At 64.4% G+C, this 57671-nt stretch carries 50 protein-coding genes (1 of these 50 running past the window's edge); 22 read left to right on the forward strand and 28 right to left on the reverse strand.

Translation table 11 applies throughout. From position 1 onward, the window contains the following. A partial coding sequence (locus tag A3CW_RS0129395; protein ID WP_028206752.1) for an IS4 family transposase occupies positions 1-270 on the forward strand: 270 nt, incomplete at its 5' end. Between the two features lie 361 nt (positions 271-631). Here A3CW_RS0129395 and A3CW_RS0129400 read toward each other — a convergent pair. From A3CW_RS0129400 to A3CW_RS0129455, 12 genes are all read right to left on the reverse strand, one after another. Then, positions 632-1093: a hypothetical protein gene (locus A3CW_RS0129400; RefSeq protein ID WP_211254095.1), complete on the reverse strand. Its 462-nt coding sequence runs from the start codon at positions 1091-1093 to the stop codon at positions 632-634. A gap of 5 nt (positions 1094-1098) precedes the next feature. Beyond that, positions 1099-3510 carry a hypothetical protein gene (locus A3CW_RS47940; RefSeq protein WP_051481784.1) on the reverse strand — a complete coding sequence of 804 codons (2412 nt, stop codon included), beginning with the start codon at positions 3508-3510 and terminating at the stop codon, positions 1099-1101. Between the two features lie 5 nt (positions 3511-3515). Beyond that, positions 3516-6041 carry a type VI secretion system Vgr family protein gene (locus tag A3CW_RS0129410; protein ID WP_028206754.1) on the reverse strand — a complete coding sequence of 842 codons (2526 nt, stop codon included), beginning with the start codon at positions 6039-6041 and terminating at the stop codon, positions 3516-3518. A gap of 84 nt (positions 6042-6125) precedes the next feature. Beyond that, on the reverse strand, positions 6126-7247 hold the full coding sequence (tssA, locus tag A3CW_RS0129415) for a type VI secretion system protein TssA (protein ID WP_028206755.1): 1122 nt from the start codon (positions 7245-7247) through the stop codon (positions 6126-6128). A 69-nt stretch (positions 7248-7316) separates the two neighbouring features. After that, positions 7317-9977 (reverse strand): type VI secretion system ATPase TssH, encoded by a 2661-nt coding sequence (gene tssH, locus A3CW_RS0129420; RefSeq protein WP_028206756.1) that lies wholly within the window; start codon positions 9975-9977, stop codon positions 7317-7319. A 31-nt stretch (positions 9978-10008) separates the two neighbouring features. Further along, positions 10009-11094, reverse strand: a complete 1086-nt coding sequence (gene tssG / locus A3CW_RS0129425; RefSeq protein WP_028206757.1) for a type VI secretion system baseplate subunit TssG — start codon at positions 11092-11094, stop codon at positions 10009-10011. Then, positions 11058-12896: a type VI secretion system baseplate subunit TssF gene (tssF, locus tag A3CW_RS0129430; RefSeq protein ID WP_028206758.1), complete on the reverse strand. Its 1839-nt coding sequence runs from the start codon at positions 12894-12896 to the stop codon at positions 11058-11060. Before tssF ends, tssG begins: the two co-directional genes overlap by 37 nt. Positions 12897-12965: 69 nt before the next feature. Further along, on the reverse strand, positions 12966-13445 hold the full coding sequence (tssE, locus tag A3CW_RS0129435) for a type VI secretion system baseplate subunit TssE (protein WP_028206759.1): 480 nt from the start codon (positions 13443-13445) through the stop codon (positions 12966-12968). Positions 13446-13526: 81 nt separating this feature from the next. Next, positions 13527-14030, reverse strand: a complete 504-nt coding sequence (locus A3CW_RS0129440; RefSeq protein WP_028206760.1) for an Hcp family type VI secretion system effector — start codon at positions 14028-14030, stop codon at positions 13527-13529. 139 nt (positions 14031-14169) lie between these two features. Beyond that, complete coding sequence (gene tssC, locus A3CW_RS0129445) at positions 14170-15663, reverse strand: type VI secretion system contractile sheath large subunit (RefSeq protein ID WP_028206761.1); 1494 nt, start codon at positions 15661-15663, stop codon at positions 14170-14172. A gap of 18 nt (positions 15664-15681) precedes the next feature. Beyond that, the gene (gene tssB / locus A3CW_RS0129450; RefSeq protein WP_028206762.1) at positions 15682-16236 is read right to left on the reverse strand and encodes a type VI secretion system contractile sheath small subunit; all 555 of its coding nucleotides are present in this window, start codon (positions 16234-16236) and stop codon (positions 15682-15684) included. 60 nt (positions 16237-16296) lie between these two features. Then, positions 16297-16983 carry a tetratricopeptide repeat protein gene (locus tag A3CW_RS0129455; protein WP_028206763.1) on the reverse strand — a complete coding sequence of 229 codons (687 nt, stop codon included), beginning with the start codon at positions 16981-16983 and terminating at the stop codon, positions 16297-16299. A 353-nt stretch (positions 16984-17336) separates the two neighbouring features. On the opposite strand from A3CW_RS0129455, the gene tssJ reads away from it, so the two are divergent. The 7 genes from tssJ (at position 17337) to A3CW_RS0129490 (ending at position 24102) form a co-directional block, all read left to right on the forward strand. Continuing rightward, positions 17337-17951, forward strand: coding sequence for a type VI secretion system lipoprotein TssJ (gene tssJ / locus A3CW_RS0129460; RefSeq protein WP_028206764.1), 615 nt, complete (start codon positions 17337-17339; stop codon positions 17949-17951). A gap of 114 nt (positions 17952-18065) precedes the next feature. Then, entirely contained in the window at positions 18066-19412 is a 1347-nt protein-coding gene (gene tssK, locus A3CW_RS0129465) for a type VI secretion system baseplate subunit TssK (RefSeq protein ID WP_028206765.1), read from the forward strand. Further along, positions 19409-20191, forward strand: coding sequence for a type IVB secretion system protein IcmH/DotU (gene icmH, locus A3CW_RS0129470; protein ID WP_028206766.1), 783 nt, complete (start codon positions 19409-19411; stop codon positions 20189-20191). Before tssK ends, icmH begins: the two co-directional genes overlap by 4 nt. Positions 20192-20432: 241 nt before the next feature. Next, positions 20433-21518, forward strand: a complete 1086-nt coding sequence (locus A3CW_RS47945; RefSeq protein ID WP_051481785.1) for an ABC transporter substrate-binding protein — start codon at positions 20433-20435, stop codon at positions 21516-21518. Continuing rightward, a complete protein-coding gene (locus tag A3CW_RS0129480) occupies positions 21515-22369 on the forward strand; it encodes an ABC transporter ATP-binding protein (protein WP_028206767.1) in 855 nt (284 codons plus the stop codon). The genes A3CW_RS47945 and A3CW_RS0129480 overlap by 4 nt, the downstream gene beginning before the upstream one ends. Beyond that, a complete protein-coding gene (locus A3CW_RS0129485; RefSeq protein WP_245623770.1) occupies positions 22350-23210 on the forward strand; it encodes an ABC transporter permease in 861 nt (286 codons plus the stop codon). Before A3CW_RS0129480 ends, A3CW_RS0129485 begins: the two co-directional genes overlap by 20 nt. After that, positions 23203-24102, forward strand: a complete 900-nt coding sequence (locus A3CW_RS0129490; RefSeq protein WP_081771863.1) for a type 2 periplasmic-binding domain-containing protein — start codon at positions 23203-23205, stop codon at positions 24100-24102. Before A3CW_RS0129485 ends, A3CW_RS0129490 begins: the two co-directional genes overlap by 8 nt. Here the strand turns inward: A3CW_RS0129490 and A3CW_RS0129495 are convergent. Beyond that, positions 24099-24995, reverse strand: coding sequence for an ATP-dependent Clp protease proteolytic subunit (locus tag A3CW_RS0129495; RefSeq protein ID WP_035514345.1), 897 nt, complete (start codon positions 24993-24995; stop codon positions 24099-24101). The genes A3CW_RS0129490 and A3CW_RS0129495 overlap by 4 nt on opposite strands. Before the next feature lie 41 nt (positions 24996-25036). Further along, positions 25037-25549: a hypothetical protein gene (locus A3CW_RS0129500; RefSeq protein WP_028206771.1), complete on the reverse strand. Its 513-nt coding sequence runs from the start codon at positions 25547-25549 to the stop codon at positions 25037-25039. 268 nt (positions 25550-25817) lie between these two features. On the opposite strand from A3CW_RS0129500, the gene A3CW_RS0129505 reads away from it, so the two are divergent. Continuing rightward, entirely contained in the window at positions 25818-27416 is a 1599-nt protein-coding gene (locus A3CW_RS0129505; protein WP_028206772.1) for an EAL domain-containing protein, read from the forward strand. Positions 27417-27463: 47 nt separating this feature from the next. Here the strand turns inward: A3CW_RS0129505 and A3CW_RS0129510 are convergent, their stop codons facing one another. Continuing rightward, entirely contained in the window at positions 27464-29020 is a 1557-nt protein-coding gene (locus tag A3CW_RS0129510) for a methyl-accepting chemotaxis protein (protein ID WP_028206773.1), read from the reverse strand. A 258-nt stretch (positions 29021-29278) separates the two neighbouring features. After that, entirely contained in the window at positions 29279-31801 is a 2523-nt protein-coding gene (locus A3CW_RS0129515) for a penicillin acylase family protein (RefSeq protein WP_028206774.1), read from the reverse strand. A 233-nt stretch (positions 31802-32034) separates the two neighbouring features. Here A3CW_RS0129515 and A3CW_RS0129520 point away from each other — a divergent pair, with 233 nt between their 5' ends. After that, positions 32035-32238, forward strand: coding sequence for a DUF3079 domain-containing protein (locus tag A3CW_RS0129520; protein WP_028206775.1), 204 nt, complete (start codon positions 32035-32037; stop codon positions 32236-32238). A 9-nt stretch (positions 32239-32247) separates the two neighbouring features. On the opposite strand, the gene A3CW_RS0129525 is transcribed toward A3CW_RS0129520, so the two are convergent. Next, on the reverse strand, positions 32248-33027 hold the full coding sequence (locus A3CW_RS0129525) for an SDR family NAD(P)-dependent oxidoreductase (RefSeq protein WP_028206776.1): 780 nt from the start codon (positions 33025-33027) through the stop codon (positions 32248-32250). Positions 33028-33181: 154 nt separating this feature from the next. On the opposite strand from A3CW_RS0129525, the gene A3CW_RS0129530 reads away from it, so the two are divergent. Next, positions 33182-34078 carry an AraC family transcriptional regulator gene (locus A3CW_RS0129530; protein ID WP_028206777.1) on the forward strand — a complete coding sequence of 299 codons (897 nt, stop codon included), beginning with the start codon at positions 33182-33184 and terminating at the stop codon, positions 34076-34078. Between the two features lie 77 nt (positions 34079-34155). Here the strand turns inward: A3CW_RS0129530 and A3CW_RS0129535 are convergent, their stop codons facing one another. After that, positions 34156-34935 (reverse strand): ABC transporter substrate-binding protein, encoded by a 780-nt coding sequence (locus tag A3CW_RS0129535; protein WP_028206778.1) that lies wholly within the window; start codon positions 34933-34935, stop codon positions 34156-34158. Between the two features lie 279 nt (positions 34936-35214). On the opposite strand from A3CW_RS0129535, the gene A3CW_RS52585 reads away from it, so the two are divergent. Next, positions 35215-35715 (forward strand): hypothetical protein, encoded by a 501-nt coding sequence (locus tag A3CW_RS52585; RefSeq protein WP_154678067.1) that lies wholly within the window; start codon positions 35215-35217, stop codon positions 35713-35715. Here A3CW_RS52585 and A3CW_RS0129545 read toward each other — a convergent pair. After that, positions 35660-36790 (reverse strand): GGDEF domain-containing protein, encoded by a 1131-nt coding sequence (locus A3CW_RS0129545; RefSeq protein WP_245623771.1) that lies wholly within the window; start codon positions 36788-36790, stop codon positions 35660-35662. The genes A3CW_RS52585 and A3CW_RS0129545 overlap by 56 nt on opposite strands. A 349-nt stretch (positions 36791-37139) precedes the next feature. Between A3CW_RS0129545 and A3CW_RS0129550 the strand changes: the two genes are divergently transcribed. The 6 genes from A3CW_RS0129550 (at position 37140) to A3CW_RS0129575 (ending at position 43104) form a co-directional block, all read left to right on the forward strand. Further along, positions 37140-37631 (forward strand): LEA type 2 family protein, encoded by a 492-nt coding sequence (locus tag A3CW_RS0129550; protein WP_028206781.1) that lies wholly within the window; start codon positions 37140-37142, stop codon positions 37629-37631. A 127-nt stretch (positions 37632-37758) separates the two neighbouring features. After that, positions 37759-39495, forward strand: coding sequence for a hybrid sensor histidine kinase/response regulator (locus A3CW_RS50370; protein WP_051481786.1), 1737 nt, complete (start codon positions 37759-37761; stop codon positions 39493-39495). A gap of 114 nt (positions 39496-39609) precedes the next feature. Then, positions 39610-39879, forward strand: a complete 270-nt coding sequence (locus tag A3CW_RS0129560; RefSeq protein ID WP_028206782.1) for a CsbD family protein — start codon at positions 39610-39612, stop codon at positions 39877-39879. 101 nt (positions 39880-39980) lie between these two features. Then, positions 39981-41186 carry a paraquat-inducible protein A gene (locus A3CW_RS0129565; RefSeq protein WP_028206783.1) on the forward strand — a complete coding sequence of 402 codons (1206 nt, stop codon included), beginning with the start codon at positions 39981-39983 and terminating at the stop codon, positions 41184-41186. Beyond that, the gene (locus tag A3CW_RS0129570) at positions 41183-42481 is read left to right on the forward strand and encodes an MlaD family protein (RefSeq protein WP_028206784.1); all 1299 of its coding nucleotides are present in this window, start codon (positions 41183-41185) and stop codon (positions 42479-42481) included. The genes A3CW_RS0129565 and A3CW_RS0129570 overlap by 4 nt, the downstream gene beginning before the upstream one ends. Further along, positions 42478-43104: a PqiC family protein gene (locus A3CW_RS0129575; protein WP_028206785.1), complete on the forward strand. Its 627-nt coding sequence runs from the start codon at positions 42478-42480 to the stop codon at positions 43102-43104. The genes A3CW_RS0129570 and A3CW_RS0129575 overlap by 4 nt, the downstream gene beginning before the upstream one ends. Positions 43105-43142: 38 nt before the next feature. Here A3CW_RS0129575 and A3CW_RS0129580 read toward each other — a convergent pair whose 3' ends face one another. Both A3CW_RS0129580 and A3CW_RS0129585 read right to left on the reverse strand, forming a co-directional pair. Next, on the reverse strand, positions 43143-44618 hold the full coding sequence (locus A3CW_RS0129580; protein WP_028206786.1) for an alkaline phosphatase family protein: 1476 nt from the start codon (positions 44616-44618) through the stop codon (positions 43143-43145). Positions 44619-44813: 195 nt separating this feature from the next. Next, positions 44814-45659, reverse strand: coding sequence for a helix-turn-helix transcriptional regulator (locus tag A3CW_RS0129585; protein WP_081771865.1), 846 nt, complete (start codon positions 45657-45659; stop codon positions 44814-44816). A gap of 80 nt (positions 45660-45739) precedes the next feature. Here A3CW_RS0129585 and A3CW_RS0129590 point away from each other — a divergent pair, with 80 nt between their 5' ends. Beyond that, positions 45740-46645, forward strand: a complete 906-nt coding sequence (locus A3CW_RS0129590) for an SDR family oxidoreductase (protein ID WP_028206788.1) — start codon at positions 45740-45742, stop codon at positions 46643-46645. 93 nt (positions 46646-46738) lie between these two features. On the opposite strand, the gene A3CW_RS0129595 is transcribed toward A3CW_RS0129590, so the two are convergent. Beyond that, entirely contained in the window at positions 46739-47935 is a 1197-nt protein-coding gene (locus A3CW_RS0129595; RefSeq protein ID WP_028206789.1) for a phytanoyl-CoA dioxygenase family protein, read from the reverse strand. Positions 47936-48044: 109 nt separating this feature from the next. After that, positions 48045-48986 (reverse strand): LysR family transcriptional regulator, encoded by a 942-nt coding sequence (locus tag A3CW_RS0129600; protein ID WP_028206790.1) that lies wholly within the window; start codon positions 48984-48986, stop codon positions 48045-48047. A 185-nt stretch (positions 48987-49171) separates the two neighbouring features. Between A3CW_RS0129600 and A3CW_RS0129605 the strand changes: the two genes are divergently transcribed. Continuing rightward, on the forward strand, positions 49172-50683 hold the full coding sequence (locus A3CW_RS0129605; RefSeq protein WP_028206791.1) for a CoA-acylating methylmalonate-semialdehyde dehydrogenase: 1512 nt from the start codon (positions 49172-49174) through the stop codon (positions 50681-50683). A gap of 67 nt (positions 50684-50750) precedes the next feature. Here the strand turns inward: A3CW_RS0129605 and A3CW_RS0129610 are convergent, their stop codons facing one another. Continuing rightward, complete coding sequence (locus A3CW_RS0129610) at positions 50751-51068, reverse strand: VF_A0006 family four-cysteine protein (protein ID WP_051481787.1); 318 nt, start codon at positions 51066-51068, stop codon at positions 50751-50753. Positions 51069-51285: 217 nt separating this feature from the next. Here A3CW_RS0129610 and A3CW_RS0129615 point away from each other — a divergent pair, with 217 nt between their 5' ends. Further along, complete coding sequence (locus A3CW_RS0129615) at positions 51286-52350, forward strand: LacI family DNA-binding transcriptional regulator (protein ID WP_028206793.1); 1065 nt, start codon at positions 51286-51288, stop codon at positions 52348-52350. Between the two features lie 10 nt (positions 52351-52360). On the opposite strand, the gene A3CW_RS53105 is transcribed toward A3CW_RS0129615, so the two are convergent. The 3 genes from A3CW_RS53105 to A3CW_RS47955 form a co-directional block, all read right to left on the reverse strand. After that, complete coding sequence (locus A3CW_RS53105; RefSeq protein WP_028206794.1) at positions 52361-53224, reverse strand: sugar phosphate isomerase/epimerase family protein; 864 nt, start codon at positions 53222-53224, stop codon at positions 52361-52363. 19 nt (positions 53225-53243) lie between these two features. Then, positions 53244-54491, reverse strand: a complete 1248-nt coding sequence (locus A3CW_RS0129625) for an NAD(P)/FAD-dependent oxidoreductase (RefSeq protein WP_028206795.1) — start codon at positions 54489-54491, stop codon at positions 53244-53246. A gap of 157 nt (positions 54492-54648) precedes the next feature. Beyond that, positions 54649-55602: a LysR family transcriptional regulator gene (locus tag A3CW_RS47955; protein WP_051481788.1), complete on the reverse strand. Its 954-nt coding sequence runs from the start codon at positions 55600-55602 to the stop codon at positions 54649-54651. Positions 55603-55712: 110 nt separating this feature from the next. Between A3CW_RS47955 and A3CW_RS0129635 the strand changes: the two genes are divergently transcribed. Continuing rightward, positions 55713-56729: a zinc-dependent alcohol dehydrogenase family protein gene (locus A3CW_RS0129635; RefSeq protein WP_028206796.1), complete on the forward strand. Its 1017-nt coding sequence runs from the start codon at positions 55713-55715 to the stop codon at positions 56727-56729. Between the two features lie 68 nt (positions 56730-56797). Here the strand turns inward: A3CW_RS0129635 and A3CW_RS0129640 are convergent, their stop codons facing one another. Then, on the reverse strand, positions 56798-57671 hold the 3' portion of the coding sequence (locus A3CW_RS0129640) for a TRAP transporter large permease (RefSeq protein ID WP_028206797.1). 479 nt of this gene lie beyond the right edge of the window; 874 of the gene's 1353 nt are visible here — the last part of the coding sequence; its start codon lies off the right edge, out of view; the stop codon is at positions 56798-56800.

The raw sequence follows: 57671 nt of genomic DNA on the forward strand, positions 1-57671 counted from the left end.
CTGATGCGTATGGGCCGGACATGTCCCGACCTTGATGCGACGCTGTTCTTCGATCCTGACGAGATTCACGGTGCCCACCTGCTGCTGAAAATACGACGACCGTCGAAACCGCTCGGACTCAACGAAATGATCCGACTGGTGGCGCGGTGCGGTGGCTTCCTCGCTCGCAAAGGCGACGGCGAACCGGGCGCAAAGACGATATGGCAAGGTCTGGAGCGCGTCATGACGGCAGCGGAAACTCTACGCGGACTGCGCCATGAACTCGCGTAGTCCGAGATGTGTATAACGCGGTGGGTTATAGTGCCCTTCGAAATCTCAAGCCACCTCCTGTTTAACTCACTTGGACGACCTTTCTCAGTCTCGTCTGTCTCGACGCTTGTCAAAACTAGTGAAATCAGTTCCTTCGATTTCTCGTACTTGACAAAAGCACCCGACCATTTGACAGAGTCATCGAAATATGTCCGCAACTCGAAACGCACGGGTTTGTCGCCGCTCGAACTGAAGCAGTAGTCTTCCATACTCATCTCGCAATAAGCTGGGGCGGAGATTATCAATACAAGAAAACCGAGTAATTTTTTCATGACTTACACGGAGTCATGCCTGTGTCGTATGAATTTGCATATAAAAACAATCAATTCCTCTTTAGTTTTGTGACGCAAATTCTCGGCTCATTCCCTGAGAAATATGTACTCTGAATAACTCTCTTTTTGCTGTCAAGCTTTAGATTCAAAAACTCATCTCCGCAGGCGGGTGACTGCTCTTCAAAATCTCTTAGCTTCCTTGAGTAAGTGAAGATCCGGTAAACTTCGTAAACCCCCATTCCCTCATCCAGATACGATATCGCAAAGCCCTTCTTCCCATCGAATCGATAGTCCCCTATGCTCAAATGCAGTTTCGATTCGGTATCGACATCAATACTCTTCTCGACCACTCCTTCTCTATCGGTTATTTTATACGTGACCTTTCCATGACCCTCTGAAACTACAGCGTCAATTCCGTCGACTGGCCGAAAATGAATCCCCTCGGCCTGCACTGACGAGCATGCACAAGCAAAGCAAAAAATCAGGTTAGATAGAATCTTTCGAATCAACATTTAACTCACTCCGGCTTATGCAGATCGGCTTGCACTTGACTTTTCGGGTGTGGCGGCGTGATCATCCGCACCATATCCGTCACAATTGAATCCATCAACATTCCAGCAATGTACAAAGAATAGGCATGACGCTCATAGTATCCGTTAAATCCGCCATTGACTAATCGGCTCACAAAGCCAACATTCGTCGCCGAAAAAATTCGATCGGCCACGCGGTTTATGTTGATTCCCTCTGAAAATGACTTCGAAACCCAGTAAAATCCACCGGAATCACATGCCAGGTCATAATCCTCGGCGACCGCGTCTGGGTCAAACCGCGGAGCCCAATGTATCAACTGGCCGCCATCAGCCGGGTTCGCCGTATAGTGCTGGGAGGTCGACGTTATGCGTGGTTGCGCAGCGGCGGACGGGAGCCGCTCAACATAGGCACCTGAGTGATCGGGCAGTTTCCTGTAGTCTCCGTATTCGCGATAATTCCCAGCCCACGTTAGTTGCATAATCCCGCGCCCATAGAAGGCAGTATAGTATTGCGTTGCAGGGTTCGCACTCGAATATTGGCCAAAACCCCATTCGTGGAGCAATCTCCTTGTTCCACCGAGATTTCGCCACTGCGCCGTCTCCAACAGGACCTGAGCCAGGAAGATGGAGATTCTCTGTTTGTCTGGGCCGAGATATTTCCGGATGCAGTTATTGAGTGCTACGACGTGGGAAGTGATCCGAGCGTGCGCTTCAGCCCTGGTAAGCGTGTAGATATGGTTACTGGTCGTGATCGCGGTGCGCGGATTCCCGCTCTCGCTGTAGAAAAGATAGCGCGGGAACGTCAACGATAATTCATCAACGCTCAGCCACCCGCACTTCCTGAAATGCCGGATGAATTTCAATGGATGAAAAAACCACAATTCCTCGGACGTTAATCCGGTTTTGTCCCAGAATTGGAACTTCTTGAGCAACGCCAGAAAGTCGCTGTACCCAGTCCCGGTCGGATCGAGTATTTTCTGCTTGCCATAGAAGCCATCCGGATCATTCAGGGCCGCGTACCGGCTTTCGTTCTGACTGCCATCCCACTCAGTCGGTGCGTGGCAGACAAAACCTTTGAGGACGGTACGGATTGCATCGTTGCTTCGCACATAGTCGCACAGTGCGTCCTCGTCCTCGGGTTCCTCTGGCAACCAGACGGATGCCGCGACGTCTCGCACGATCTTTTTTAACTGATCAACGTCGCACATTCCATCATTCTTGAACGGCGTATTGCCATTGCTCTGGCTGAGCTTCTCCCACCCCGCGAAGAACGGGAAGTCGGCATCCGAAAGCTTGATGATCGAATCGGAATTGACGTCGACATATCCTTCATTTCCCGAGTCGAACGTTATCCGCATCCAGGTTGTGCGCGCTGCTCCGGTCGCCAATACCGGTTGAGTCGACAGGATCCGTCCGAAGCGAAGGAGTTCATACCCGTCGCTCGGGCAACCCGGGTACAAGCTTTTCGCCCGGTTGTAAAGGTTGTATTCATATCCCGGCTCCCGTACTGGCTGCGATGTCAGCGGAGTCCGCGTACCGTCCTGCGCCACGCTCCACACGCTCGTGAATTTGTCGCCCTTGTGAAACCAGGATTCTACGTGCAAAGGGCACCCTGTGTTCGTTCCATCCTGTAGCGGGACAAATTCCACCCCGTTCAGAAGGTATTCAACTCCGCCTTGAGGTTTGTTGTGAGTAACCATACCATCAGGCAGCTTCTTGAACGTCTGATCAGCAGGAATGACAAAGTAGCTGTGCCCCCAGTAGTCGGTACCGGCCGGCGTCGTCGGTTGTCTATTGTCTAGTTGCGTACTGCCGAAGTAGGCGTCGAAGTCGCCCGGCAACATGAAAATTTCAAAGTGGATCTGGTTTTGGCCATGACAACGTCCGGCCAGCCCAAGCACATCTTTCCTGTATACCTTCGCTCCTGCGCCCGATTGCGCAGGCGGTGGCGCAGTCGGAACCATGACCGCTTCGCCGGGCGAAGGTGTTCGTAGAAATTCCGCCAAACTGTCCAGGCTTACGCCCAAGCTTGTATAGCCGTCCAGTTCAAGCAGATGCATGTACAACGAATAGAACGTGATGGACCGGCCTTCGCCGGTTTCAGTCTGATGCTTGAGCAACACGAAGCCGGCGTTGCTGTCCAGCTTGCCGCTGCCGCCGTCGATCGCCTTCTGGCACACCCGGTAGGCGACGACCTCTCCGTCTGCAATCGCACGAACCCGTTCGTTCTGCGTGGCAGGCATCAGGTGAACACCTGTATGCCAGCGTCGGTCAAATGCGATCGGATAGATGCCATGAGCCAGTTCGAACTGATCGACCGCATCCATCATGGGATCGATCTGCTCACCGTTGCTGGACGTCAGTCCCGCGTCAGGCAGGAAAGGAGGGCTGATAATCATCGGTTCTAGCGCGACAGGTTATAGACGTTGCTGATCTTCAGATCGCCTTGCGGAAGCGCAGGCAACGGCGCTTCGAGATTCGCTGGGCCTTCGAACGTATGCGATGCTGCCTTAACGGTGAATTTACCCGGGCAACGGATTTCGACGTTGCCGCTCTCGAGCGTGATGCTTGCGCCGCCGCTCGTCACGACGACTTTTTGCTTGGCGGCAATCAGGACGTCTTCACCCGCGCTCATTACACGAAGCTGTTTCTCGGAAATGAGATCCATGCCATCGCTCTGCGCCTGAATCTCGACCTTTCCCTTCGCCGCAAAGAGCTTCATCCCGGCGTTCTGAACGAACAGGCTAATTTTCTCGGCCACGCTGACAATCAGCGACTTTCCGGATGCAACATGCGTGCTTTCTCCGCTGACAAGATTCAGGTGCTGGTCGGCCGTGACACGCGTCGACTTCTCGGAGGAAATGCCTATGCCGGACGGGCTGGCCAACAATATGAGCGGCTCCTGGAACGCATTTGCGCTTCCGGTCCCGCCTCCTGCCGTTCGGCCGCCGCTCGACGACCCTGACACGGCATGTTGTGCCGCCGACGAATATTGTTTGAGCGAGTCGAATTCGGCCTGCAGATCTTCGGCGTTGCGCTGTCTGGCTGCATCGGAGAGACCCTTGGTCACGTTCTCGGCGCGCGAAAGCTGTTGCTGCGCACTGGCAGTATCAAACGGTTGGCTTCCTGACGAGGTGGTGTGCGTCGTCACATACAGCCCTTTGTTCGCTCTCACCGCACCATACGAATCCGTCTTCAGGTCGAACCCCGAGCCGAGATAGGAACCGCGCGTATTCCCGCTCTGGTCGATCAGATACCCCAGGTGAAGCACGCTATTTCCCGTACTGCTGAACAACCTCGCCCGATTCTGCCCCGTCGCATCATCGAGAACCATTTCGTTAAAGCCGGAACCCGAATACTCTTTCGACCGGTAGCCCGAGAGAATACCGTTGCTGTGCCACTGCGGCTGGACGCTTCCGTTGTAGACGCGATGCAGGACGATGGGTCGGTCGCAATCTCCGCCCACATACCCGATCAGCACTTCTTCGCCGACCCGAGGAACGTGAACGCTCCCGTAACCGCCCCCCGTATCCGACTGCGCGACCCGCACCCAGCACGAAGCGCCCGCATCTCCAGAATTCTGCCGGTCCCAGATGAACATCACCTTCACCCGGTTCAGCTCGTCCGTGTAGACCTCTTCACCCTGTGGTCCAACGACGATAGCCGTCTCCAGGTGCATCTCCGGCTTCTTGTGCTCGAACGGGCTGCGGTACGGAACCGTCACACGCTGCGCCTCAACTTCGACCAGATAAAAACCTGCGGAACCGTCTTCCTGGGTAACCGTTTCTCCGGTGTGCCCGGATTTGGCCCGCGCCAGTTCGTTCTGCAGGCTGTGCGGAAAACTCGTTGCGTGGTCCGAGAGCGGCAAGTTGTTTTCGATGTACCGGCGCACCTTGATCACGGCGAATTCTCGCTGGCTCGCCGAATCGTGATCGTGCTCCGGGTGACCGGTCAATTCGAAGCGCAGTCCCGCATCGATACCGCGAACGCCACCCGCAGCGTAGAAACGCTTGGCCCGCGATTCCCACTCTTCCAGATGAACTCTTGAAAGCTGCTCGCCGCGAGTCTGGTCCGAGTACGTATAGGCACCGGTATATTCATAAACCTCGGCCTGCTCCGGCAAATCCCCCTGGTTCGCCATCGACGGCAGCGTTGTCCCTTTGGGATTGACCGCCGACGACGGTGCCTTGTAGTCGAACGTGCGCGTCGTATGCACCGTGCTCTGCAACGTCCGCGAACCCGACCATTGCGTGAAGGCGTCCGGTTCGCTGCCAGTGCCCGACCGGTAGAACGTAACCGGATTCGGCGACACCTCATCGAGTGAGTGGATGTCGTCGGTCACGACCAAGGTATGTGACTTGCCGTCCTTGGCCTGCCGCCAGAAGCCGAACAGACCTTCTTCTTCCATCAGCCGGTGGACAAAGTTCCAGTCGGTTTCGCTTTGGCGACAATACGAGCGTTGCGGCAGCGGCTTGCTCAAGGCGAACTGGAACTGGCCGCGCGCCTGCGGATGCTCGTTGAATACGTCCGTGATGATGGCGTCGGCGCTCTTGTCCTGCCAGTACCGCATGTCGCTGCGGAACTGGAGAAAGTGCATCCATGAGGCGTAAGTCAACTGGTAACTGGTGAGGCTGCCGTCCGCGCCGAGCCTTCGGGCCGTATGAATATAGCCGTTGACCGGGAGATAGGACTTGTCCGCTTGCTGAATCCACAGCGTCATTGGCTGCGCAATGAGCTTCTTGAGCTCGATGTCGCCCGCCGTGGACACCAGATCGAGCGTACCACTGAAATCGCGCCCCAACTCCGAACAAAGAACAGACCTGCGCGGCACGAGCGCACTATCCGGCAATGCTGGAATATCTGTTTTGATCAGGCGGTCCTGCTGGATCAGACCGCCCTGAATTATCTGGACCAATTCAGTCAGGTTCATGCCAATTCCATATTGTTGTACTTTCCGGGCGATGCAAGCGGCGCTGCCGATTTCCCAAACCTCGCAGCGAATGAATCAACACCCTCAACCCGCATCATCCGTCTTCACACCAAGCATCTCGCGAATCTGCGCGAGCGTGCCATCGTCTTTCACCACGGTCGAAAGCCACTTGTGCAGCGGCATTTCCGCCCACTCCGCCGCCTTGTCCGCGAGATAGGCGGCCGGGCTATGTGGTTCGGTCTCGCGAAAGAAGACCGCGACCGCACGCAGTTGCGCAACGGCTTCGGCACGGCTCTGTATGCCCGCGTACGCGCGGACCGGCATTCGAATCGGATTCGCCATGGTGTCCTCAACCGCCAAAGGTGTCTTGAAGCTCGGTTCCGCGCGCTCGACCGTCACGGGCGAAGCGGCAGGCTGCACGGCAGGCTCCAAAGCCTCCGCATTCAGGTTCACGCCCACATCACGCGCGAACCGCTCCGCGAGTCCATATACGCTCTCGCAGGCCTCGCGCGCTTGTCTGAAGCTCGGCGCCGCATCCCCGGCGCGCGCCTCGAGCACCGTATCGAGCGCAGCGAGCGCAGCTTCGAAGGCTTTCAGTTGCGCGAGCAACGTTCTATAGAAAACTGCCGGCGTGGCCCGTTTCGAGGCGTCGATCTGCTCGACCGAAGGCTTGCCGCGCGCGATATCGTCCGCGTGATCCGGATCGCGTTTGACAGCCTGCGCGACATGCATCGCGACATCCCAGTCAATCGCGCTGAAAGCCACACCCGACTGCGTGAGCGGCACCGAGCGCAACAATTCCGCCGTGCGGCCCGCGAGCCACGCGACATTGCCGAGCCGATACTCCGTGTCGTCCCCGTCGGGCAATGGATGCACCTGCTCCCAATACTGCTCGACAAGTCCAGTCAGGAGCGCATAGCCCTGCGTGAGCCCCGGCACGCCCTCCTGAATGGCGAGCGCCTCGGTGAGCCACACGGCCAGCCGCAAGTCCTTCGTCTGCGTGCGCAGCAACGCCGTGCAGCGTTCGACGACAAAAGGCCAGTCGGCTTCCTTGATCTCGGTGATCCACTCGCCCTGGTCGAGCGACGGGTCGTCGAAGCGGCGTGCATGCTGGATCGCGTCGAAGTCTGCCGAAAACAGCAGGTCGGCGCCGCACGGCGACGCTTCATCAATGGGCGCTAGCAGCGCGGTCGTGTCAGTCGACATGGCGTTCTACATAAAGGCTAAGGCGGCGGGCTTCGCGTGAAGCTTGGCGGCCGCATTTCATGGTCAGGGTCATTGCACCGCGTACTCGAACTCGCCTGACTCGTCGGCGCGCACGCTCACGCGCGCGAGCGACGTGCCCTGCGCGATACGCTCCAGAATCTGCTGTGCGAGTTCCGGCAAGAGCGTGCCGTTGAGAATGTGATCGACGTTGCGCGCGCCCGAATCGACTTCGGTGCATCGCGCGAGCACCGCATCGACGAGTGACTCGTCCCATTCGAACGTGGCGCCGTGGTTCGCCTCGACGCGGCGGCGAATGCGTTCCAGCTTCAGCTCGATGATCTCCGCGAGCACGTCGTCGGAAATCGGGTAATACGGCACGACTTTCATGCGGCCGAGGAAAGCGGGCTTGAACGACTTGTACAGTTGCTGGCGCAGCAACTCGGCCAGTGCGTCAGCGTCAGGCAGATCTTCCTCGGACTTGTTCAGGCAGGCCTGCATGACCGCAGCCGAGCCCACATTCGACGTGAGGATGATGAGCGTGTTGCGAAAGTCGATCGCCCGGCCCTCGGCGTCGTCCATCGTGCCTTTGTCGAAAACCTGGAAGAACATTTCCAGCACGTCGGGATGGGCCTTTTCCACTTCGTCGAGCAGCACGACCGAATACGGGTTGCGGCGCACGGCCTCGGTCAACACCCCGCCCTCGCCATAGCCTACATAGCCGGGCGGCGAGCCCTTCAGGCCCGATACGCTGTGCGCCTCCTGATACTCGCTCATGTTGATGGTAATGAGCTTGCGTTCGCCACCGTAGAGAATGTCGGCCAATGCGAGCGCCGTCTCGGTCTTGCCCACGCCGGACGGCCCCACGAACATGAAGACGCCACGCGGCTTGTTCGGGTCCTCCAGATTCGCGCCCGCCGTGCGCACGCGCTGCGCGATGGCTTCTAGCGCGTGATCCTGGCCGATCACGCGCTCGGCCAGCAGCGGTTGAAGATTCAGCATGGTCTGGATCTCGTCCTTCACCATGCGGCCAAGCGGAATCCCGGTCCATGACGCAACGATTTCGGCCACCACCTGCGCGTCGACCTGCAGCGGCACCATCGGCGCGTTCTGCTGCAGCGCGTGCAGGCGCGCGATGAGCGGCGGCAACGATTCGCGCGCCGTATCGGCGTCGCGCATTCGTTCGGATGACGTACTGTCTTCGCGCGCTGCGTCGATCTGGCCACGCAGTTTCGTGATCTGCGCCACGAGTTCGCGCTCCTCGGCGTGGCGTGCCTCGCTTTCGGCCAGTTCACGCCCAGCAACGTCGCGCGCCTCGCGCAGCGCCGCAAGGCGCTCGTCATGCTCGGCGCCATGCACGGTTTCCCGCTCGAGCGAAGCGATCTCCGCCTCGATACGTTCGATGCGCTTCTTGCCGTCATCGATCGCACCAGGCGTCGCGCCCTGCGCGAGCGCCACCCTGGCGCACGCGGTATCGAGCACGCTCACGGCCTTATCAGGCAGTTGCCGCGCGCTGATATAGCGATGCGAAAGCCTCACGGCCTCGGTAATCGCCTCGTCGAGAATACGCACGTCGAAGTGGCGCTCCATGAGCCCCACCATGCCGCGCAGCATGGCCGCCGCAAGCGTTTCGTCGGGCTCCTCGATCTTGACCACCTGAAAGCGCCGCGCCAGCGCCGCATCTTTCTCGAAGTAGCGCTTGTACTCGCTCCACGTCGTCGCGGCGATCGTGCGCAGTTCGCCACGCGCGAGCGCGGGTTTGAGCAGGTTCGCCGCATCGTTCTGGCCCACCTGACCGCCTGCGCCGATGATGGTATGCGCCTCGTCGATGAAGAGCACAATGGGCTGCGCACTCTTCTTGACTTCGTCGATGACGCTTTTCAGGCGGTTCTCGAACTCGCCCTTCACACTCGCGCCAGCCTGCAGCAGTCCCATGTCCAGCACGCGCAATGCAACGCCGCACAGCGCCTCAGGCACGTCGCCCGCGGCGATACGCAGTGCGAGCCCTTCCACCACGGCCGTCTTGCCCACGCCCGGCTCGCCTGTGAGGATCGGGTTGTTCTGGCGGCGGCGCATCAGGATGTCGATAGTCTGGCGGATCTCCGCTTCGCGCCCGATCACCGGGTCGACGTGCCCTTCGCGTGCACGCTGGGTCAGGTCGGTCGTATAGGTGTCGAGTGCGGGCGTTTTCGACGCAACTCCACTCGTTGCGCTTGCAACTTCATTACCAGCTTCTGCCGTGCCTTCACCCAGCTCGACCTCGACCGAACCTTGCGTCACTTCATCGAAGCGATGTTTAAGCTCAGCGACGGGAACCTCCGCGAAACGCGCCGACATGCGCTGCGCGAACTGCGCGAGATCGGGCGCGCTCAACAGCGCGAGCAGCAAATGACCAGAACGGATGCGCCCGATCTGCGAGTCGAGCGACGCGATCAGCCAGGCCTGCTCGAACAGCGCGATCAAATGCGGAGAGAACACTGGAGTGCGCGTATTGCCCGTCTTGAAGCGTTGCAGTTCGCGCTCCAGATCCGCTCGCAGCGCGTGCGCATCGACGCGCGACGCACGCAGCACGCAGGCGAGATCGCTGGCCGGTTCCTCGAGCAGCGCGAGCAGCACATGCTCGAGGTCCACTTCGTAGTGCCCGCGCGACAGGCACGCACTCGCCGCACGCTCGGTAGCCAGCCGGCAAGTGGTGTTCAGCTTCGCGATCAGGGTCTTCAGGGGCGTGCTCATGTCGTGCTGTCCAGCCTCGGGTCTCGTGTGTTCAATGAATGACGTGCAGTTCGTAGCGTGCGTCGCGGCGGTCGCGTTCGGCTTCGTGCGTGCATAGGAAAGCGTCCCAGCCCAGGCGCGCGCCGGCGCCCAGGCGGCTTGGCCCCACTTCCTCGCGACGCAGCACCAGCAGCACCTCGTATTCGAGCGTTACGCGCGCGAGCAGCGTAAGCATGCGTTCGAGCGCGAGCGCGTGTTCCGCACCCGGCAGGAAGGCCTCATAGTCGGCCTTCGAAAGCGGCCCGATCACGAGGCGCGCACGCATGTCGCGTTGCCAGACGCGTTCGCCCGCAAGCGCCGTTGCACCGAGCATCACGTTGCGCTGGCCGAGCATGGAAAGCTGGTCGGGCGGCACGACGTACCACTTGCCCACGAACTGCTCGACTTGCACGGGCACGCCGAAATAGTCGGAGAGCGTCTGGCGCAGATACGCGGCGGAAACCGGCTGATGACGCGCGGCCACGGCATGACCCGCAATCGCCTCGTCGTAAAGCGCACCACCGCCGTCCTGCAGGCTCTCGCGCGACGCGTCGTTGGCCACGCCCGCTAGCGCGAGCAGCAGCGGCAGATAGCGTTCGTCGCGATCGAGCTCGTAGTGCAACGGCAGCCGGTACTTTTTCCACGCCGAATAGAACAGCGCCGTGGCGCGGTTCGAGAACACGTCGAAAAACTCGCGCGCCGCGCGGTCGCGCCGCAATTGCTCGCGCGCGACGATCTGCTCGGTATAGTTCAGCGGCAGCGCGCCTTGCGCGCCCAGCAGCCCGAAGAACGCGGGTGTGAGATCCACGCGTTCGAGTTCGCCCGCATCGAGCGCGGCCGCGCGTTGGCCGGCATCGGCCAGCGGCGCGCCAGCGGCATCATAAGACACCGCCCCCGCAATTTCGCTGGCCGGAAACGCGAGCGACAGCGTATTGCGAAAGGCGATGCGCTGCGGAAGCACGTCGCGCTGACGCGCGCCGGCCTTGTCGACGAACCAGCGTTCGAGCAGGCGCACCGCCTGGAAAAAACCAAAGCGGTGCGGTTCCTCGAGCAACCGCTCGATTACGCCAGAATCGATTCGCCGCTGCGCGGGCTGCATCGCATGATCTCCTCGCCGGTGCGCCGCGAGACGACGACCAGTTGCACGAAGCTGTTGATGTGCACGTAAAGCCCGAAAAACACGTCGATGACGCGCACGAACGTTCCGAGGCTAGTGCCGACGAAGTGATCTTCGTCGACGGTCAGGCGGATCTCGATGCCGCGCACGAAGGTCGCGAACGGTTTGCCGGGCAGCCATTGCACGGCGGCGCGCTGCTCGACGTCGACGATACCGTCCACGTGCCGCGCCGACACCGCCGTGCGCCGCAGGTCATAGAGCGCGAGCATTTCCTTGAGCGTCGTTGCGCCGTGGTTCACGAGCGAGACGTGGTTGAGCGCGAGATGCGAGATGAGCCGCCAGTGCGCGGCCTGGCGGCGCTCGAAGCGCACGCACGGCGTTGGCCGCATCAGGAGCGCTATGCTGCTCGCAATCGCGCCGCCCTCGAGAAACAGATCACCGCCTTCGAGTCCGGTCGCGAGCGCCGTGGGCAAGTCGCGGTTGGTACAGGTCAGCTCGAGGCTCAATGTTTCGTTTTGCGCGGTATCCACTTCGAAGTCGATATCGACGATCGAGATCTCGGTTTCGTAGCCCGGGCTCTTTTGCGCAACGGATTCGTCGCGCCGGGCGAACCAGTAGTGGCCGGCGCGCATCGATTCGCCATGCCGCAGCGAATAGAAAGGCCGGAACTCGACGACCGTTTCTTCGTGCGCGCGTTGCCGTACCAGTTGCACGGAGTCGATCGAATAGACCTCATAGGCGAATGCGCGCCGCCCCTCTGCCACCACGGGATACGAGACCGCCTGATGATCGAGGCGAATCGGCTCGCCGTGCTGCCTGAAGAGGTTCACCACGGGCGTGCAGAAGAGCCGCATGTGGTGCGCCGCGAGCGCGTCAAGCAAGCGCGCCACGTGCGAGTCGCCGCGCACGTCCTTGAGCACGATATGAAGCGTGAGACGCTGGCAGCGGCCCGCCGCGGCGGTCATTGCCGCGAGGTCGAAGTCGACGAAATCGAACTTGTCCGGAAACGCGAAATACTCCGTGAGCAGGCGGTACGCGGGGTGCGACTTCGCGGGATAGTCGATCAGCGCGTCGGCCACGTCGAAGCCGGCCTGCGCGAACGGCAGCGCGGAGAGCGCGCGCCAGCGGCCATTGCGTTCGGGCTCGGCGTAAGCGGCAATCGCGTGCACGAACAGGCAGTCGCCGAGCGCCGCGATGAACGACTGCTCACCGTGCAGGTAAGTGCGCAGCGCGCCGCTTCTCCACGCGGAGAGGTCGAACTGCGGCGAGGTCGATTCGAACGTGATCGACACGACGCCGGTTGCATTCGGCGGCAGCACGGTCGCGCTCGGTGCGATCGCCGCCGGAACGTAGCGCGCCTCCGAAATGCGGATCGGCGCGAGCGTCACGTCGTAGGCGGTGCGAAAGCGGCATTGCACGCCGCGGATCGGCCGCGACTTGAGTTCCGTGCCGCGCTCGATCACGGCCGGCTCGGTGAGATTGCCGAGCGCGCCCGCAGCGCCGAACTGGGCGATCGAGCACGAGGGGAACGGACGCAGATAGTGCGGGTACAGCACCTCCAGCAGCGCCTCGGTGAACTCCGGGTAATCGTCGTCGAGGCGCTTGTTGATGCGCGCGCCGAGCAACGCGAACGACTCGATCATCCGCTCGACGTGCGGGTCTTCGCAGTGCTCCCCCGTCATCGCGAGGCGGGCCGCGATCTTCGGGTAGCGCTGCGCGAATTCGCGCGAATAACGCCGCAGGAACGACAGTTCGCGCTCGTAGTACGGCAACAGCTCTTCCATCGGTACGCTCCCGCCCCCCAAAACTGCCTTTATGTCATGCCATGTCGCGCGCCGCCGGTCGCGGCCGCGTCAGGCTTTTGCGCGTGCGCGCGTGACCGAATACTGCAGCGTCGAAGGCTGCAGCATCGCGTCGAAACTCACCGGCTCCTGCGCCGGATGCACCACCAGCAACGCCTGAATCGCGAAGTACAGTGCGTTGGTCGAGCGCTCGTTCAGTTCGAGCGTCACTGAAACGCGCTGCAAACGCGGCTCGTGCCGCTCGATCGCCTGCTGGATCGACTTGCAGATGAACGCGCGGTCGTAATGACTCGCAAGGCTCAAGCCAGCGAAATCGTTCAGCCCGTAGGTCAGGATCGAACGGCGGCACTCGGGCAACAGCGCGAGTTCGTGCTCGGTGAACGCGATGCGCGAGTTCAGGATCGACTCCAGATCGCGCGCAACGCTCCCCTTGAGCTCTTCGATCGAGAACTGCCGCACTGCCGCCGGTGCCGGCGAATGCGGATCGTCGTCGAAGAGTTTGTCGAGTAGTCCTGGCTCGAAACGCTTCATCGGTTCAAATAGAGTCGGTCAGCCAGATGAAACAAGCGCGCAGGCAGTGCACGCGATCGCGTGCCGCCTGCGCGCGCCGCGTCAGACCGCGTAGGTCTTGTCGTTCTTCGTGAGGCTCCATGCGCCTTGCGCATTGCCGCCCTGGTTGCCGCCGATCTTCTGCTGCGTATACTTCCACTGCACGGCCGCATACTTCAGCGAGAACTGCTCCGTGGGCAGCCCTTCGCCGACAACTTCCGGCGTGATGCTGGAAATGATCACGTATTTGAGCTTGATTTCGAGGTACTTGATGCGGTTACCCTCGCCGTCCGAGCGCATGAAGTCGATCGTGACTTCGTCGAAGGTCGTGCCACCCGAAGCGTGCTGATAGAGCAGCGGGCTCACGACGTCGATGTCCTTCAGGAAGCGCATGTCGGCATGCTCGCAGCGCTCGACCGTGTGACCGCCGGCCGTCGAGGCCGTTGCCGAACGCGGCTGCAGAATCGAGTGATTCCACGAATCGATTTCGATCCAGCCGGCATGGTCCTTGTCCTGCGACTCGCCCTTGATGGCCGGATTTCCGAATTTTAGATAGATATCCTTCATAACGCCTCGACTCCCCAGAGTGGTGGTTTACGGTAGTTTGATAACGCGAGCCCAAAGGCGATGCCCCGGGTTGCTTCCCGGAGCGATCCGCTGGATGGCGGACCGCTCCTGCTCAACTCATTCGCGCGCCTGCGCGGTTTTATGAATTAGCCGGCTTCGGCAGATCCGCCACGAGCCGCAGCGAAATCGACAGCTCGTCGAGCTGGAAGTGCGGCCGCAGGAACGCGACCGACCGGTACGAACCCGGCTTGCCCGGAATCTCGCTAACCTGGATCGACGCCTCGCGCAACGGAAACTGCGCCTTTTGCTCCTGCGAGGCGTTGTCGTCGAGCAGCACGTACTGCGAAATCCAGCGGTTCAGGAACACCTCGACGTTCTGCGCGGACGCGAAGCTGCCGATCTTGTCGCGCATCATCGCCTTCAGATAGTGCGCCACGCGCGACACCGAGAAGATGTATTGCAGCTGCGCCGAAAGCACGGCGTTCGCGTTCGCGTTGTCGGTACTATATTTTTTGGGCTTCTGCACTGACTGTGCGGCAAAGAACGCAGCGTAGTCCGAGTTCTTGCAATGGACGAGCGGAATGAAGCCGAGGTCGCTCAGTTCCTTTTCGCGCCGGTCGGTGATGGCGATTTCGGTCGGGCATTTCAGCGCGATTTCGCCGTCGTCGGTCTTGAACGTGTGCGTGGGCAGGTCCTCCACGAGTCCGCCGCCTTCCACGCCGCGAATCGCCGCGCACCAGCCGAAGTCGTCGAACGCCGCGGTCAGGCGCGCCGCAAAGGCCCAGGCCGCGTTACACCAGAGGTATTTCGCGTGATCGGTGCCGTCCACGTCTTCGACGAAATTGAAGCCTTCCGCCGTCGCGCCGTCCTTCGGATTGAACGGCAGGCGCCCGAGAAAGCGCGGCAGCGTGAGACCCACGTAGCGCGAATCTTCCGCGTCGCGGAACGACTTCCACTTCGTGTATTCGACGGTGTCGAACACCTTGCCGAGATCGCGCGGCTTGCCGAGGTCGGCGAACGACTCGAGCCCGAGCAGTTCCGGCGACGCCGATGCGACGAACGGCGCATGCGCCGCCGCCGCAACGTGCGACATCTGCTCGATGAAATACATGTCTTCCGGCTGGCGCGTCACTTCGTAGTCGCCAATCAGCGCACCGAACGGCGCGCCGCCGAACGTGCCGAACTCTTCTTCGTAGATCTTCTTGAAGAGCGCGCTCTGGTCGAATTCGACGGCGGTCTTGAAGTCGCGCACGACGTCACGCTTGGGCGCGTGCAGCGCCTTGATCTTGATGGTCGAGCCGGTATTGCTTTCCTTGCACAGATACTCGAGGCCGCGCCAGGTGCTTTCGAGCCCCTGGAATTCCGGAGCGTGCATCACGGCGCTCAGCTGTGCAGAGATCAGGCGGTCGAGTTCGGCCACGCGGGCATCGATCGTCGCCGAAAGATTGTTCGAGACGATCACGGTGCCTTCCAGCACCTGATGCACGAGCTCGCCAATGAGGTCTTTCGCGCGCGCGTGTTCGGATTCGGATTTGGCCACCTTGCTCTTTTCGACGATCTCGTCGAGCAACGAGGGCGCGGCCTGGGCTTCTTCCAGGGCCGGTGCGCGAACTGCGCCAGTCTGCTGATTCATGTCGATCTCCCCTGGCGCTTATTGACCGTTGCCGTCGCTGGATTCGTCGCGCTCGCCACGATCCGCTTCGCCGGTGCCACCCGTTTTGCCCGCGAGCGCCTGCAACTGTTGCGTATTGGCCAGCACCTCGCTCAGCAGGTCTTCGAGCTTGTCGTTGCCGGCGAGCTTGTTGCGCAGGTCCGCGAGCTTCGAGCGCGCCTCGAGAAGACGGCGCAGCGGCTCGACCTGCGCGACGACTTCGTCCGGATTGAAGTCGGCCATCGAATGAAAGCGCAAGTCCACGGCGAACTTGCCGCCCGCCTCGCTCAAGCGGTTCTCGACCTGGAACGCCGCGCGCGGCTCGATGCCCTTCATGACGTCGTCGAAATTGTCACGGTCGATATTGACGAACTTGCGGTCGCGCAGCCGCGGCTGTTCGACTTCCGACTGCCCCGCGAGATCGCCCATCACGCCGACTACGAACGGCAGCTCCTTCACCTCAATGGCGTCGCCGAGTTCGACTTCGTACGTCAACTGGACGCGCGGCGGCCGCACTTTCTGCAAGCGCTTCTGAATACTTTCTTTCTTGGCCATCGAGGGCTCCCCTGTTCGAGTCGTTCAAGACCTGTTGTCAGCAATTCACCGCCGGGCGGTTCAGCGCAGTGCGCTGAACGGATCGGACGCACCACCGCTTGCAGCCGCTTTGGCCGGCGCCGCTTTGGCGGGCGCGGGAGCCGCAGCCGCGGGGGCAGCAGGCGCAGGCGGTGCAGCCGGCGCGGCCTCGGCCGTTTCAACGGGCTTCGCCGCCGGCTTCTGCACGTGGCGAACGATGCGACGCTTCTTCGGCGCAGGCTTTTCCGCCTGCTCGGGCGGGAACAGCGAATCCTCGCCGAGCGTGTCGCGCAACTGCTTCGCGAGCGCCTGCGCATCGGACTTCGCGTCGCCCTGCAGCGAGGCATCCTGGCGCAGTTCGCCGAGCGACTGCGTCGCGACACGCAGGCCGGCCACGGCCAGCACGCTCTTCGCGGCGCGGTCGGTCTGATCGCGCTGCAGCGCTTCCTGCGCCGCCACGATGGCCTGTCCATAGTGTTGCTGCTGGAACTGGATCTGCGCGATGCGCGACCACGGCTCTTCGCGCGTGGGATCCGCCGCAGCGAGTTTCTGGTAAAGCGCGATCGCGCGATCCTGATCGCCGCCCTTCGCAGCGGTATCGGCGTCGGCTAGCGCCTTGTTGAATGCGTCTGGCGACGCCGCGAGATTATGGTCCTGCGTAGCGCAGCCCGCGATTACCCCGCATGCCAGCACCACCCCGGAGAGCCTTGAAATGACCCGGTTTATCATTCTTTCACCAACGTGTAATTATTAATTCGATGGAAGGGAACTAGAGTTTTGCTTTAGCTCGAGCGCGCGGGTATAGTACAGCCCAAATTTTGATAATTCAACTTCTTAATGTAATGCGCCGACACTAAATCGCTTCTTTGATGCGGGGTTTACTGCCACAAGAAATTCACACAGGAAAGAATTTCTCACTCGTGCAATTGAAAACACGAGCGAGCCGGAAAAGTTTGCCGCATCACATAATCAACCGCTTATCGGCGCCACGCGGGGTAAATGCGCTTTTATGCGGATAGCATTATCCGGATCGCATATCACCACTTAACGGACCCTGGGCATTCATGCCTGGCCAACAAATAATGAATGCGCGTGTTATTCGTTTCGCATCGCTCCTCGTCGTCACGGCGCAACTCGCCGGCTGCGCGGCGGCCGTGCCGGCGCTCGGCAGTGCGGCGTCGGCGGCCTTGCAGCTCGCGGGCATCGGCAAGCCCGACGTGCCGGACAGCCAGAAACCCCCGCGCGACCTCGGTATCACGCTATTGGCGGCGCAAAACCTCAACGCGGCGACCGACCGCAAGCCACTTGCGCTCGTCGTGCGGCTCTATGTGCTGAAGGACCCTACGTCATTCCAGCAGGCATCGTTCGATACGTTCACCGACCCGGCAAAAGAAAAGAGCGCGCTGGGCGCCGACCTGCTCGGCGTGCGCGAAGTGACGCTCATTCCCGGCCAGCGATATAACGCCACCGAAAAGGTTTCACGCGAGGCGCAGGCATTCGGCATCGTCGCGCTATTCCGCGATCCGGCCATGCAGCGTTGGAAGTTCGCCTTCGATCCTGCGAAATCCGAGAAATCCGGCATAATGGTCGGCCTGCATAACTGCGCAATGACCGTCACGAGCGGCACGGTGATCTCGCCGGACCAGGGATTACCGCCGCAGCAGCTGAATCTGCTTTCGTCGGTGACTTGCGGGTGAATAAAGGACAAAGCACCGGGCAGAGTAACGAGCACGCGGGATATTTAACAATTTCAGTCCGCCGATCGCCGGCGCGAGCGGCACGGGCCGAATCACGCATAAAGCCGATTTAACATGAGTTATTCCTCGAAAGTGCTTTGGGGAGAGGGCCTGTTCCTGAGGCCTCAGCACTTCCAGCGGCAGGACGCCTATCACGAAGCGCGCCTCTTCGAATCGATCCAGGCCATTGCGCCGTACAACTGGGGCGTGCGCACCGCGCGGCTCGACCACGACGCACTGGGCAGCAACATGCTGCGCATGAGCGAGGTCGCGCTCGTGTTCCCGGACGGCACGCTCTACAGCGCGCCGCAGGCCGACGACCTGCCGCCGCCCGTCGCGCTCGACACGCTGCCCGAGGGCATCAACGAATTCACGTTCTACCTGGCGCTGCACCAGATGCGCGAAACCGGCACGAACTACGCGCCGGATCGCAACGAGGGCTTCGTCACACGCTACGTGAGCGAGCAGGCGAGCGTTGCCGATCACTACACGGACGCGGCGCAGGCCGACGTGACGTTCCTGAAAACGAACGTCAAGCTGATCGCGCACAGCGAGCCGCGCGACCAGTTGCTCTCGGTGCCCGTCGCGCGCGTGCGGCGCACCGCGACTTCGGGATTTGAGGTCGACGAAAGCTTCGTGCCGCCGAGTCTCGCCATCGAAGCATCGCCGCTCCTGCACCAGCGGCTGCGCCGCCTCATCGACGCGCTGCAGGCCAAGGTCAATGCGCTCTATGGCTTTCATCGCGAGCCGACCAAGAACATCATCGAGTTCCGTTCGGGCGACATCGCCTCGTTCTGGCTGCTGCATACGGCGAGCGGCGCGTTCGCCACGCTCGCGCATCTCTATCAGCATGCGGCGCTTCACCCCGAGAGGCTTTTTCACGAGCTGCTGCGCCTCGCGGGCCAGCTCATGACGTTCTCCAAGGGCTACGCGCTGGCTGACCTGCCCGCGTACCGCCACGACGATCCCGGCCCCGGCTTTGCGCGCCTCGATACGATCCTGCGCGACCTGCTCGAAACGGTGATCTCCACGCAATACTTCGCCATTGCGCTCGAAGAAGTGCGTCCGTCGTTCCATATCGGCCGGCTCGATTCGGGCAAGATCGACGACAAGACCACGTTCTACCTCGCCGTTTCAGCGGACATGCCGGCCGTCGATCTCGTCGAAGCCGTGCCGGCGCGCTTCAAGGTCGGCGCGCCCGACGACGTCGACAAGCTCGTGCTCTCGGCCATGCCGGGTGTGCGGCTCGTCTACACGCCCCAGGTGCCGCCCGCCATTCCCGTACGGCCCGGCGCATGCTACTTCGCGTTCGAGGCGCGCAGCGCGCTTTATGAGCGCATGGTGCAGGCGCAGTCGGCCATGGTCTACGCGCCCTCGGGCATCAACGATCTCAAACTCGAACTGATCGCGGTGACGTCATGAGCAACGCCCCCTCCCTTTTCGGCGACGCGGCGCCGGCCGTGAATCACCCCGCGCCCGTCACAGAACCCGCTTACCAGGTGCGCTCGCTGCTCGATCTGCTCTACGACGGCTTCTTCATGCTGTTCCTGTTGAAGAACGGCCGCGAGCCTGGCGACGCCAGCGAATTCGGCGCGCGCGTGCAGCAGTTTCTGGGCGATTTCGAGCGCGGCGCGAAGAAACTGAACGTCACGGCCGAAGACGTGTACGCGGCCAAGTTCGCGTTCTGCGCCGCACTCGACGAATCGGTGCTGGCGTCCTCGTTCCGCATTCGCACCGAGTGGGAACGCCGCCCTTTGCAGCTAGCGCTGTTCGGTGAGCAGCTTGCGGGCGAGAAGTTCTTCCAGTATCTCGAGGAATGTCGCGCGCAGGGCGCGCCGCGACTGCAGTCGCTCGAAGTCTTCCATATGTGTCTGCTGCTCGGGTTCCAGGGCAAGTACATTCTCGAGGGACCGGAAAAGCTCGCCTATCTCACGGCGCGCCTGGGCGACGAGATCGCGCATATCAAGGGCAAGCGCGCGCCCTTCGCGCCGCATTGGCCGCTGCCCGATCAGGTCGCGCACCGCCTCAAGCGCGAGGTGCCGCTGTGGTCGATCGGCGCGGTGTTCGCGCTGGTGGGTCTGCTCGCGTGGCTCGGACTCAGCACCTGGCTGCGCGACAACACGGTGCACACGCTCGCGCCATATACGCAACTCATCAAGCTCGGGCCGCAATCGGCGAATCTGACGATCTCGCTGCCTTGAGCGTGTGAAAGCGGTGTGGCGCGCAGCCCGCCCCTTTCGCACCCGATCAACGCAAAAAGCAGGACCACCGCAGCAGCGGATATTTCGAAGCACCAGCAGAAGTAGCCGGATTGGCGCCTTGTCGATACGAACAACTAAGCAAATCATAATTCGTTGGTTTGCCTGAAATCGTTGCAGATCGACAATCATCGAGCATTGTCAATTCACTTACCTACCCTGCTCGTTGCCGAGTCTCCCGCTCATGAAGGCGTTCTCCCCGAAAATCCGCCGGCGCTCCGCCGGAACCGTTCTGCTTGCCGCGTGCGCTGCTGCGGTCCTGATACTCCAAAGCGGTTGCAAACCGCATGGGGAGCAGGCGCAAGACGCGTCTGCCGCGACCCAGCACGCGTCGGCGCAGCAGGAAATCACCTACTTCAAGTACCCCGACAATCCCGCGTTCGACCTTGTCTATCTCGCCGACAAGCTGGGTTATTTCGACCACACGAGCACGCGGCCCAAATATGTCGGCAAGATTTCCGCGCCGCAGATCATTCCGCTCGTAGGTACTGGCGATATCGATTTCGGCACGCGCATGGTGCCGCTCGTCATCTCCGCGATTGCCAGCGGCGCCGATATCAAGGTCATTTCCGCAGGTGGCGAAACCCTTCCCGACGCGCCGCACATGAAGTATTTCGTGCGCAAGGACTCGGGCATTCTCGGGCCGAAGGACTTCGAGGGTAAAACGGTCGCGTTCAACAGCTTCGGCGCGTGCGCGGAGTTCGTTACCAAGAAGTATCTGGCGCAGCACGGCGTGAATGTTTCGAAGGTGAACTGGCTCGTCGTCCCCGACAATCAGTCCGAGCAGGCGCTCGTCACGAAGAACGTGGACGTCGCGATCATTCATCCGCCGTTTTCCGGCTCGGCCGAAGCCGATCCGCAACTGCGCAAGCTGTGGAGCGACTGGGACGAGGATCACGGCCTTGGCGGCATGGCGCCCTATAGCGTGAACGGCGCGTTCGCCCGCGCCCACCCGCAGGCGGTACGCGACTTCGTCACGGCCATCGCGAAGGCGGGCAACTGGGTCAATGCGCATCCCGACGAAGCGCGCAAGCTGACGGCCGAGCGGCTCGGCATCGACGTTCGGCTCGTGGAGCGCTATGCCTACGTGAAGGATCTCGTGGTCACGGAGCCGCCCATCCAGTACTACATCGATATTCTCGAGGCGGCCGGCAAGATTCCGAAAGGCAAGGTCAACGTCAAGGATGTCTACACGAACGACTTCAATCCGTTCGCGAAACACGAGGCCCAGGCCAGCGCGACGACCTTGCCGAACGGAACGCGCTCGTGAGCACGGCAACTGCGCTACGCGAGAAGATCGTCGCGCGCGATCTCTCGCTCACCTATAGCAACGCGCAAACGGACACGCATCATACGGTCCTCAAGCGCTTCGATCTCGCCGTGCGCAACGGCGAATTCATGGCGCTTTTGGGCCCGAGCGGCTGCGGCAAGTCGACCTTCCTCAACGTGCTCGCCGGCCTCACGCCGCCAACCTCGGGCGATATTCGCGTGGACGGCGACCCCGTGAGCGCCGTGCGGCAAAAGCTCGGCTTCGTGTTTCAGGGCTACGCGCTCTTTCCGTGGCGCACCGTGCGCAAGAACGTGGAAGCGGGACTCGAAATTCGCGGCATGAAGCGCGCGGCGCGGCGCAGCGAGGCCGAACGCTTTTTGCGCCTCGTGGGCCTGCTGGAGTTCGCGGATCATTATCCGCATCAGCTTTCCGGCGGCATGCGCCAGCGCGTCGCGATCGCTCGCGCGCTTGCTTATGGCCCCGAGATTTTGCTGATGGACGAGCCGTTCGGCGCGCTCGATGCGCAGACGCGCGAATTGCTTCAGCAGGAATTGCTCGCGATCTGGGAGCAAAGCGCCACGACCGTCGTGTTCGTCACGCACAGCATCGACGAGGCGATCTTTCTCTCCGATCGCATCGCCATTCTCGGGCGCGGCCCCGGTCGCGTGAAAGAGATCATCGACGTCGATCTGCCGCGCCCGCGCGACGCCGCGCTGCGTCACTCGGCGGCGTTCGTCGCGCTGCGCCAGCGCGCGTGGGCGAGCCTCAGCACGGAACTCGACACACGGCTCGACGTACAGCCGCAAACCGATGCATTGACGGGAGCCGATCATGTCCGATTCGATGTCTGACTCGATGTCCAACCGGGGCGCGGTCCGCGAATCCTCGCGCAGCGTGCGGCGCGTGCATGCAGCTTCATCTATCGCACGCCTTTATGTGGGCGTGGAGCGCTCCATCGCGCTCATCGCCTTCCTGCTGTTGTGGGAGTTGCTGCCCCGGCTTGGTGTGGTCAACGCGGCGTACCTGAGCCCGCCTTCACAGGTCGCCCTCGCGATCGCGCGGCTCTTCGAAAACGGCGACGCGTGGACGCATATCGGCGCGAGCGCCGTGCGCTCCATGAGCGGCCTGCTGCTCGCCGTGGCCGGTGGCATCGTATGCGGCTTCCTGCTGGGATGGTTCCGTCGCGTCGAGCGCATCGTCGATCCCGTCTTTCAGCTGCTGCGCCAGGTGTCGGCCTTCGCGCTCTTTCCGGTTTTCATGCTGTTTCTCGGCATCGGCGAGTCGTCGAAGATCGCCATTGTCGTGTGGGCTGCGTTCTGGCCGGTGCTGCTCAATACCATTGCGGGGGTCAAGCAGGTCGAGCGCGTGCTGATCGACTGCGCGCGCTCGATGGGCGCCTCGCAGCGCTTTATCGCGACGAGGGTCGTGCTGCCGGCGGCGCTGCCGCAGATCCTCACGGGCGTGCGTCTGGCGGGCGCATACAGCATTACCGCGCTGGTGGCGGCGGAAATGATCGGGGCGCGATCGGGGCTCGGCTTCTATACGCTTAATTCGCAGGAGACGTTTCAGATTCCCGACATGTACGCGGGCATCGTTCTGCTCGCCATCTTTGGACTGCTGATCAATCAGAGCCTGTCGATCCTCGAACGGCAACTGCTGCGCTGGCGCGTCGGGCTCGCGCAGAATGGCTAGGAACGCTCCGCTCGACGCCTCGGCAGTTCCGCGGCGCTTGCGCTGGCCGGCCACCACGCTAACGGCCACGCTCGCATCGCTTGCATTACTCGCGCTGCTCGCGTGGGCGCTGAACGGCGACTTGCCACGCACCCTTCCCGACATCGACCGGCCTTTCGCCGCTGCGGCAGCCCGCGGCGTGCTTATCGTGGCGGTGCCGCCGCGCCCCGCGCCCACGCTTTACGTGGGCAAGGTCGACCGCACGGCGCGTGCGCCCGATCCGTTCGCGGCGGCGCTCGCTTCGGATCTCGCTCGCCGCGCGGGGCTGCCCGTGCAGTTCCTGCTGGCCGAACCGGCCGCCGCGCGCGCCGCCCTGCAGTCGGGCAAAGCCGATGCCGCCATCGCCGGCCTGGGCTTCTCTCCCGGCGCGCGGGTTGCGTTCGCACCGGCTTCGTATTCGAGCGGCCGTGGCATGGCGCTCGTGCTGGGCCATGGCACCGTGCGGACATGGCGCGACCTGCGCGGCCGCGCGATTTGCGCATCGCAAGGCAACCCTTATGCACAGCGCGCAGCGCGCGAGTACCACGCGAACATGCACGGTTTCGACCGGCCGCTCGATGCCCTGCTGGCGTTCCAGGCGGGCGATTGCGCCGCCCTCGTCGACGACGAGTTCGTGATCGAGGCGCTGCTCAAGCAGGCGGACTGGTCCTACTATCGCCCGCTACCCGGAACGATCGCTGCGCAGGCCGCGTTCATCGCGACGCGCGCGGGCGACGCAGCAAGCGCCGTCTTCGTCGGCGACACGGTGACGGCGTGGCGACGAAGCCGCTGGCTGGCGACCGTGCGCAAAGATCAGGCAATCAGTCTCGCGTTCGACATGTTCAACGCGGAAAACGACCTGTATTGCCACTAATCGCGCCGCTTCAGTTCTGCCACGCGGAGCCGATAGCTTTTCAACAGGCACGCCTTGTCACCGCATGCATTGCGCGAGTTTCGAAGCCATGCCCGTTGCTCGGCCCTTAGCCGGTCTTTGTTGGTCGATACCTTCAGCTTCTGGTTAAAGAGCCCGGCCATGGTCTTGTCGATGCTGGCAAGCTCCGAATCTCCGCAAACCAGTTGTGCCTGAGCGGAGATGAGTTCGCTGCAATTGAAGCTTTGCGCCAGCGCCGCTTTCGTTGCGGGTTGCGCTTCCAGCAGCCCTGGCCTGCAAAGCCCGTGAAGCAAGGTGCACGCGATATTGCGCCCGACCCACGCCATGTCTGCCGCGCCATATTGCTCGACGAAGCGGTTGATGCCGGCGTGGCTCACGCCCCGTTGCATGGCGTTCGCCGCGATGATTTCGTTGCAGAGCGAGTCCTCGGCGTAGGTGCTCCCGGCGCGCCGATAGCAACTGTGAAAGCCAAGCTGCCCCGTGCCCATGACACTTCTACGCCCCCCTGAGGCGAACAGAATCGAGGCGCATGCGGACGCGCACCGCGCATTGTCCGCAACGATCGTATAGACCCTGACCTGATCCATTGCATCCACCACGCGAAAAGCCGCTTCGACGTTTCCGCCGGGGCTATCCAGGACCAGGGGCACGAGTCCTTCGCGATCACGGTCGGCGAGTATGGCAGCTGCCAGAAACTTTTCGGCATCGCCGCTCTGAATCTTTCCCTTCCCGATCACCATCTTCAGTTTTAGATCGGGCTGGTAGTAGATCTTGAACTCCATTGCCCGCAAGACGCCGGGCAGCACGAGCAGCGCAGCCAATAGCCACGCACGCTTGAAACGGCGCAGGGTCGTCGAATGCCGGGCGTTACGCATACGCGCCTCCGTGCGGCGCACGCCTCTGAACGGAACCTGGTTTAGAACCCGCGCCTCAGGTTCCGGTCGCGTAATGGATCAGTCGTCTTCTGCGTGAGCCGCAAGATGCCCTGATCGTCGAAGTAGAAGTGAAACATCATGTAGTCGATGTTGTTCTCGATGTAGCGGTAGGACCAGACTTCCCGCTGCATGCGCGAAAAGTAGGCTGTCTCCGCGGGCCGGCCGAAATTGATCAGGACATCGTTACGTGTCCATTCGTTGACTTTCGCGCGATAGAACTCGCTCTCCTGCAAGACCTGACGCAAGCTCACGACCTTGCCGCTCGCGTCGATATCGGCAACGGTGTTCGTCGACCCCATCGGCTGGGTCGGCCACATGAGCCGTTTGCCGCCGTCCGGCAAGTTATAGGTTTCGCGTGGCGGCCCGAGGCGCGCGATCAACGCGGACTGGTCGGCGCCGGGCTCGACGCTTTGCCACGGCTGGGCGCAACCGGCTACGAGCGCCACCACGGCGGCAAGCCACGCGTGCTTCACGAAGTTGGACAGAGTCCCCATTCACGCTCCCCTGAGCAGCGAACCTGGCGAGCAACACAGGCAGATCATGCCGGCCGTGGCGCATGCGCACAATCGGACCATGGTCCTACCGCCAGGACAACCGTGGCGCCTGCGCAAACGCCGCCAACGTGTTTGCCCGTTGAAAACGGAACGCCGAAGAGTATGCTTGGGCCTGATGTTCGGGCTCCCGAGCATCGGTGGGGCCGCCGCCCACGTGTGCGTCCAGCCTGTGGTTCGTTCCCTAACGTTCCATCCCCCGGGGTGCGAAATGATCAAGCGCATCACGCTGATTTCCGCTTCGGTCGCACTCGGGTGCCTCGCCACCCTCGTCCCCGTTTTCACGAGTCTTTACGTCGCGGACAAGGACGTCCAGCGGCGTGATCGCGCCGAACTCAGGGAGTTCGCCGACAAGGCGGTGATGCGCACGGACCTCGTCACATACCAGGCCTTTGCCGCCCTTTCCGACCTGGACCGCGAGCCGGGCACGCCGTGCTCGACGTCCAGCCTCGAACAGGCCTCGCGTGTCATCTACAACTACCGCTATGTTCAGGATGCCGGCGCATACGCCGACGGGCACTATCTCTGCTCTCCGCTGCTTGGCGATGTGCGCAACAAGGACCTCACGCTCCCGCCGCCCGACTATCGCAGCGACGACGGCTACCTGGTGTGGTTCCAGCAGAAGAGTCCGCTAAGCGACGTCCGCAAGGACATTCAGTTTGGCCGCAATGGCCACTACGTTTCCATCGACCCGGGCTCCTATGTCGATCTCATTGATCCGGCGAGGCGCCCTATCGCCGTGATCCAGATTACGACGGGAAGGCTCGTCGCGGTATCGGCCGGCGCGGATCCGGACGACATGCTCGATGCGTGGAAGCGCAGCGGCAACGTCAGCAGCAATGACTGGAATTACGCTGTCGCCCGATCGTCGACACGTCCGCTTGGCGTCGTGGTGAAGTCGCCGCGCAGCAGCGTGGCGGGCGACTGGCCCAAGCTGCTCGCCGCGTGGCTGACCATCGGCGTGTTCGCGGGCGCCGCGCTCGGCTGGCTCGCCTACAAGCGCGTTTCGCGGCAGCTCTCGTTCCCAGCAACGCTGCACTGGGCCATTGCCCGGCGCAAGATCGACGTGGTTTTCCAGCCCATCGTGCGGCTCGAGGACAACCAGTGTGCAGGCGCCGAAGCGCTGGTGCGCTGGACACTGAATGGGCGCGCCATCTCGCCCGAGGTCTTCGTGCGCGTGGCCGAAGACAATCACCTCATTCAGCCGCTGACCGATCTCGTGCTCGAAAAGACCATCGCGCAGCTAGGAAAACTGCTCGCGGCGAACCCAGCGTTTTATGTCTCGATCAACGTGAGCGGCGAGGATCTGCAGAGCTTGCGCTTTCTGAACCTGCTTGGCGCGTCGCTCGAAGGAACCGGCATCGCGCCCGCTCAAATCCGCATCGAGGCGACGGAGCGCAGCTTCATGAACGCAGAGGCCACGCGGGGTGTCATTGCGGCCTTCCGGGCCGCGGGCCACCCCATCTATATCGACGACTTTGGAACCGGCTACTCGAGCCTGTCGTATCTGCAGACCTTCGAAATCGATGTGCTGAAGATCGACAAGTCGTTCGTCGATACGATCGTCCAGGATACCGCCTCGAGCGTGGTCGCGCCGCACATCATTTCAATGGCCCACGAGCTGGGGCTGGAAATCGTCGCCGAGGGTGTGGAGTCGGGCGCACAGGTGACGTGGCTGCGTAGCAAGGGCGTGCAGTATGGCCAGGGCTGGTACTACTCGAAGGCGATGTCCGCGGCCGATCTCGCGAAATGGCTGGGCAAGCATCGCGCGCCGCGCGAGCCGAACAGCATGCCGGCGAGTTTTAGTTGACAAGTCAACCCGATGTCGCCGCCATCGCGACGGCACCGGCGCTCACGTCAAGCGCCCGCGAACCTGAAAATCGACACCGCCTGCTGCAACTGCGCCGCCTGATCGGCCATCGAGCTTGCCGCGGCGGCCGCCTGCTCAACGAGGGCCGCGTTTTGCTGCGTGACCTGGTCCATTTGCGCGACCGCGCGATTGACCTGCTCGATGCCCGTGCTTTGCTCGCCCGAGGCGGCGACCATCTCGCCCATGATGTCCGTGACGCGCTGCACGGCCGCCGTCACCTCGACCATCGTCGAGCCCGCGCGCTGCGCTAGCGTGGCGCCGTTGGCGACGCCCGCCGTCGAGGCTTCGATCAGCTCCTTGATCTCCCGCGCCGAAGCCGCGCTGCGCTGCGCAAGCGCGCGCACTTCGCCCGCCACGACCGCGAAGCCACGCCCATGCTCGCCGGCGCGCGCCGACTCGACGGCGGCGTTGAGCGCCAGAATATTGGTCTGGAAGGCGATCTTCTCGATGGTCGCGATGATGTCGGTCATGCGTTTCGCGTCCTGCGCCACCTCGCCCATCGTCCTCGCCACTTCGCTCACCAGCTCGCTGCCGCGCGCCGCGACTTCGGAAGCGCCGCGGGCGAGCCCGCCCACTTGGCTCGCGTTCTCGGCGTTCTGCCGCACGGTCGAGGTCAGTTGCTCCATGCTCGTCGCGGTCTCGCCGAGCGACGCCGCCTGCTCTTCGGTGCGTTGCGAGAGGTCCGTGTTGCCTTGCGAGATTTCGCGTGCGGCGAGAAGAATGGAACCGCTCGAGTCATGAATGTTCGCGACGATGCCGGTGAGCTGCGTACGCATCTCGCCCAACGCGTGCAGCAGGCTGCCGGAATCGCCGCGACGCGTTGCTATGGATACCGAAAGATCGCCTGCCGCGATACGGCCCGCGATTTCCATGGCTTGAGCCGGCTCGCAGCCCAGCTGGCGCGAAAGCCGCTGCGAAATCAACCAGGCCAGCAACGCGCCGGTCGCGACCGCCCCAAGCAGGATCGCCATGATGAGGGTGCGCATGTGCTGGAATTGCGCCGTGGCTTCGGTCTGCGCGCTGTTCGCCTCGCGTTGCAGCGAATCGATCAGCGCGGCGACGCTGTCGCCCAACTCGACGCTCGCCGCAATCGCGCGGCGTACGAGTTCGGCGTTGTCCACGCCTGCGGGCACGGGCTCGGAACCGATCTGCTGATGCACGATCGCCTCCCATGCCGAAGTCTTGCTGAGCACGTCGTCGTAAAGCGCGCGGTCGCCGGCCGAGATGCCGGCACCGGCATAGCGATCCAGCGATTCATGCATGCGTTTGAGTTGCGCGACGATGTCTTCCTTCAGACGCTGGCGACCCGCTTCGTCGGCGTAGCCCAGATTGGCGGCGTCGAGGTCGGTGCTCAGCTTGCTGCGGGCCGCTTCCTCCAGCCAGAACTGGCCACTCATGTGGCGGTTGCAGATTTCATCGGCGATGTCATGCATCGACGCCAGCGACGAAACGCCAGCCACACCGACGGCCACCGCAAATACGATCACAACGGCGAATGCTGTCAGCAGCTTTTTGAACACCGTCATGCGATCGAGCCACTTCATGGCTGTCCCCTTATTCGATTCCGTTTTATGTGGCTCACGGCGAGAGAAGGCCTCGAAGCGAGCGCGCCAAGCTTGACTCAATCACCCCCGCCAAGGGTAGGAGGAGAACCGATATAGGGAGAATCAGCCTGCGCTTCTAGCGGTGTCAGCGGAGTTCTGCTAACCGGCCACGCGCGCTGCGTTTCGAGGGGAACGTGGCATCCATGACGCGTTGCCGGGGCGCGAGCGCTGCCAGGCCGCCCGTCAGCCTGAGCACCCTCAGTTTCCGGCCGGCTGTGCGCCGGCCGGTACGAGCTTCAGCGTGTGCACCGCCGTACCCGGCAGGAACGGCGCCGCGGCGCCATGCACCCACGTTTCATGCCCCGCGAGGAAATACGGCGACATGGGATTGCCCGACTGGCCGCCCGGCATCTCGAAGATGCCGTCCTGCTCGCGCCCCGGCGACACCGCGAAGCGCTCGGACGCGCCGAACGCCGGCGTCTGCACGCGCGGCATGTTGATGTCGCCGGGCAGCGGGTCATGCGGCGCGCTGAGCCAGCCGCGAACCCACGGCAGCCACGCCGGCACCATGCGCGCGAACGGATGCGCAATGACCGAGCGGTTGCGCTCGCCCCAGCGCGCCTCTTCGAGCCTGGTGCCCTTGGGCAACCGGGCGATCGCGTGATCGATGCGGTCCAGCATGAACGCACGCCAGTCCGCAAAGCCGCCCGGTATCCACGCGCGGTGATCGGCCAGCGTCTCCATCGTCGCTTCGTAACGCGAGTTCGCCGCGCGATAGCTGAGGTCCGGCGCAATCGCGGCCATCTGCTTGTCCAGTACACCGAACCATGCTTCGTAGAGCGAGTCGTAGAACGCACGCACCAGCCGGTAGCCGACTGCATTCACATCGGCGCGGCCATCCCACGCCTGAACGAGGCGCTGGAATTCGGCGCGTTGGGGATGACCGTCGAGCGCGCGCGCATCGAGCGCGTCGAGCGCCACGCGGCGCCAGTGCTCGATCCAGAACGCGCGGTCGTCGGTCTGCACCGCGAGCATGTCGCGCTCGCTCGCGTGCGGCAGCGCGAGCAGGTCGTTGCGAATCTGCGTGGCGCGCGCGCCGAGATCCGTGCCGGCGTCGCCGATCTGCGCCACGTTCTCCATCGGCAGGGTGCGGTTGTTCGCGGTCCAGATGCGGCCGGCCGGCGGATCGACGCGCACGGGATACGCATCGGGCGTCCGATACCCTTGCCAGCCGGCGTACGTCCCGGAGCGGTACGGCAAGCTCGCGAGCGCGGCCGCCTGACCGTCTGCCTCAGCGTCCGCATCGGCATCCGCGAAACGCGGCAGCGGTCCGGCAAGCGTCCAGCCGATATGGCCTTGCGCGTCGGCCACCATGAAGTTCTGCGTCGGCATGCCGAAGGTCTGCGCGGCGCGCAACGCGTCGGCGACGTTCGTGATGCCTTCGAGCCGCATGAAGTTCATGTTGGTCGCCTGCGGATCTTGCGCGACCCAATGCAATGCATATGCGCGCTCGCCGACCACGAGCTGCGGCCCCCAGCGCGTTTGCACGATCGGCAGATCGACGTCCGCGCCGCCGTTCACGTCGAGCCGCTCGTGAATCACCTGCGCACGCTCCCATCCGCCGTTCGGGACGCGGTAGCGCAGTGGATCGGCCGGATCGCGTTGAAGTTCGACCAGATCGACGAATCGCCCGTAGCTGTTCGTGAAGCCCCACGCGATATGGCCGTTGCTGCCGGCCACGACGAACGGCGTACCCGGCAAACTGACGCCCGTGACACGCCGCTCGCCGCCGTTGGGCGCGGGATAGACGAGCGAGATCCGGTACCAGATGTTCGGCAGCGACAGGCCGAGGTGCATGTCGCTCGCGAGCAGCGCGCCGCCGTGTGCGCTGTGCGCGCCGTCGACCGCGAAACCGTTGCTGCCGACCATCGAATCGACCGCGCTCCCGGCGCCCGCGAAGGCGTTCACGAAACCAGGCCCGCCGGCGAGCAGCGCGGTGGTATGCGGTTCGGCATCGGCAGCGGACTGCGTTGACGGCAGCCATGATGGCGGCGCAGCGGGCAACGCCGCTGGCGGCTGCGCCAACGCGCGCTGCCCGTCGAGCGGGGCGTCCCAACGGCTCGTCTCAGGCAGCAGGAACGCAAGCAGATCGGCCGGCACGCGCTCGCGCAGCGCCGCGCGCGAGAGCACGCGCCTCACCTGGTCATACTGAAGATCGAAGTACATCGCGTAGACGGCGAGCACCGTGTCTTCGGGGCGCCACGGCGCCGGTTGCGCGCGCAACAGCCAGTATTCGAACGGTCGCGCGCGAAGCGAGCGCAGGCCGTCGTTGACGCCCGCCGTATAGCGCTCGATCAGTTCCCGCTGGTCGGCGGAGAGCGCGGCGAGCGCCGCCTGCGCGTGTTCGCGAAAGCGCAAGGGCCGGTCGCGGCGGTCCAGCGGCAGCGCCGCCGGGCCGATGAGCGCCGCCATTTCGCCGGCCGCGACCCGGCGCAGCAAGTCCATCTGGAAGAAGCGGTCCTGCGCGTGAAGGAAGCCGCTCGCATACGCAACGTCGCCACGCGTGCCGCCCTGCACCGTCGGCACGCCAAGTGCGTCGCGCCCGATCGTCACCGGTGCGGAGAGCGGCGCGGCACGCGTGCCGTCCAGCTGCGGCAAGCTGCCGCGCAACGTCAGCCAGCCCGCCAGCACCATGGCAGCCAGGACGATGACGACGGCGCACAACAGCATCAGCGGCCACGCACGGCGCCGCTTTGGCGGGAGAAGACTCGAACGGGTCATGGAGAAGCACGCGGGTCGTTGTGTTCAGCGCTTCCAGGCGCGGCGACCGGATCGGCCGGACGCCGTACGACCATAGCATGACCCTGTAGCAACAACACGCAGGGAGAGCGACACGACCTTTTCCCGTCGTCACCGAGCTTCCCGGGCGCGACACTCTGCCATCTGCCACCGTGCCGCGGAAGGAAGACAATCTCAATATTACGTTCTGTCCGAGATCGCACAGGGGCGACGACATGGCAAAGAAGTTTCCGATTCACCCGCTGCACCCCGAGCGCCTGTGCTGGGGCTGCGACCACTACTGCCCGGCCAACGACATGCGATGCGGCAACGGCCAGAGCCGCACGCAGCATCCGGCCGAACTGCTCGGCGACGACTGGCTCGAACAGGGCGACTGGGGTATCGAAGTCGACGCCTCCGGCAAAAGCGTCACGCCTTAACCCGCAGAATCAGATATGAATGCCGCCGGCCACCTCGATGCGCTGCGCGTTCACCCAGCCAAAGTCATCCGACAGTAGACCCGCGATCACGGGCCCCACGTCAGTCGGCAATCCCGCGCGGCCCAGCGCGGTATGTTCCGCCACCGCCTTGTTGACCTCCGGATTGTCCCGCACGATGCCGCCGCTGAAGTCGGTCGCAATGGCGCCCGGCGCCACGACGTTGACCGCGATCCGGCGCGGCGCGAGTTCGAGCGCCATATAGCGCGTGAGCGCTTCGACGGCCGCCTTCATCGGGCCATAAATCGCGCGGCCCGGAAACGCGAAGCGCGCAAGGCCCGAGGAGAGGTTCACGATCCGGCCGCCGTCATGAATGAGCGGCAGCAGCTTTTGCGTCAGCAGAAACGGCCCCTTGAAATGCACCGCGAACTGCGCGTCGAGTTCCGCTTCGGTGCCGGCTGCGAGCGTGGCCGTCGAGGAAATACCGGCGTTGTTCACCAGATAATCGAAGCCCTTTGCATTCAGCGTCCCAAGCGCTTCTTGCAGGCGCGCGACGAAGTCGTCGAACGTGCCTGAATTCGCGATGTTCAATTGCAGTGCGATCGCCCGGCTGCCCGCTTGCGCGACCTCGGCACAGACCTTCTCTGCCTCGGCGCGATGGGTGTGGTAAGTGAAAACCGAGTGGACGCCGCGACTCGCCAGCCGCAGCACCGTGTCGCGGCCGATCCCGCGGCTGCCTCCGGTGACGACCGCGATTTTCGGGCCCGACTGACTGCCGTTGTTCGTTGCCATTTGGCACCTCTCGCTGTGTTGGATAGCGCCGATTCTGCGCCCGACGCCACCGGCGAGTGAATACCCGAACCTGCCCGATTCTTGCCTAATCCTGCTTCGCTGACTAAGATGGGTCGGCGCGCACCTTCCATCGCGCGTTTCTTGTCGAGCCCTCATGACGAACGAACTCGCCGCCGCCCTCCTGCGCTACACGCAAACGCAGCCAGGCACGAGCCCATACAGCACCGCTGTCGACGGACTGCTCATCCTGCGCTCCGACCACCCCGCGCCGCCTACGTTTCGCTCGGCGCGGCCAGCTTTGTGCATCGTCGCTCAGGGCGCCAAATGGGCCAGTTTTGGCGGGGCGCAACTCGAGTACCGGGCCGGTCAAGCGCTCGTGGTCGGCGTGGAAACGCCGTCGCGGGGCCGCGTGTTCGAGGCGAGCCTGGACAAACCTTGCCTGGTTCTGATTCTCGAGCTGGACCTGGCCATGTTGCGCGCCGTGGCGAAGGAGATGTCGCCTGCGCCCGTGCCGGCGGCGGATGCAAGCCGCGGCGTGTTCGTCGCGAACTTCGACGGCCCCCTCGCCGATTGCGCGCTGCGCGCCGTGCGCCTGCTGGACACGCCCGACGCCATCGGCATGCTGTACCCCATGCTCATGCGCGAGATCTGCTACTGGTTGCTAAGCGGTCCGAATGGATCGGAAATCGCGAGGCTGGCGTCGACCGAAAGCCCTTCTCACAGCCTGCTGCGCGCGGTAGAAAATTTGCGGGCGCGGTTTGCCGAAACGGTGCGCGTGGAAGACCTGGCGGCACTCGCCCAGCTCAGTGCCTCGGCGTTCCACCGGCAGTTCAAGGCGCTGACGGGGCTGCCGCCCCTTCAATACCAGAAGCAGTTGCGGCTTCTCGAAGCGCGCAGGCTGCTGCTCTCGCTGTCGATGAGCGTACAGGCCGCCGCATTCGAAGTGGGATACGAGAGCGCCTCGCAGTTCAGCCGCGAATACACGCGGATGTTTGGCGCGCCGCCGAAAAAGGACTCGTCGCAAGCGAAGACACTGCGCGAGGCCGCGTAGCCTGCTCCGCTGATACGCGGCGCGAGAGCGGTGCGTCCGCTCTCGCGCCGTGCACACGTCACGCTGGACGCATCACATCACTTGCCGTACACGTCGAAGTCGAAGTACTTCTTCTCGATCTTCTTGTACGTGCCGTCCTTGATGATGCCGGCGATCGCGCCGTCGATCTTCGTCTTGAGCGCCGTGTCTTCCTTGCGCAGGCCGATGCCGGCGCCGTTGCCGAGCGTGGCCGGGTCGTCGAGGTCGCCGCCCGCGAAGCTGTAGCCCTGGCCGCGCGGCGTCTTCAGGAAGCCCACTTCGGCCTGCACGGCGTCTTGCAGCGCCGCGTCAACGCGGCCGGCCAGCAGGTCCTGATAGACCTGGTCCTGGTTCTGGTAAGGCACGACCTCTACGCCGGCCGTTGCCCAATGCGCCTTTGCGTAGGTCTCCTGAATCGTGCCCTGCTCCACGCCCACGCGCTTGCCCTTGAGCGATTCCGCCGTCGGCATGATGCCCGAACCCGACTTCACGACAAGGCGCGTCGGCGTATTGAACAGTTTGTCCGAGAACGCAATCTGCTCCCTGCGCGCCGGGGTCATCGACATCGACGAGAGCACGCCGTCGAACTTGCGCGCCTTCAGCGCCGGGATCATGCCGTCGAAGTCGTTCTCGATCCACACGCATTTGGCATTCAGGCGGTGGCAGATCTCGTTGCCGAGATCGATGTCGAAGCCGACCAGTTTGCCGTCCGGTGCTTTCGATTCAAACGGCGGATAGCTTGCATCGACACCGAAGCGAATGGTGTCCGCCGCAAAGGCGCCGGCGCTGGCCGTGGAGGCGATCAAGGCGATTGAGACGGCTGCAAACAACTTTTTCATGGGATCCCCTCGGTTCTGGATATCAGGGTGGTCAAGACACGGACACCGCCCGCATGGTTGCGGCGCGGACATTCCCCCGCGGTGCACGCCACAAGCGTGATCGACGCTGTGGATGCACCTGCGCCCGGCAAGGTAGCAGTCCAGAATACTCGCGTCGAGTCGTCAAAAACAGGCGGAAACACCTATGGCCTGGGAGAACCCTGGGGGGGAAAACTCGGGACGCGCCGGGCCAGCCCGCCTTCATGGCAGGGAAGACCCTAAAGCGGTTGAGAGCGGCAGTTGAAAGCGGCCGTTGAAGGCCGCCGACGTATGGCCGCATTAAAGGCGCGGCGCCGGATGCATTTCGCGGCGGAGATCGCGGCGAACTTCGCGAAGCCGCCAGACGCGGCGGCGCGAGCGCGCCGCACGCATGCCCGCACTATCGCGCAATCGGGACAGACCGTTTTCCTTCTCGATGGCGGCGGCGTCCAACGCGCAGCACGGGAAGTCGATCAGAGCGGAGAAGTCGGGATTTCGCCCAGCCGGAACGAAGACGCGGGCGAGTTCGGAAAAGAGGCGCTTGAACATGGGCAGTTATCCGGCATGACCACCGTTGCGGACGCCATTGCCCGGGAAATGATTGACCTGCCCGGTACAACGCGCCGGGTCGCACGAAGCCGGCATCGATGCCAGTTTTCGTCAGCGCGAATTTTCCCTGGAATAAATTTGCCGGGCAAGCATTTCTTTAGCGCGATTCGGCGAGGTAGCGGGCTTCGCCTTCTTCGGCATCCGATGTCATGACGACGCGATTGCGCCCCGCCGCCTTCGCCATATAGAGCGCCGCGTCGGCGCGCACCATCGCGCTCTCCAGCGTATCGGCCGGCACGAACCTGCCGACGCCCGCGCTGAGCGTGCAGCGCACGCCTTCGGCGGACGAACGTTCGACCGCAAGCCGCAGCGTATTCGTCAACGTCGCCGCGTCGTGCTTTTGCGCGTATGCAAAGAGGATCGCGAACTCCTCGCCGCCCAGCCGTCCGAACAGATCGCATGACCTCAATTGCTCGGTGACGACCGAGGCGACGTGCGCCAGGATGCGATCGCCGACCGCATGGCCGAAGCCGTCGTTGACGGCCTTGAAGTTATCGATGTCGAGAATCGCGATCGCCAGGGGATCGCCCTTCTCCCGCGCCTGCGCAAGCAGGACCTGCGCCCTGGCAATGAACGCCCGCCGCGTGAGCGCGCCCGTCAGTTCGTCGATCGTCGCGAGCTTTTCCATCCGCCCAAGGATCCGGTCGTGAGCGAGCATGACCATACCGATCGACATGCAGGGCAACGTGACGATCGCAAGGCCGAGCAGCGCCACGTTCCAGGGCGACGACTGCACGAACGTAAGCGACGGCACGACCCCGGAGACGATCGCGCCGATCCGCGCGACGTAAACGAGCGCACCGAGCCCGGCGGCCACGGCGATCAGCCGGCATGCGTAGCGCGTACCTTCGCGCGATGCGTGCCGCAGCACCAGCGTACCTATCGCGAGCCGCCCATAGATGAGACCCAGTGAAACGAGCACGCCTCGCGCGCCGTTACTGGGCGACACCCACATGAAATAGACCAGCGCAGCGCACATCATGACCAGCGCCGCGGATTCCGTGCGGCATACGGCGCGCATGCCGAAGAACTGACGCGTGCCCTGCACGAGCAGCACGACCGCGCCCAGGGTCGCGACCGACGTCGCGACGATCGTGATCGCGCCAGCACGCGGTCCGGCGAGCACGATCCAGGTGGAGACCGCGGCCACCAGCGCATAACCCAGACACCAGCGGCCCACGCCCGGCAAGGCGGTTCGAATCAGCGAGCCCAGGATGGCGACGCTCATCAGGCAAGATACGATCAAGATCCCGAATAGAGCGAAGGCGCTGAGCATGAGAACGGGCCGGGCAACGAAAGGAGAGAGTCAGGACGCGTGAGGCGGCATTCGACCGATGAAAGCCAATTGAAACGATTTTCGGCCGCGTGCGGCGCATCTTGCTTAAGCGCCGGGGACGTATCGTATCGCAGGTTTGGCCTGAATCCATGCAATCCAGATCGATCTGGTCGACCTGGCCCGCTCGAGCACGCGAATCGAAACACGGCGACCGGCGACCGCCCGGCGCACGGCAGAAACCCGCGAACGATCGACGCTACACTAAGCGGCACCCGCGGACTCGACCAACGAGGTACTTCCCATGCCAGCACCTGACGCCCGGCGCTCAATGCGACTTGTGTGCGCCTTGTTTTGCGTGCTGTTCTGGCTTGGCGGCTGCGCGGGGCTGATGGGAGACCCGCTGCGGGTCAACGTGGCGGGGCTCGAGCCGCTGCAGGGCGAAGGCATGGAGATGCGCTTCAACGTGAAGCTGCGCATCCAGAATCCCAACGACACGCCGGTCGAGTTTAGCGGCGTGTCGCTGCAACTGGACCTGAACGGACAATCGTTCGCCAGCGGCGTGAGCGATCAAAGCGGCGTCGTGCCGCGCTTCGGTGAAGCGGTGATCGTCGTGCCGCTGACCGTGCCGGCATTCGCCGCCGTGCGCCAGGCTTTCGCCTTTGCGGGCGGCGCACAGGCCGGCGACATTCCCTACGAAATACGCGGACGCCTCGCAGGCGGCATCGGCGGCGGCACGCGCTTCGCCGATCACGGCAAACTGTCGCTGCCAACGCAGGGCCTGCTCGGCCCGTGACCACCGGGCGGGCTCGTTGCAAGCGCAACTGGATATAACCCTATTTACCGGCCGGCAATACACGGCCATGACAAAGCCGCATAGAATATGCGGATTGCCGGTACTGGGCGCCCCGTACGGAACCACGATGACGACGCGAGACGCAGATCCGTTGATGAACCCGGCCCCGGCGGTCAGCACCGACCCCGCAACGCTGATCGCCCTGCTCAACGAGGATCTGTCCGCGAGCCGATCGTTGCACGAACTTTCGCTCCACCTGCTGGTGGAGCATCAGCCGGCGGCGCTGTATAGCCGTATCGTCGAGGCGGCCCGGCAACTCCTCGGCTCCGATTTCGCGAGCCTGCAAATGCTGTCCGGCGAGGAGAACGGCCACCAGCGGCTGGACCTCATCGCGCATTGCGGCTTCACGCTGGCCGCGGCCGAACACTGGCGCATCGTCCATATCGACTCGACCACGAGTTGCGGCGCCGCGTGGGCGCGGGGCGAGCGCGTGATCGTCCCCGACGCGGAAACCTGGCCCGAGTTCGCCGGCACCGTCGACCTCGACGTCTTCCGCGAGACCGGCATCCGGGGCATGCAGACCACGCCGCTGCGCGCCCGCGACGGCACGCTGATCGGCATGCTTTCCACGCACTGGGCCGCACCGTACCGCCCAACCGCGCCGCAGCTCCAGCTCTTCGACATCCTTGCGAACCAGGCGGCCAGTCTCATCGAGCGCACCAGGGCCGAGGGGCTGCTGCGCGAGCGCGAAGCGAAGCTCGCGCACATCGACCGCATGAAGGATCACTTTCTCGCGACGCTCGCGCACGAGCTGCGCAATCCGCTCGCTCCAATCCGCAATGGCCTGCAGATCCTGCGCGCGAGCCCCGATCCGGCCGACGGGAAACACGTGCTCGACATGCTCGATCGCCAGCTCGGTCATCTCGTGCGGCTCGTCGACGACCTGATGGAAGTGGCGCGCATCAACAGCGGCGCGATTGCGCTGCGCCGCCGGTGCGTGGATATCCATACCGTGCTGGAAACCGCGCTCGACCTGAGCCGGCCGGCGATCGAGAAGGCGCGGCATACGCTGGCGCTGAGCAAGGCGGCCGCACCGCTGCATCTGCATGGCGACGACGTGCGGCTCGCCCAGGTGTTCGCCAATCTGCTCAACAATTCGGCGAAATACACGCCCGAGGGCGGCCGCATCGACATTGCCGTGGAACGCGACCTGAACCGCGTGGTCGTGACGGTCACCGACAACGGCATGGGCTTCACCCATGAGGAGTCGTCCCTGCTCTTCACGCTGTTCGGACGCCTGCAGCCGGAGCGGCACACGGACGGACTCGGCGTGGGGCTCGCGTTGTCGAAGAAGCTCGTCGAACTCCATGGCGGCACGATCTCTGCGACCAGCGAAGGCCGCAACCTGGGAAGCCGCTTCGTCGTTTCGCTGCCCGTCGACCGGGCATTCGAGCCAGCCGCGCCCGCTGGGGGAACCGCCGCCGTCGCCCACCTCGACGGCACCAGGGTGTTGATCGTCGACGATAACCGCGACGCCGCGGACAGCCTCGGCGAACTGCTTGGCGTACTCGGTTGCGAGTGTGTCGTGTTTTACGATGGAGAAACGGCTCTCGATGCGCTGGAGCGGTCCACGCCCGCGATCGCATTCGTGGATCTCGACATGCCGGGCATCGACGGTTGCCAGTTCGCGCAGCGGGTACGCGCGCGGGCAGACTGGCGCGATCTGCGCCTCGTCGCGCTGACCGGCTGGGCGCAAGCCGGCGACGCGCTGCGCAGCGCGCAGGCCGGCTTCGACCGGCATGTCGTCAAACCTATCGGCCTCGATCAGCTCACCGCCGCGCTGACGCTCGTACGCGAGCGCTGATTCGCCGTTGCTTCATCGATCGCCGTGCTGCGGGCATTAGCGTTGCTCCACCATGATTGCGCAAGTGGAGCGCGCATATTCAATGACCCACCCTGAGCACACAGGAGCACGATCATGGACACGAGACACGCACACGCCGTCGCAAGCGAGGTCGCGGGAGAAGCGCAGCACCTGGCCGGCCGCATGCTAGGCGACCCCGCCATGGGCCTGGCCGGCAAGGCAAAGGTGCTGTACGGCAAGTCCCAACAGGCCTTGAACAATGCCGCCGACGCCACGCGCGACAACGTCGCCGACAAGCCCATGACCGCGCTCGGGCTCGCCGCCGCCGTCGGCTTCGCGCTCGGCGCGGCATGGGCCCTGAACCGCAATAAATCCGAAGGCTGAGCATAAGCCACGGCGCGGGAATGCTTTATGCGCGTGGTCCTGAAACTGCCTCACTGATGCGAATCGTGTGTCATCGCGAGGCGTAGTCAGGAGCCCGGCCCATGACGATTGGCTGTCCCGAATGCGGCGCCCTCGAGGACATCCCTCCGCTCGGCCCGCGCATGCTCGCGCGCTGCAGGATCTGCCACTACCCGCTGGAGCGGCGCAGCGGGCGCAGCATCACCGCTTCGCTCGCCTGCGCCACCACGACATTCGTCCTGCTGTTCCCCGCCAATCTCGTGCCGCTCATGACGGTGCACATGCTCGGCGCCGATCGCTCATCGGTTCTCGCGTCGGGCATCGTGTCGATCTGGCGCGACGGCTGGCTCGCGCTCGCGCTATTGCTCGGTGCGTTCGGCATCGTGCTGCCTTTCGTGCGCTTCGGCGTGCTCATGATCGTCCTGGGACTGGTCCGCTTCGGCGTGCGGTTCAAGCATATCGGCACGCTCTTTCGCTGGACCATCGCGCTCGACATCTGGGCCATGCCCGACGTGTATCTCGTGGGCTGCCTCGTCGGCTATGCGCGCGTCACGCAGAACCTCACGGGAACGATCGGGGCCGGCGGCTACTGTTTCATCCTCGCCGCGCTCATGTCGATGCTCACGCGCGCCTCGCTCGATCGCCGCACCGTCTGGCGCGCCATCGCCCCCGACCAGCAAGCGCCGCACGGGCATGGCGCGCTGTCCTGCCCCGTGTGCGACCTCGTCGTGCCTACCTCGCATGAGGGGCGGCCTTGCCCGCGCTGCGGCCTGAAACTGCGCGCGCGCAAGCCGGACGCCGTGGTGCGCGCAGCCGCGCTCACGCTCGCGGCGCTCGTGCTGACCGTGCCCGCCAACTTCTATCCGATGACCATGTCGCGGCAGCTCGGCCATTACGACTCGCACCGCATCATCGACGGCGTTTATCAGCTCTTTCATGTCGGCCTATGGCCATTCGGCATCCTGATCATCTTCACGAGCATCGTGATTCCCCTTGCGAAGCTCGGCGGCATGGTGTGGTTCATCAGCTCGGTGTTGCGCCATTCGCGCCGGCACTTGCGCGCCAAGGCCCATCTTTATCGCTGGATCGACGAACTGGGCCGCTGGTCGAACGTCGACGTCTTCACGATCGCGGCCTTCGTGCCGCTGATCCACTTCGACGGCGTGGCGGTGGCGAGACCCGCTATCGGCGCGACGGCGTTTGCGCTCGTCGTCTTCTTCACGATGATGGCTTCGCGCACCTTCGACCCGCGCATGATGTGGGACGTGCATACGCGGAGAAAGCCATGAGCGGCCCGCATCGCCACCGCACGCAAGCCGAAGTGCGGCGCACCGCGTGGCCCGGCTGGATCTGGGCTGTGCCGATCGCCGCGATCGGCGCGACGGGATGGCTCGGCGTGCACGCGCTCATCCATAACGGCGAGACCGTTGTCGTGACGTTCGACAATGCCTACGGCATGAAGCCGGACGACACGATCGTCACGCTGCGCGGCGTGAAGGTGGGCGCCGTTTCGGACGTGTCGCTCGCGCAAGATGGTCAGCATGTCGAAGCAAAGCTCCGGATCGACCGAGCGGAAGACCCGTATTTGCGCACGGGAACGCGGTTTTTCCTGCGCGGCGCGAAGGTGGATTTGAGCGACCCTGCCTCGCTGAAGGCCATGCTTGCGGGACCCGAAATCGTCATGGAACCGGGTCCCGGCAAGCATGCCGATCACTTCGACGGCAGCGATCGCCGGCCCCCGCTAGCGCCCGGGCACGGCCCGATGGTGACCTATGCAGTGCGTTTCGACGGCGCGGTCGGCAACCTGGAGACCGGCGCGGAGGTGGATCTGCGCGGCTTTCCCGTAGGGACCGTCACGAGCGTGCGCCTGAGCTACGACGCGCACACGGGCGCGCTGAGCACGCCCGTTCAGCTCGCGCTGGACCCCTCGGAGCTCGGCATCGTCGGCGCGCCGCCGCCCGCGGACGGCAACTGGCGGCCGCTCGTCAACGGCATGCTCGATCACCTCGTCGCCGACGGTCTGCGCGCGCGCCTTTCGCAAGACCCGCCGCTCGTCGGGCCGCGCAAGGTCAATCTCGACTTCGTTGCGGGCGCAGCGGGCGCGACGCTCACCGCCGACAACGGGCTCCCCGTGATCCCGAGCGTCGCCCCCGCCGATTTCGACACCATGACCTCCCGCGCCAGCGACGTGATCAGGAAGATCGACGACCTGCCCATCAAGCAAACGGGCGACGAGGTGCGCAGCATCGTGGCGCACGTGAACGCCATCAGTTCCTCGCCGCAGATCCGCGACAGCCTCATGCATATCGACCGCTCGGTTGCGCAAATCGATCAAACGCTCGCGCAAGTGTCGCCCCAGATCGGCCCGCTCGTCGCGCAGCTGCGCGAGACGGCGAACGAAGCCGATCGCACGGTCGCGGCGGCCAATCGTACGCTCGGCGCCGACGCTTCGAGCCAGAACGACCTGCCCACCGCGCTGCGCGAGCTGACCGATACCGCGCGCTCGGTTCGCGCGCTCGCCGACTATCTCGACCGGCATCCCGAAGCGCTGCTGCACGGCAAGGCACAGGAGGAGAGCCAATGATGCGCCGCCATGCGAGTCGCGCCGGATGCGCAGTGGCTTCGATCGCGCGACTGCTGCGCGCGATCGTGCTCGTGGGCATCGGCGTCGGGATCGCCGGATGCGGCCACAGCCCGCCCACGCGTTACGTCACGCTCAACGCGACGCCCGCGCAAGCGCCGCTTTCCACCGCCGCCATGGCGCCGGTGCAACTGAGCGCCGTGCATATTCCCGCCGTGCTCGACCGGCCCGAAGTGGTGACGCATGTCGCGCCCAACCGGCTCGCAGTCGACGACAACGACCGCTGGGGCGCGCCGCTCGCGCAGATGATGCGCAGCACGCTCGCGCAAGACCTGCTGTCGCGCCTACCTCCCGGCGCCTTCGTTTTTCCGGACGCGCCCGCGCCCGCTGGCACGCGCACGCTCGTCGTCACGGTGCTCGACTGCAACGCGAGCGCGGGCGGAACGCTCACGCTGCAAGTGGCGTGGACACTGCTGGCTGGGCAGCCCGCACGAACCATGCTGTCCCAGCAGGCGGCGCTGAGCGCGCCGGTCGAGGGTCACGACGCGGCGGCGCAAGCCGCTGCGCTCAGTCGCGTGCTCGGCGAACTCGCCGACCGGATCGCAGCATCGATCGCCGTGCGCTGACGCGGCGATCGCCGACACAGATGGCCCACCCCGCGACGCTAACCTCCCGTCTGGAATCCTAACGACGCCGCCTTCGCGCGCAGGTCCGCGAAGCGGTCCACGTTCGGGTTGGTCGCGAGCTGCGACTGATCGATCGACGACACCGGGTTCGACGACGACCCGGGCGTCCCCGAGCACTCCCCGCCGAACGTGCCCTGGGCAATCGTGAACGCCGGCGCGTCGGTGCGCGGCGCATCGGTGAAATCGAGCGCATAGGCCAGATTGAAGGTCGCCGAATCACTGCTGCGCACGCCGAGCGGCGGCAAGCCGAAGCGCCATTGCAGCAGCGCGTGAATCGAACTCGGGTCGAACGGGTAGCGCGTGACCGTGCCCGCGCGAACGCGCGGCCCCAGCAGCGCGAGCGGTACGCGAAAACCCAGCTTGCCGTCGTTGCCGAGCGCAAGCTCGTTCTTGCTGATCGGCCTCGTGGGCGGCACTACGTGCTCGAGAAAGCCGCCCCATTCGTCGTACACGACGATCATCAGCGTGCGGTTCCAGGTCGGGCTCGTGCGCAGCGCCTCGTACACCTGGCCGAGAAACGCCTCGCCGTTGCGGATGTCCGCGTGCGGATGATCGTCCGCGGAAGTGCCTTGCGGCTCGCCCGCGAAGGCCGGATCGACCATGCTGAACGGCGGCAGCGTGCCCGCCTCGGCATGCGCGACGAAATCCGCAAACGGACGCGAAATGCCGACATAACGCGTACCGTAAAGCGCCGTGAACGGTACGTCGTGGTAGTAGTAGTTGCAGCCGATATTCGCGGCGCTGAGCCTGTCCCAGATCGTTGGGAGCGACGAACTGTCGATACTGTCGTCGAGGCGATCCGTTGCGCCGCTGTGCAGGTAAAGGCGGTTGGGAAACGTGCTCGTGAGGATGCCGCTGAAGTAGAAGTCGCCGATCGTGTAGCGGCTCGCCACCGCGTCGAAGAACTGCACATCGGCCGACGTGTAATAGCCGATGGGCAGCAAGTCGCCCTGGCGCAGGCTCGTGCCCGGCGTGAGGAGAAAGCCGTTCATCGCGCCCGAAGCCAGTTGCGTACGCGCGCCGTCGTAGCTGTGATTGGGGTCCTGGTACGCGCACGCCTGGTAGCCATAGGCGGAATTCGCCGCGAGCGAAAACGGCGTTTGCGTCGCGCCGAACGCGTCCTGGAACTGCCGGTTCGCCGGCATGCCTTCGGCTCCCGGCACCCAGCCGAGGAAGTGGTCGAAGGAACGATTTTCCATCGTGACGAGCACGATGAAATCGATGCCAGAACTCGCCGGATTCGGCAACGCCGGGCGCGCCAGGCTATAACGGTCGGCGCCGTCCGGCGAGGGAACGTCGCCGATCGAGGGCGCGGGGGCGTCGCCGTTCTGGCCGCCCGGGTCGTCACCGCCGCCACCGCAGCCCGATAGCGCAACACTGCCGGCAAGCGACGCTACGCCGGCAAGAAAACGGCGCCGGTCGTATCCGTGATGCGGGCCATTCTCGTCTCCCATGACACGTCTCCTGGTTGGATGCGGCGCTGGCAATCCGTCCATGCCTCGCTGCCGCGAAGCGAAACGCGCTCGCTACGGCGAGCAGCGGACGGCCTTTTCCCGCAAGCCTCGCGCCCGCTGAGGTGCAGCCAGGACAAGCTCGGAGTGTTGCGATGGGAGAGGAAGACGAGGGACGTCAGGATGCGCGCGGCAGGGTCACGACTGCTCGATCAGCGCCTTGATGCGTTCGGCCTGCCCGGCATCGACGGGGTTGTAGACGATCATGTGCAGGTCGGGCCGGCCATCGACGGAAAACGCCGACTGCTCCAGCGCGATCAGACCCAGCGTGGGATGGTGCAGGCGCTTCACGTGGTCGGCTTCCGCATGCGCCAGCACTTCGTTCTCGCGCCACAGGGCGTCGAACTCGGGGCTGACGCTGCACAGCTCGTCGACGAGTTCGCCAACGGCCGAAACGAGGCCGGCGCGCGCCACGTCGGCCCGGAACGCGCCCACCACGAAGCGGGCCACGCTGTCCCAGTCGTGCTGCTTGGCGCGCACGTCCGGGTTGCAGAACAGGAAACGCAGAATGTTGCGCTGACCGGGCGGCAGCTTGCCGTAGTCGGTCAGCACGATGGCCGCGGCGCGATTCCACGCCACGACCTCCCAGGTGGCCGTCTTGACGATGGCCGGGCTGAAGCGCAGCGAGTCGAGCAGGCGTTGCAGCCGCGGATTGACCCCGTCCACAGGCTTGTAGCGCACTTCCGGCGGCCGCCCGAGCCCCAGCATGAAGAGGTGCTCGCGCTCCGGATCGGTGAGCAGCAGCGCGCTGCAGATGCGCTCGAGCACTTCCGGCGAAGCCGCGCCGCCGCGCCCCTGTTCGAGCCACGTGTACCAGGTCGGACTGATACTGGCCCGCTGCGCCACTTCTTCGCGACGCAACCCCGGCGTGCGCCTGCGACCGCTGAAACCGAAGCTCGCGGGGTCGAGCCGCGTGCGGCAGCGCTTCAGGAAGTCGCCGAGCGAACCCGCCGAGTGGATCGGAATGGAGAGCCTGTTAGTCATCTTAATATGATGAACTCACTACTTTAACGGTATAGAGAATTTGGAGATAGTACGCCAGTCATGACCCAGGAGAGATGACCATGCGTATTTTTCTGACCGGCGCGACCGGCTTCATCGGCTCGGCGCTCGTTCCGGAACTCATCGAAGCCGGTCACGAGGTGATCGGCATGACCCGCTCCGAAGCCGGCGCACAGGCGCTCGCCCGCGCAGGTGCAGGCGTGCATCGCGGCACGCTGGAGGAACCGGCAAGCCTGCGCAGCGGCGCGGAGCAAGCGGATGCCGTGATCCACACGGCCTTCGACCACGACTTCTCGCGCTTCGTCGAAAACTGCGAAAAGGACAAGCGCGCCATTGCGGCGCTCGGCGCCGCGCTCGCCGGCTCCGATCGTCCGTTGCTGATCACGTCCGGCACGGGTATCGGCAATGCCCGGCCTGGCGAACTGGCGAGCGAGGACGTCTTCAATCCGGGCCATCCCAACCCGCGCATTGCCTCCGAGCTGGCCGGGCAGGCACTGCTGGAACAAGGACTCAATGTGGGCGCGGTGCGGCTGCCCCAGGTCCACAACCCGTTCCGGCAAGGGCTCATTACGCCGCTCGTGGCGATCGCGCGCGAGAAAGGCGTTTGCGCCTACGTCGGCGACGGCCAGAACCGCTGGCCCGCCGGCCATCTCTCCGACGTCGTGCGCCTCTATCGGCTCGCCGTGGAAAAAGGTCAGCCGGGCGCACGCTACAACGCGGTCGGTGAAGAAGGCGTGACGAGCCGCGAAATCGCCGAGGCGCTGGGCCGCGGGCTCGGCCTGCCGGCCGTTTCGATCGAGCCGGAAGACGCGGCCGCGCATTTTGGGTGGATGGGGATGTTCGTCGGCCTGGACATGCCCGCTTCGAGCGCGCTCACCCAGGCGCGGCTCGGCTGGCGCCCGACGGGCCCCTCGCTGATTGCCGATCTGAACGAAGCGCGCTTCGCCGAGGTGGGCGCTTCAGAATGAGCCGATAGTCATCCTGAATATTCTCACCTCAGCGTCTCGTGGCCGCTAGCGGCCACGAGACAGACTCCGTGCACGATGCCGTTATCGCCGCGCTCACGCGGGGTCGCGTCGCGCGCCATGCGCGCGCAAGGCCTCGTCGAATCTGCGCGGCTCCCAGTCCTCGCACAGCGCGCGCTGCATGAGCGCCTGCTGGCTTTCTGGCGCGAGACCACCCAGGGGCGGGTCACGGTCGAGATTCGTGGGAAACGGATAGCCCTCGGCACACGACGCGATGACCGCCACGGTCGCGAGGTCGACTGCATCGCCTGGGCCCTTCCCGCGCCGCTCGCGCAGCACGGGATAGATCGCTTCGCACATGCTCGCGCGGTCGAGCGCTTCCATTGCGCGCCCCATTGCCGATGAAACCTGCAGCAGGTTCGCCATGCGCTGCACGTCGGCGGTGCGGTTCGCGCCCGCCGCATGAAATAGCGCGGGATTGAAGAACAAGGCGTCGCCTTTGGCAAGCGACAACTGCACGCAATGCGCTTCGAACCAGGCGCGGAAATCGGCGCGCCGCCATGCAAGATAGCCCTCGGCATAGCGTTGCGAGTACGGCAGGAGTTTCGTCGGCCCGCTCTCGACCGGCATGTCGCTGTGCGCCACCGCCCCCTGGAGCGTGAGGAAAGCGGATACGTGATGCACGTGCGCCGGATAACGCTGCGCTTCCTCGATCGTCTGGAATCCCAGGTGATAGTCGCGGTGCGCTTCCTGCGCCGCGCCGCCCGGACGCACCACATTGACCTGCGAGGTCATCTGATAGCACGGTCCGAGCCACGCCTCGCACACGGCCATGAGCGCCAGATTCGCGAAGTAATCGGCGAATACGGCGGGCGCTTCGAGGCAGAGCTTTTGTTGCGCATTCCAGATGCGGTCGTTCGCGCCCGCCTTCGCAAAATGGTCCGCACCGCTCGTGCCCTGCTCCCGCTCGGCCCGGATGATCGATTCGAACACGGCGGTCGCATCGTCCACTGGCTGCGTGTTCGCGTAAGCACGCTCGAGCACCAGCACGCCCGCGCCGTCGCGCAGCACGTGCGCCCATTCCGCCTGCAACTGCGCGCGCTGCGCCGCGTCGTGGAGCACGCCTTCGAGCGCCGCGCAGTCGTACACGGGGATGCGCTGCCTCACATCGCAGGCGTAACGCAGCGGGGTGCCGTCGTCGCGCAGCCGGTTCACGAATGCCTCCAGCGAGCATTCGCGTTCGACGTACCATTGCCGCCCCAAATCCGCCACAGGTGTTTCGTGCTGATCCATGCGTCTGCCTCCGTTTTGAGTCAAGGATAACGTCGGCACCGGGCGCTGTGGATACCAAAAATCTATCAGAAACGCATCAGGAAGGCGGCGCCGTGGCTGCTTGCGCACGTCACTCCAGCGGAAAGCCATCCTTGAACGTCTGCCGCAGGAACTCCGTAAAGTGCTTGACCGCGCGCGGCACCTGCGCTCCATACGGCCGCACGACGTGCAATTGCGAAGCGAACGCGCCCACGGGGCGCCAGTTGGGCAGCAGGACGACGAGCTTGCCGGCCTGCAGCGCGGCCTGCGCGCTGAAATCGGGCAACAGCGCGATGCCGAGATGTTCCAGCGAAGCGTCGCGCAACGCTTCGCTGTTGTTCGCCGAGAACGGGCCGTTCACCGTCACCGTCTCGCGCGCGCCTTCCGCGCGGCGGCCGGCTTTCTCGAACGACCAGACGCCCGCACCCAGCGCGCGTGGATAGAACAGACAGTCGTGCTGCGCCAGATCGGCGGGGGTTTGCGGCGTGCCCCGCTGCTTGAGGTAAGCCCGCGTGGCGACGATGACCGAGCGCGTGTCGCAAAGCTTCCAGGCCACGTGGGTTTCCGGCACCTGCGCGCTATGGCGAATCGCGAGATCGAAGCCTTCGGTCGCAATCGAGCTGAGCCGGTCGGAAAGCTCCAGCTGCACGCGCACTTCGGGATGCGCGCGCGAAAACTGCGCAAGGCGCGGCACCAGTTGCTGGCGCGCGAACGCCACGGGCGCGGTGACGCGCACCGTGCCGCGCGCGACATCGGCCATCTCGCGCACGCTCGCAAAGCTCGCGGCAATACTGTCGAACTGCGCGCGCGTGTCCTCCACGAGCCGCAGCCCCGCCTCCGTGAAACGTACGCTGCGCGTGGTGCGCTGCACAAGCGGAACGCCCGCCACGCGCTCCAGTTCGGCGATGCGCTGGCTCACGGCCGCCTTGCTCACGCCCAGGCGCGTCGCCGCCGCGGTATAGCTGCCCTGGGTGGCCAGCACGTTGAGCCAGTGCAAATGCGTCCAGAGTGCTTCGACTCGCTGTGTATCCATCGATAAAAAGTCCGCGTCAAACCTCGTGATCCCCGCGCCGATACTAGCATGCCGCTCGCGCACTTTTCACAGACCACGCTAGCGATTGTTCACGGCTGAAAACAATCAATTCAGCGCCAGCGTCTTTCCTCGCCCCCGCCGCCTCCGTAGACTGGCGGCACGCACTCACCTAACGAGGAGATGACATGCAGCCCTATTCCGATTCCGCAGACGTGGTCCACTTCATCGGCGGCAAGACCGAGCGCGGCGCGGGCGACCGCACGCAAGCGATCTTCAACCCCGCGACCGGCGCCGCCGCGCGCCGCCTCGTGCTGGGCGAAGTCGCCGACGTGGACGCCGCCGTGGCGAGCGCGAAAGCCGCGTTCCCGAAGTGGCGCGACACGCCGCCCATTCGCCGCGCGCGCGTCATGCTGCGGTTTCTCGAGCTGATGAATCGTCACGCGGACGAACTCGCGGCGATCATCACGGCCGAGCACGGCAAGGTCTTCTCCGACGCGCAGGGCGAAGTGGCGCGCGGCATCGACGTGATCGAATTCGCCTGCGGCATTCCGCAACTGCTCAAGGGCGACTACACCGAGCAGGTTTCCACGGGCATGGACAACTGGACCGTGCGCCAGCCGCTGGGCGTGGTGGCCGGCATCACGCCGTTCAACTTCCCCTGCATGGTGCCGTGCTGGATGTTCCCGGTGGCGCTCGCAGCCGGCTGCACGTTCATCCTCAAGCCTAGCGAGCGCGACCCTTCGGCTTCGCTGTTCATGGCGCGTCTGCTCAAGGAAGCCGGCCTGCCCGACGGCGTGTTCAACGTCGTGCAAGGCGACAAGGTCGTGGTCGACGCCCTCCTCGCGCACCGCGACGTGAAGGCCGTGAGCTTCGTGGGCTCCACGCCGATCGCGAACTACATCTACGAGACCGGTGCGAAGCACGGCAAGCGCGTGCAAGCGCTCGGCGGCGCGAAGAACCACATGGTCGTGATGCCCGACGCGGACCTCGACAAGACCGTGGACGCCCTGATCGGCGCGGGCTACGGGTCGGCCGGCGAGCGCTGCATGGCGATCTCGGTGGCGGTGCTGGTGGGCGATGTGGCCGACAAGATCGTGCCGCGCCTCGCCGAGCGCGCGCGCAGCCTGATTGTGAAGAACGGCATGGAAGCCGACGCGGAAATGGGCCCGATCGTCACGAAGCAGGCGCTCGAGCGTATCGAAGGCTATATCGCGACCGGCGTGGAAGAAGGCGCGAAGCTCGTAGTGGACGGGCGCGGCCTCAAGGTGCCGGGCCACGAAGCAGGCTTCTTCACCGGCGGCACGCTGTTCGACAACGTCACGCCCGAGATGCGCATCTACAAGGAAGAAATCTTCGGACCGGTGCTCGCCTGCGTGCGCGTGAAGGACTTCGCCGAGGCCGTGCAGCTGATCAACGATCACGAATTCGGTAACGGCGTCGCCTGCTTCACGAGCGACGGCCACGTGGCGCGCGAGTTCGGCCGCCAGATCGAAGTGGGCATGGTGGGCATCAACGTGCCAATTCCGGTGCCGATGGCATGGCACGGCTTTGGCGGCTGGAAGCGCAGCCTCTTTGGCGACATGCACGCATATGGCGAAGAAGGCGTGCGCTTCTACACGAAGCAGAAGTCGATCATGCAGCGGTGGCCGGAAAGCACCGAAAAGGGTGCGGAGTTTTCGATGCCGGTCGCGAAGTAACGGTTGTTGGTAAGAGAAAAAAGCCCACTTCGCGTGGGCTTTTTTTTTGGTTCACAAGCGGGTGGCGTTACATCTGCCCCCGCCGCGAGCAGATCTGGGCGATGCGCGAGATCGCGGACGGTTCCCTCGCGCCCGGCATATTCTGCAGAATGCACTCGTGATATACCTTCTCGCGCGGCAGCAGCATTTCGCCGTTCCGGTACAGCGCGTAGCACGAGCGCTGGATATAGTTCGACGCCACCTCGTTGCGGGCGTCGCGCAATCCAGCCAGCATGCAGTCATCATAGGACGACTGACCATCGGCCAGCGCCGCATGCGCGGCCAGGAGGCCCAGCAGGCCAATCGCAGTCCGCAGGGTGAAACTCCATCTGCCATTCTTTGCCATGACGTTCCTTATTATGCTTCTTGTCTGTCTGCGTGAATTTGCGTGGCGTGGACACTGGCCTCGCAGTCGCAGCAGTGTATCAAAGGACGTCATTCATGCTTTGATGGAAGTGTCACCTGGGAGTCGGCATTGGTCTCATGACGACTTCGGTATTGCGAGGTTCGTACGAGGCTCATGCGATTGAGGGAATACTGCTGCAAACGGAAGGAGTCGCCCCATGACGGACACCGCTTCGCCGCGCCGCAAGCGCACGGCGCGTTTCGTGGAGATTGCCGAAGCTGCGGGCGTGAGCCCCGCCACGGTGGACCGCGTGCTCAACGAGCGCGGCAGCGTGTCCGCCGCGATGCGCGCGCGTGTCGTCGCGGCCGCCCGCCAGCTCGGCGTGCCGCGCGTGCTACCCGAAACGCATCACGGGCTGGTGCATATCGACGTGCTGCTGCCGCAAAACAGCGCGCCGTTTTTTCAGCGCCTGACGCTGGGCCTCGAGCGCTCCATGCAAATGCTCGACCGGCGCATCGTGCTGCACCGGCAGTTCCTGCCCGAAGCCGACGACGACGTGATCACGCGCGCCATCCTGCGTCCAGACTACAAGCGCGCGGGATTGATCATCACGACGCATGACACGTCGGCAGTGCGAGACGCGCTGCGCACGGTCATCGCGCAAGGCGAGGCCGTGGTCACCATGGTCACCGACATCGACCAGGTCGAACGCGTGCATTACGCGGGCATCGACAACCGGCTTGCGGGCCGCACGGCGGGCTATTTCGTCGGGCGTCTGGCAAAAGAGCCGGGCCGCGTGCTGTTGATCTGCTCGCGCAAGGACTATCACGCGCATATCGAACGGATCAGCGGGTGCCGCGAACAGCTGGCCGAATCGTTTCCGCACCTGGTTTGCGACGAAGAGGCCGTGGAAACGTTCGACGACGTGGACCTCTGCCATCGCGCGGTGCTCACGTCGCTCAAGCGCGGCGGCGTGGTCGGCATCTACAACAGCGGCTATGCGTCGGCGGGAATCGAGGCCGCGTTGCGCAAGGTGGGCGCGACGGGAAAGATCGTGTGGGCAGGCCATGAGATGCTCGACCTGCACCGCCAGTACATCGAGCAGGGGACGATGGATATCGCCATCGATCAGGACCCGGACGGACAGGTCATCTCGGCGTTGCAGCACGCGCTGAATGCATGCGGCGTGCTCGAAACGCCCGCGCCTCCCGGGCCGGTGGAGTTCCGGATTTTTTGCTCGGCGAATGTGAGGCGCAATCCGTATCTGGGCGTTGGGAATTGAATGGCTGGTTTCAAGCCGCGGCACTGTCGCGCGTAGATTCCTTTTCGACCTCGTGCCACAACTCGCGAATCCAGTCGCGCATGAGCAGCGATTCGCGCCAGCGGTCGGTCGTGTCGTTGCCATCCGGCCCGATGATCGCGTAAGGCTGCGGCCCCAGCTCGCAGGTGAACGCGAGCGTGTCGTCCGCGCCCGCTCGCTTGCGCCACGAACGAAAGCCGTAGCGCCACCAGTCGAGAAAGAGATCCACCCATTTGCGGTGCGGCGCGAAAGAAAGCTCGATCTGCACCTGCTCGCGGCTCGCCACGCGGCCATGAAACGCCCACGATGCGTCGAGTATGCGATGCATGAGCGCGTGATTCTCCTGCGAAACCGGCCACGCGAACTCGCGCCCTACGAGGTAGTGCGAAATGTCGCCAAGCAGCTTGAGGTCCGGCCGCGCGTCGAGCAGATCGAGTGTGAAATACAGATCCGTCGTCATGCGGTCGCGATGCGTTTCGATGTAGACCGGTATCTCCACCTGCTCGGCCAGCCGCTGCCAGCCGTCCAGCAAGGCGAGCGCCTCGCGCTGCGTGCGCGGGCGCACGTCGGGCTGCAGGTCGACGTGGTGCAGGCCGAATTCGGTTGCGAGTTCGAGCACCCGTTGCAGGTCGTCGACGGTCGTCGGGAAGCATTGGCCTTCCGCCGCCAGCCCGTATGTCTTGCGCAGTTCCGCGAGGCGCTTCACGTCCTCGCGCTGCGTGCAATGCGCGCTCACGCCGTCGAAGCCCGCTTCGGCGATCATCCGCACGTTTTCTTCGAGCGTGCGCTCGTAGCCATCGGTATGGCGGCGTTCCATCGACCAGAGCGACTGGAACACCAGGAGTCGTTGCGCCATCATGTCTCCGTTTTTGGTATCAAAGCAGGCTCTTGAGCTTGATCTCGGGCTTTGCCAACGCAGTTGGCAAAGCCTCGGGCGCGATCGAAACGCCGCGCTCCACCAGCATGCGCGCGAGCTTCATGTCTTTGGCGAGTGCACTGGTGGGCCCGAAGCCGCTCGCGCCAACGAGGCGCGTGTCGATATCCAGTTCGAAATGGATCTGGGCATCGCTGCCGATCGGCCGCACGATGGAACTCACGCCAAGCGCGGGCTCGCCCGCCACCTGCAACTGGTGGTCGTACTGATCGGACCAGAACCAGGGAAGCTCGCGATATGCGTCGTGCGCGCCGAGCATGTTGTGCGCCGCCACGCGTGCCTGGGTTTCTGCGTTGTGCCAGGTTTCCTGGCGAATACGATGCGAACCGAAGCGGCTTGGAAACAGCGCGACGTCGCCAGCGGCATAGACGCCGCGCGCCGAGGTCGCAAGCGCTTCGTCCACGACGATCCCGCGCTCGACTTCGATGCCCGCCTCGCGGGCAAGCGCATCGGCAGGCTCGATGCCAATGCCGACGATCACCGTATCGGCGCGCAGCGTCTCGCCGTTTTCCAGCAGTACGTCGAGCGTGCCGTCGCTCAGCCGCTCGAATGCCTGTGGCGCGCAGTTCAGGAGAATGCACACGCCATTGCGTTCGTGCAGCGCTTGCGCGCGCGCCGCGATCACGGCGGGCACGGCGCGGCCCATCAGCCGCGTGCCGCCTTCGATGAGCGTGACGTCGCAGCCGCGCGCGCGTGCCGAGGCCGCGACCTCGAGGCCGATGAACCCGCCGCCCACCACGACGATGCTCGACCCCGGCGCGAGCCGCGGACCGATGGCCGCTGCATCGTCCAGTGTGCGCAGGCTGAGCACACCCGCGAGCGTTGCGCCGGGAATGGCCAGCTGTCTCGCGTGGCCGCCGGTGGCCAGTAGCAGCGCCTCGTAGGCCAGGGTCGCGTCGTCGCCCAATTGCAGCGTGCGTGCGACAGGGTCGATCGCCTGCACGGTCGCGACGATGTGCTCGACGCTATCCTCGCGCCACGCCTCGGCTGGCCGCAGGCCGCATTGCGCGGGGCTGCGTTCGCCCGTGAGGAGGGCTTTGGAAAGCGGCGGCCGCTCGTACGGCAAATGCGGCTCAGCGCCGATCAGCGCAATGCGCCCGCGCCACCCTGCTTCGCGCAATGTCTGAGCAGCGCGGCCGCCGACATGGCCCGCGCCGACGATCGCCATCACCCGTTCCGTGGTCGTCATTGCGTGTCTCCCTGGGCGTTCACGCCGCTTCCGCTTGCTCGAACTCGTTCCATGTCGCGCGGGCCGCTTGACGTGATCTTCGAGCGGCAACGTCTTCCTGGGATCAAACATAAGCGGCGCGCCTGTCGCGCTCAACGAAAACCTTGATGAAATTTCGTCAATTTCCGTCCGGGTGGGTGAAGTCCAACGGGTCCGGGTGGTCCTGTTGCGCGCCGAGCATGCGCGAAATATCCGCGACGAGCGCATCCACGGCCACGCGCACCTTCGACGGCATGTGCCGCGCCTTTTGCCGCACGACGTGAACTTCGTCGCCCATCACACTCTTGCTGTCCATGACGAGTTCGAGTCGCCCGTCGCTCAGATACGGGCCCATGAGCCAGCACGGCAGCCACGCGAGACCGGCGCCGGCGGCGGCCGCATCGGCGATCGCCAGCAGGTCGTCGAAGCACAGCCGCGACGCGAGGCGGCACTCCTCGACTTCGCCCCCGGGGCCGCGCACGCGCCACGCCGGGCTCTGTCCCGCGCGGCCATACGCGATGCCGGTATGCGTGGCGAGCGCGGCGACGTCCGCGGGCTTGCCGTGCTGCGCGAGATACGCCGGCGACGCGCAAATGCCCATGCGCTGCACACCGAGCCGGCGCGCGACGAGCGTGCCGTGGTCGGGCAGCGTGCCGATGCGCACGGCCAGATCGAACCCGTCCTCCACGAGATCGGCCACGCGGTCGCTGAACGAGAGTTCGACATTCAGATGCGGATGCTCCTCGACGAGCCGCCGCACCACGGGCGCCACGCACTGGCGCCCGAACAGCACCGGCGCGCTGATCCGCAAGCGCCCCGCAGGCTCGCGCCGTCCGTGATCGAAGGCGGCTTCCACGGCGCTCAGCTCGCCCAGCACGCGGCGGCACTGCTCGTAGTAGGCGTGGCCTTCGTCGGTGAGGCTCAAGCTGCGCGTGGTCCGCTGCAGCAGGCGCACGCCCAGGCGCTGCTCGAGCCGCGCGACGATCTTCGCCACCGCCGAGCGCGTCACGCCAAGGCGCTCGCCCGCGGCGGAGAAGCTGCCCGCGTCTACCACGTCCACGAATTCGGCCACGCCGCTCAGGCGGTCGTTCATATCCCCACTCCCTTTGTATCCTTTACGGCGACAACCAAGCTCCGGAATCTCGCCAATGTCGCCTCGCAAGCAACACTATCATAGGTGCTCCCACTCGTACTGGAGCAGTCATGAACGCATGGAAACTGAAGGCCGGCAGCGGCCATGGCGCACTCGCGCGCGCCGACTTCACGCCGCGCGCGCCCGGCCCGCATGACGTGGTCGTGAAGATTCACGCGGCCTCGCTCAACTATCGCGACCTGATGTTCGCGCGCGGCGATTACCTCGGTCTTGTCGACGCGCCGCTCGTGCCGGTCGCCGACGGCGCGGGCGAAGTAGTCGAAGTCGGCGCGGCCGTCACGCGCTTCAAGCCCGGCGACCGCGTGATCAACACCTACTTCCCGCACTGGGTGGATGGGCCGCCCGCGCCGTGGAAAGTGCGCGAGACGCCCGGTGCGCAATTCGACGGGGTGCTCGCCGAACGCTTCGTCGCTGCGGAAACCTCGCTCGTTGCGATTCCCGCGCACCTGAGCTACGAGGAAGCCGCGACGATCTCGTGCGCCGGCATCACCGCCTGGAACGCGATCTTCGCCGATGGCGGCGCACGGCCCGGCGCGACCGTGGTGCTGCTCGGCACCGGCGGCGTGTCGATCTGGGCGTTGCAGCTTGCGCACGCGGCGGGCTTGCGGACCATCATCACATCGTCGAGCGACGAGAAGCTCGAACGCGCCCGTGCGCTCGGCGCGAGCGAGACGATCAACTATCGTTCGCACCCCGAATGGCAGGATGAAGTGCTGCGGCTCACGGGCGGCGAAGGCGCGGATATCGTCGTGGAAGTGGGCGGACGCGATACGCTGCCGCGCTCGGTGGCCGCCGCGAAGATGGGCGGGCTCGTGTCGATCATCGGCGGCGTGACGAGTTTCGCGGGCCCCGAACTGGGGCTGCTATCGGTGATCGGCGGAATCAGGCGTCTGCACGGCATCATGGTCGGCAGCCGAACGATGCTCGACGACGTCACGCGTTTCGTCGCCGCGCAGCAGATTCGCCCCGTGGTGGATCGCGTGTTCGCTTTCGACGAAGCGCCCGAGGCTTACGCGTGGCTGGAAGCCGGCAAGCATTTCGGCAAGGTGGTGATACGCGTGGCTTAACAGCACGTAGGCAGAAAAGCGAAGCGGGCACGCCAGGTGCCCGCTACGTTCTACAGGTACCGGTCGCTTTAGAAAACCGGATGCCCGTTGATCAGGCTGGGCAGCCATGTCGAGAAGAACGGAAAGTAGGTGACCAGATTGATCGCGCTAAAAATCGCGAGATAGTATGGCCACGCGACCTTGGTCGTTTCCCCGATCGACACGTCGCCGATTGCACAGCCGATGAACTGCACCGAGCCGATTGGCGGATGCACGAGGCCGAGCGCGCAGTTCAGCAGGATCATGATGCCGAACTGCACCGGGCCCACGCCGCTATGCATGGCGAGCGGCAGGAACAGCGGCGTCGTGATGAGGATGTGCGCCGCCATGTCGATGAACGTGCCCAGAAACACCTGGATGACGTTGATGTAGAGAAGCATCAGCCAGGGAAGCGTCGTGGCATGTTCGAGCACGCGCTCGATGGCCTCCGGAATCTCCAGATAAGCCATCTGATAACGCAGCATGTTCGACACCGCGATCAGCAGCAGCACGACGCCCGTGGTCTTGGCTGCGCGCGAGAGGGCGAAGAACAGCTTCTCCTTCGTCATCGAGCGATACACGACCACGGTGAGCGCGAGCGAATACATCACGGCAATCGCGGCCGCTTCTGTTGCGGTCGCAATGCCCCGCGCCACGCAGAAGAGAATGATCGCGATCACGAGCAGCCCGGGCAGCGCGCCGAGGAACGCCCGCACCACGGCGAGCCAGCCCGGAAACACCTGCAGCCTGGTCGAGCCGTCCGCGCTGCGCGGATAGCCGAAGCGGCGCGCCTGCCAGTACGCGGCAACCAGCACGAAGCCCATCACCCACAACACCGGCAGCAGGCCCGAGAACAGCAGGTCGCCAATCGAAACGCCGCTCATCTGCTGGCCGTTCAGTGTGCCCGTAATGCCTTGCGCCGCG

Source organism: Paraburkholderia nodosa DSM 21604 (genome assembly GCF_000519185.1).
Classification (GTDB): Bacteria; Pseudomonadota; Gammaproteobacteria; order Burkholderiales; family Burkholderiaceae; genus Paraburkholderia; species Paraburkholderia nodosa.

Coding starts and splice junctions, on each gene's coding strand:
- A3CW_RS0129400 (WP_211254095.1), bottom strand. CDS start 1,093: ATGTTGATTCGAAAGATTCTATCTAACCTGATTTTTTGCTTTGCTTGT.
- A3CW_RS47940 (WP_051481784.1), bottom strand. CDS start 3,510: ATGATTATCAGCCCTCCTTTCCTGCCTGACGCGGGACTGACGTCCAGC.
- A3CW_RS0129410 (WP_028206754.1), bottom strand. CDS start 6,041: ATGAACCTGACTGAATTGGTCCAGATAATTCAGGGCGGTCTGATCCAG.
- tssA (WP_028206755.1), bottom strand. CDS start 7,247: ATGTCGACTGACACGACCGCGCTGCTAGCGCCCATTGATGAAGCGTCG.
- tssH (WP_028206756.1), bottom strand. CDS start 9,977: ATGAGCACGCCCCTGAAGACCCTGATCGCGAAGCTGAACACCACTTGC.
- tssG (WP_028206757.1), bottom strand. CDS start 11,094: ATGCAGCCCGCGCAGCGGCGAATCGATTCTGGCGTAATCGAGCGGTTG.
- tssF (WP_028206758.1), bottom strand. CDS start 12,896: ATGGAAGAGCTGTTGCCGTACTACGAGCGCGAACTGTCGTTCCTGCGG.
- tssE (WP_028206759.1), bottom strand. CDS start 13,445: ATGAAGCGTTTCGAGCCAGGACTACTCGACAAACTCTTCGACGACGAT.
- A3CW_RS0129440 (WP_028206760.1), bottom strand. CDS start 14,030: ATGAAGGATATCTATCTAAAATTCGGAAATCCGGCCATCAAGGGCGAG.
- tssC (WP_028206761.1), bottom strand. CDS start 15,663: ATGAATCAGCAGACTGGCGCAGTTCGCGCACCGGCCCTGGAAGAAGCC.
- tssB (WP_028206762.1), bottom strand. CDS start 16,236: ATGGCCAAGAAAGAAAGTATTCAGAAGCGCTTGCAGAAAGTGCGGCCG.
- A3CW_RS0129455 (WP_028206763.1), bottom strand. CDS start 16,983: ATGATAAACCGGGTCATTTCAAGGCTCTCCGGGGTGGTGCTGGCATGC.
- tssJ (WP_028206764.1), top strand. CDS start 17,337: ATGAATGCGCGTGTTATTCGTTTCGCATCGCTCCTCGTCGTCACGGCG.
- tssK (WP_028206765.1), top strand. CDS start 18,066: ATGAGTTATTCCTCGAAAGTGCTTTGGGGAGAGGGCCTGTTCCTGAGG.
- icmH (WP_028206766.1), top strand. CDS start 19,409: ATGAGCAACGCCCCCTCCCTTTTCGGCGACGCGGCGCCGGCCGTGAAT.
- A3CW_RS47945 (WP_051481785.1), top strand. CDS start 20,433: ATGAAGGCGTTCTCCCCGAAAATCCGCCGGCGCTCCGCCGGAACCGTT.
- A3CW_RS0129485 (WP_245623770.1), top strand. CDS start 22,350: ATGTCCGATTCGATGTCTGACTCGATGTCCAACCGGGGCGCGGTCCGC.
- A3CW_RS0129490 (WP_081771863.1), top strand. CDS start 23,203: ATGGCTAGGAACGCTCCGCTCGACGCCTCGGCAGTTCCGCGGCGCTTG.
- A3CW_RS0129495 (WP_035514345.1), bottom strand. CDS start 24,995: ATGCGTAACGCCCGGCATTCGACGACCCTGCGCCGTTTCAAGCGTGCG.
- A3CW_RS0129500 (WP_028206771.1), bottom strand. CDS start 25,549: ATGGGGACTCTGTCCAACTTCGTGAAGCACGCGTGGCTTGCCGCCGTG.
- A3CW_RS0129505 (WP_028206772.1), top strand. CDS start 25,818: ATGATCAAGCGCATCACGCTGATTTCCGCTTCGGTCGCACTCGGGTGC.
- A3CW_RS0129510 (WP_028206773.1), bottom strand. CDS start 29,020: ATGAAGTGGCTCGATCGCATGACGGTGTTCAAAAAGCTGCTGACAGCA.
- A3CW_RS0129515 (WP_028206774.1), bottom strand. CDS start 31,801: ATGACCCGTTCGAGTCTTCTCCCGCCAAAGCGGCGCCGTGCGTGGCCG.
- A3CW_RS0129520 (WP_028206775.1), top strand. CDS start 32,035: ATGGCAAAGAAGTTTCCGATTCACCCGCTGCACCCCGAGCGCCTGTGC.
- A3CW_RS0129525 (WP_028206776.1), bottom strand. CDS start 33,027: ATGGCAACGAACAACGGCAGTCAGTCGGGCCCGAAAATCGCGGTCGTC.
- A3CW_RS0129530 (WP_028206777.1), top strand. CDS start 33,182: ATGACGAACGAACTCGCCGCCGCCCTCCTGCGCTACACGCAAACGCAG.
- A3CW_RS0129535 (WP_028206778.1), bottom strand. CDS start 34,935: ATGAAAAAGTTGTTTGCAGCCGTCTCAATCGCCTTGATCGCCTCCACG.
- A3CW_RS0129545 (WP_245623771.1), bottom strand. CDS start 36,790: ATGAGCGTCGCCATCCTGGGCTCGCTGATTCGAACCGCCTTGCCGGGC.
- A3CW_RS0129550 (WP_028206781.1), top strand. CDS start 37,140: ATGCCAGCACCTGACGCCCGGCGCTCAATGCGACTTGTGTGCGCCTTG.
- A3CW_RS50370 (WP_051481786.1), top strand. CDS start 37,759: ATGACGACGCGAGACGCAGATCCGTTGATGAACCCGGCCCCGGCGGTC.
- A3CW_RS0129560 (WP_028206782.1), top strand. CDS start 39,610: ATGGACACGAGACACGCACACGCCGTCGCAAGCGAGGTCGCGGGAGAA.
- A3CW_RS0129565 (WP_028206783.1), top strand. CDS start 39,981: ATGACGATTGGCTGTCCCGAATGCGGCGCCCTCGAGGACATCCCTCCG.
- A3CW_RS0129570 (WP_028206784.1), top strand. CDS start 41,183: ATGAGCGGCCCGCATCGCCACCGCACGCAAGCCGAAGTGCGGCGCACC.
- A3CW_RS0129575 (WP_028206785.1), top strand. CDS start 42,478: ATGATGCGCCGCCATGCGAGTCGCGCCGGATGCGCAGTGGCTTCGATC.
- A3CW_RS0129580 (WP_028206786.1), bottom strand. CDS start 44,618: ATGGGAGACGAGAATGGCCCGCATCACGGATACGACCGGCGCCGTTTT.
- A3CW_RS0129585 (WP_081771865.1), bottom strand. CDS start 45,659: ATGACTAACAGGCTCTCCATTCCGATCCACTCGGCGGGTTCGCTCGGC.
- A3CW_RS0129590 (WP_028206788.1), top strand. CDS start 45,740: ATGCGTATTTTTCTGACCGGCGCGACCGGCTTCATCGGCTCGGCGCTC.
- A3CW_RS0129595 (WP_028206789.1), bottom strand. CDS start 47,935: ATGGATCAGCACGAAACACCTGTGGCGGATTTGGGGCGGCAATGGTAC.
- A3CW_RS0129600 (WP_028206790.1), bottom strand. CDS start 48,986: ATGGATACACAGCGAGTCGAAGCACTCTGGACGCATTTGCACTGGCTC.
- A3CW_RS0129605 (WP_028206791.1), top strand. CDS start 49,172: ATGCAGCCCTATTCCGATTCCGCAGACGTGGTCCACTTCATCGGCGGC.
- A3CW_RS0129610 (WP_051481787.1), bottom strand. CDS start 51,068: ATGGCAAAGAATGGCAGATGGAGTTTCACCCTGCGGACTGCGATTGGC.
- A3CW_RS0129615 (WP_028206793.1), top strand. CDS start 51,286: ATGACGGACACCGCTTCGCCGCGCCGCAAGCGCACGGCGCGTTTCGTG.
- A3CW_RS53105 (WP_028206794.1), bottom strand. CDS start 53,224: ATGGCGCAACGACTCCTGGTGTTCCAGTCGCTCTGGTCGATGGAACGC.
- A3CW_RS0129625 (WP_028206795.1), bottom strand. CDS start 54,491: ATGACGACCACGGAACGGGTGATGGCGATCGTCGGCGCGGGCCATGTC.
- A3CW_RS47955 (WP_051481788.1), bottom strand. CDS start 55,602: ATGAACGACCGCCTGAGCGGCGTGGCCGAATTCGTGGACGTGGTAGAC.
- A3CW_RS0129635 (WP_028206796.1), top strand. CDS start 55,713: ATGAACGCATGGAAACTGAAGGCCGGCAGCGGCCATGGCGCACTCGCG.